54 protein-coding genes and 1 pseudogene (2 of these 55 cut by a window edge) are annotated in these 57,671 nt (G+C 66.2%); 29 read left to right on the top strand and 26 right to left on the bottom strand.

The annotated features are described in order from the left end of the window. The 8 genes in view from ABZ942_RS20800 to ABZ942_RS20835 are tightly spaced (at most 2 nt apart) and all read left to right on the top strand, a layout consistent with a single transcriptional unit that may run on beyond the window. Window positions 1-2,716, top strand: partial view of an amino acid adenylation domain-containing protein gene (locus tag ABZ942_RS20800; protein ID WP_357384288.1) — the 3' portion only. Its footprint begins 2,921 nt before the window's first position; only the last 2,716 of its 5,637 coding nucleotides appear in the window; the start codon falls outside the window, past its left edge; the stop codon is at window positions 2,714-2,716. Next, complete coding sequence (locus tag ABZ942_RS20805; protein WP_357384290.1) at window positions 2,713-4,473, top strand: fatty acyl-AMP ligase; 1,761 nt, start codon at window positions 2,713-2,715, stop codon at window positions 4,471-4,473. Before ABZ942_RS20800 ends, ABZ942_RS20805 begins: the two co-directional genes overlap by 4 nt. Beyond that, window positions 4,470-5,429: a hypothetical protein gene (locus ABZ942_RS20810; protein ID WP_357384292.1), complete on the top strand. Its 960-nt coding sequence runs from the start codon at window positions 4,470-4,472 to the stop codon at window positions 5,427-5,429. The genes ABZ942_RS20805 and ABZ942_RS20810 overlap by 4 nt, the downstream gene beginning before the upstream one ends. A gap of 2 nt (window positions 5,430-5,431) precedes the next feature. Next, window positions 5,432-7,180: an HAD-IIIC family phosphatase gene (locus tag ABZ942_RS20815; RefSeq protein ID WP_357384294.1), complete on the top strand. Its 1,749-nt coding sequence runs from the start codon at window positions 5,432-5,434 to the stop codon at window positions 7,178-7,180. Then, entirely contained in the window at window positions 7,170-7,418 is a 249-nt protein-coding gene (locus ABZ942_RS20820) for an acyl carrier protein (RefSeq protein ID WP_357384295.1), read from the top strand. Before ABZ942_RS20815 ends, ABZ942_RS20820 begins: the two co-directional genes overlap by 11 nt. Continuing rightward, on the top strand, window positions 7,415-8,962 hold the full coding sequence (locus ABZ942_RS20825) for an SDR family NAD(P)-dependent oxidoreductase (protein ID WP_357384297.1): 1,548 nt from the start codon (window positions 7,415-7,417) through the stop codon (window positions 8,960-8,962). The genes ABZ942_RS20820 and ABZ942_RS20825 overlap by 4 nt, the downstream gene beginning before the upstream one ends. After that, window positions 8,925-9,884, top strand: a complete 960-nt coding sequence (locus tag ABZ942_RS20830; RefSeq protein WP_357384299.1) for an ABC transporter ATP-binding protein — start codon at window positions 8,925-8,927, stop codon at window positions 9,882-9,884. Before ABZ942_RS20825 ends, ABZ942_RS20830 begins: the two co-directional genes overlap by 38 nt. Next, window positions 9,871-10,659, top strand: a complete 789-nt coding sequence (locus ABZ942_RS20835; RefSeq protein ID WP_357384301.1) for an ABC transporter permease — start codon at window positions 9,871-9,873, stop codon at window positions 10,657-10,659. Before ABZ942_RS20830 ends, ABZ942_RS20835 begins: the two co-directional genes overlap by 14 nt. A gap of 26 nt (window positions 10,660-10,685) precedes the next feature. Here the strand turns inward: ABZ942_RS20835 and ABZ942_RS20840 are convergent, their stop codons facing one another. Continuing rightward, a complete protein-coding gene (locus tag ABZ942_RS20840) occupies window positions 10,686-11,186 on the bottom strand; it encodes a hypothetical protein (RefSeq protein WP_357384303.1) in 501 nt (166 codons plus the stop codon). A gap of 431 nt (window positions 11,187-11,617) precedes the next feature. Beyond that, the gene (locus tag ABZ942_RS20845) at window positions 11,618-11,815 is read right to left on the bottom strand and encodes a hypothetical protein (RefSeq protein WP_357384305.1); all 198 of its coding nucleotides are present in this window, start codon (window positions 11,813-11,815) and stop codon (window positions 11,618-11,620) included. Between the two features lie 128 nt (window positions 11,816-11,943). Here ABZ942_RS20845 and ABZ942_RS20850 point away from each other — a divergent pair, with 128 nt between their 5' ends. After that, complete coding sequence (locus ABZ942_RS20850; RefSeq protein ID WP_357384306.1) at window positions 11,944-12,480, top strand: DUF6886 family protein; 537 nt, start codon at window positions 11,944-11,946, stop codon at window positions 12,478-12,480. Between the two features lie 9 nt (window positions 12,481-12,489). On the opposite strand, the gene ABZ942_RS20855 is transcribed toward ABZ942_RS20850, so the two are convergent. The 3 genes from ABZ942_RS20855 to ABZ942_RS20865 all read right to left on the bottom strand — a co-directional run bounded on the left by ABZ942_RS20855 (window position 12,490) and on the right by ABZ942_RS20865 (window position 14,574). Next, entirely contained in the window at window positions 12,490-12,933 is a 444-nt protein-coding gene (locus ABZ942_RS20855; protein WP_357384308.1) for a nuclear transport factor 2 family protein, read from the bottom strand. 77 nt (window positions 12,934-13,010) lie between these two features. Next, window positions 13,011-13,625, bottom strand: a complete 615-nt coding sequence (locus ABZ942_RS20860) for a hypothetical protein (RefSeq protein ID WP_357384310.1) — start codon at window positions 13,623-13,625, stop codon at window positions 13,011-13,013. A 109-nt stretch (window positions 13,626-13,734) separates the two neighbouring features. Further along, window positions 13,735-14,574, bottom strand: coding sequence for a helix-turn-helix transcriptional regulator (locus ABZ942_RS20865; protein ID WP_357384312.1), 840 nt, complete (start codon window positions 14,572-14,574; stop codon window positions 13,735-13,737). 102 nt (window positions 14,575-14,676) lie between these two features. Here ABZ942_RS20865 and ABZ942_RS20870 point away from each other — a divergent pair, with 102 nt between their 5' ends. Beyond that, window positions 14,677-15,393 (top strand): SDR family oxidoreductase, encoded by a 717-nt coding sequence (locus tag ABZ942_RS20870; RefSeq protein ID WP_357384314.1) that lies wholly within the window; start codon window positions 14,677-14,679, stop codon window positions 15,391-15,393. 814 nt (window positions 15,394-16,207) lie between these two features. After that, complete coding sequence (locus tag ABZ942_RS20875) at window positions 16,208-17,074, top strand: LLM class flavin-dependent oxidoreductase (protein ID WP_357384316.1); 867 nt, start codon at window positions 16,208-16,210, stop codon at window positions 17,072-17,074. A gap of 8 nt (window positions 17,075-17,082) precedes the next feature. On the opposite strand, the gene ABZ942_RS20880 is transcribed toward ABZ942_RS20875, so the two are convergent. Further along, the gene (locus tag ABZ942_RS20880; protein WP_357384318.1) at window positions 17,083-18,510 is read right to left on the bottom strand and encodes an FAD-dependent monooxygenase; all 1,428 of its coding nucleotides are present in this window, start codon (window positions 18,508-18,510) and stop codon (window positions 17,083-17,085) included. A 66-nt stretch (window positions 18,511-18,576) separates the two neighbouring features. Here ABZ942_RS20880 and ABZ942_RS20885 point away from each other — a divergent pair, with 66 nt between their 5' ends. The 4 genes from ABZ942_RS20885 (at window position 18,577) to ABZ942_RS20900 (ending at window position 20,859) form a co-directional block, all read left to right on the top strand. After that, complete coding sequence (locus ABZ942_RS20885) at window positions 18,577-19,203, top strand: TetR family transcriptional regulator (protein ID WP_357384320.1); 627 nt, start codon at window positions 18,577-18,579, stop codon at window positions 19,201-19,203. 250 nt (window positions 19,204-19,453) lie between these two features. Beyond that, a complete protein-coding gene (locus ABZ942_RS20890; protein ID WP_357384322.1) occupies window positions 19,454-19,663 on the top strand; it encodes a hypothetical protein in 210 nt (69 codons plus the stop codon). 58 nt (window positions 19,664-19,721) lie between these two features. Continuing rightward, entirely contained in the window at window positions 19,722-20,060 is a 339-nt protein-coding gene (locus ABZ942_RS20895) for a helix-turn-helix domain-containing protein (RefSeq protein WP_357384577.1), read from the top strand. Window positions 20,061-20,115: 55 nt separating this feature from the next. Further along, a complete protein-coding gene (locus ABZ942_RS20900) occupies window positions 20,116-20,859 on the top strand; it encodes an alpha/beta hydrolase (RefSeq protein ID WP_357384324.1) in 744 nt (247 codons plus the stop codon). A 127-nt stretch (window positions 20,860-20,986) separates the two neighbouring features. Here the strand turns inward: ABZ942_RS20900 and ABZ942_RS20905 are convergent, their stop codons facing one another. The 11 genes from ABZ942_RS20905 to ABZ942_RS20955 all read right to left on the bottom strand — a co-directional run bounded on the left by ABZ942_RS20905 (window position 20,987) and on the right by ABZ942_RS20955 (window position 28,092). Continuing rightward, window positions 20,987-21,412 carry a hypothetical protein gene (locus tag ABZ942_RS20905; RefSeq protein WP_357384326.1) on the bottom strand — a complete coding sequence of 142 codons (426 nt, stop codon included), beginning with the start codon at window positions 21,410-21,412 and terminating at the stop codon, window positions 20,987-20,989. Continuing rightward, window positions 21,409-22,350 carry a metallophosphoesterase gene (locus ABZ942_RS20910; RefSeq protein ID WP_357384328.1) on the bottom strand — a complete coding sequence of 314 codons (942 nt, stop codon included), beginning with the start codon at window positions 22,348-22,350 and terminating at the stop codon, window positions 21,409-21,411. Before ABZ942_RS20910 ends, ABZ942_RS20905 begins: the two co-directional genes overlap by 4 nt. After that, on the bottom strand, window positions 22,347-22,814 hold the full coding sequence (locus ABZ942_RS20915) for a cupredoxin family copper-binding protein (RefSeq protein WP_357384330.1): 468 nt from the start codon (window positions 22,812-22,814) through the stop codon (window positions 22,347-22,349). Before ABZ942_RS20915 ends, ABZ942_RS20910 begins: the two co-directional genes overlap by 4 nt. Before the next feature lie 78 nt (window positions 22,815-22,892). Further along, window positions 22,893-23,582, bottom strand: a complete 690-nt coding sequence (locus ABZ942_RS20920; protein WP_357384332.1) for a Rieske (2Fe-2S) protein — start codon at window positions 23,580-23,582, stop codon at window positions 22,893-22,895. Next, complete coding sequence (locus tag ABZ942_RS20925; protein WP_357384579.1) at window positions 23,579-24,088, bottom strand: RNA polymerase sigma factor; 510 nt, start codon at window positions 24,086-24,088, stop codon at window positions 23,579-23,581. The genes ABZ942_RS20920 and ABZ942_RS20925 overlap by 4 nt, the downstream gene beginning before the upstream one ends. 218 nt (window positions 24,089-24,306) lie before the next feature. Beyond that, entirely contained in the window at window positions 24,307-24,822 is a 516-nt protein-coding gene (gene msrA, locus ABZ942_RS20930; RefSeq protein ID WP_357384334.1) for a peptide-methionine (S)-S-oxide reductase MsrA, read from the bottom strand. After that, entirely contained in the window at window positions 24,819-25,274 is a 456-nt protein-coding gene (msrB, locus tag ABZ942_RS20935; protein ID WP_357384336.1) for a peptide-methionine (R)-S-oxide reductase MsrB, read from the bottom strand. Before msrB ends, msrA begins: the two co-directional genes overlap by 4 nt. Before the next feature lie 98 nt (window positions 25,275-25,372). Beyond that, window positions 25,373-26,101, bottom strand: coding sequence for a 2-phosphosulfolactate phosphatase (locus ABZ942_RS20940; RefSeq protein WP_357384338.1), 729 nt, complete (start codon window positions 26,099-26,101; stop codon window positions 25,373-25,375). Window positions 26,102-26,213: 112 nt separating this feature from the next. Beyond that, window positions 26,214-26,495 carry a hypothetical protein gene (locus tag ABZ942_RS20945; protein WP_357384340.1) on the bottom strand — a complete coding sequence of 94 codons (282 nt, stop codon included), beginning with the start codon at window positions 26,493-26,495 and terminating at the stop codon, window positions 26,214-26,216. Between the two features lie 81 nt (window positions 26,496-26,576). Beyond that, complete coding sequence (locus ABZ942_RS20950) at window positions 26,577-27,242, bottom strand: peptidylprolyl isomerase (RefSeq protein WP_357384342.1); 666 nt, start codon at window positions 27,240-27,242, stop codon at window positions 26,577-26,579. A gap of 64 nt (window positions 27,243-27,306) precedes the next feature. Further along, window positions 27,307-28,092, bottom strand: a complete 786-nt coding sequence (locus ABZ942_RS20955; protein WP_357384344.1) for a thioredoxin domain-containing protein — start codon at window positions 28,090-28,092, stop codon at window positions 27,307-27,309. Window positions 28,093-28,265: 173 nt separating this feature from the next. On the opposite strand from ABZ942_RS20955, the gene ABZ942_RS20960 reads away from it, so the two are divergent. Beyond that, window positions 28,266-28,664, top strand: coding sequence for an NUDIX domain-containing protein (locus ABZ942_RS20960; RefSeq protein ID WP_357384346.1), 399 nt, complete (start codon window positions 28,266-28,268; stop codon window positions 28,662-28,664). Window positions 28,665-28,719: 55 nt separating this feature from the next. After that, complete coding sequence (locus ABZ942_RS20965; protein ID WP_357384348.1) at window positions 28,720-29,439, top strand: haloacid dehalogenase type II; 720 nt, start codon at window positions 28,720-28,722, stop codon at window positions 29,437-29,439. 53 nt (window positions 29,440-29,492) lie between these two features. Here the strand turns inward: ABZ942_RS20965 and ABZ942_RS20970 are convergent, their stop codons facing one another. The 3 genes from ABZ942_RS20970 to ABZ942_RS20980 all read right to left on the bottom strand — a co-directional run bounded on the left by ABZ942_RS20970 (window position 29,493) and on the right by ABZ942_RS20980 (window position 32,167). After that, complete coding sequence (locus tag ABZ942_RS20970) at window positions 29,493-29,993, bottom strand: hypothetical protein (protein WP_357384350.1); 501 nt, start codon at window positions 29,991-29,993, stop codon at window positions 29,493-29,495. 186 nt (window positions 29,994-30,179) lie between these two features. Then, a complete protein-coding gene (locus tag ABZ942_RS20975; RefSeq protein WP_357384352.1) occupies window positions 30,180-31,214 on the bottom strand; it encodes an ADP-ribosylglycohydrolase family protein in 1,035 nt (344 codons plus the stop codon). A 443-nt stretch (window positions 31,215-31,657) separates the two neighbouring features. Further along, window positions 31,658-32,167, bottom strand: a complete 510-nt coding sequence (locus ABZ942_RS20980) for a hypothetical protein (RefSeq protein WP_357384589.1) — start codon at window positions 32,165-32,167, stop codon at window positions 31,658-31,660. Here ABZ942_RS20980 and ABZ942_RS20985 point away from each other — a divergent pair. Continuing rightward, entirely contained in the window at window positions 32,117-32,482 is a 366-nt protein-coding gene (locus ABZ942_RS20985; protein WP_357384581.1) for a DUF559 domain-containing protein, read from the top strand. The genes ABZ942_RS20980 and ABZ942_RS20985 overlap by 51 nt on opposite strands. Here the strand turns inward: ABZ942_RS20985 and ABZ942_RS20990 are convergent. Further along, window positions 32,406-33,622 (bottom strand): annotated as a pseudogene (locus tag ABZ942_RS20990) (FAD-dependent monooxygenase). The gene ABZ942_RS20985 and the pseudogene ABZ942_RS20990 overlap by 77 nt on opposite strands. 8 nt (window positions 33,623-33,630) lie before the next feature. Beyond that, window positions 33,631-34,776, bottom strand: a complete 1,146-nt coding sequence (locus ABZ942_RS20995) for an LLM class flavin-dependent oxidoreductase (RefSeq protein ID WP_357384354.1) — start codon at window positions 34,774-34,776, stop codon at window positions 33,631-33,633. A gap of 252 nt (window positions 34,777-35,028) precedes the next feature. Here ABZ942_RS20995 and ABZ942_RS21000 point away from each other — a divergent pair, with 252 nt between their 5' ends. Continuing rightward, entirely contained in the window at window positions 35,029-36,759 is a 1,731-nt protein-coding gene (locus ABZ942_RS21000) for a DUF3556 domain-containing protein (RefSeq protein ID WP_357384356.1), read from the top strand. A gap of 1 nt (window position 36,760) precedes the next feature. Here ABZ942_RS21000 and ABZ942_RS21005 read toward each other — a convergent pair whose 3' ends face one another. Further along, window positions 36,761-37,087 carry an NIPSNAP family protein gene (locus ABZ942_RS21005; protein ID WP_357384358.1) on the bottom strand — a complete coding sequence of 109 codons (327 nt, stop codon included), beginning with the start codon at window positions 37,085-37,087 and terminating at the stop codon, window positions 36,761-36,763. 529 nt (window positions 37,088-37,616) lie between these two features. Here ABZ942_RS21005 and ABZ942_RS21010 point away from each other — a divergent pair. The 9 genes from ABZ942_RS21010 to ABZ942_RS21050 all read left to right on the top strand — a co-directional run bounded on the left by ABZ942_RS21010 (window position 37,617) and on the right by ABZ942_RS21050 (window position 54,340). Beyond that, window positions 37,617-38,552, top strand: a complete 936-nt coding sequence (locus ABZ942_RS21010) for an RDD family protein (protein WP_357384360.1) — start codon at window positions 37,617-37,619, stop codon at window positions 38,550-38,552. 434 nt (window positions 38,553-38,986) lie between these two features. Then, the gene (locus tag ABZ942_RS21015; RefSeq protein ID WP_357384362.1) at window positions 38,987-40,168 is read left to right on the top strand and encodes an ROK family transcriptional regulator; all 1,182 of its coding nucleotides are present in this window, start codon (window positions 38,987-38,989) and stop codon (window positions 40,166-40,168) included. Between the two features lie 38 nt (window positions 40,169-40,206). After that, window positions 40,207-41,547, top strand: a complete 1,341-nt coding sequence (locus tag ABZ942_RS21020) for an ABC transporter substrate-binding protein (protein WP_357384364.1) — start codon at window positions 40,207-40,209, stop codon at window positions 41,545-41,547. Between the two features lie 7 nt (window positions 41,548-41,554). After that, a complete protein-coding gene (locus ABZ942_RS21025; RefSeq protein ID WP_357384366.1) occupies window positions 41,555-42,514 on the top strand; it encodes a sugar ABC transporter permease in 960 nt (319 codons plus the stop codon). Window positions 42,515-42,587: 73 nt separating this feature from the next. Then, on the top strand, window positions 42,588-43,481 hold the full coding sequence (locus ABZ942_RS21030; RefSeq protein ID WP_357384368.1) for a carbohydrate ABC transporter permease: 894 nt from the start codon (window positions 42,588-42,590) through the stop codon (window positions 43,479-43,481). Then, on the top strand, window positions 43,481-44,764 hold the full coding sequence (locus tag ABZ942_RS21035) for a 6-phospho-beta-glucosidase (RefSeq protein WP_357384370.1): 1,284 nt from the start codon (window positions 43,481-43,483) through the stop codon (window positions 44,762-44,764). The genes ABZ942_RS21030 and ABZ942_RS21035 overlap by 1 nt, the downstream gene beginning before the upstream one ends. Window positions 44,765-44,808: 44 nt before the next feature. Further along, on the top strand, window positions 44,809-45,861 hold the full coding sequence (locus ABZ942_RS21040; protein ID WP_357384372.1) for a BadF/BadG/BcrA/BcrD ATPase family protein: 1,053 nt from the start codon (window positions 44,809-44,811) through the stop codon (window positions 45,859-45,861). A gap of 274 nt (window positions 45,862-46,135) precedes the next feature. After that, window positions 46,136-49,042 (top strand): hypothetical protein, encoded by a 2,907-nt coding sequence (locus ABZ942_RS21045; RefSeq protein WP_357384374.1) that lies wholly within the window; start codon window positions 46,136-46,138, stop codon window positions 49,040-49,042. 15 nt (window positions 49,043-49,057) lie between these two features. Beyond that, complete coding sequence (locus ABZ942_RS21050; protein WP_357384376.1) at window positions 49,058-54,340, top strand: hypothetical protein; 5,283 nt, start codon at window positions 49,058-49,060, stop codon at window positions 54,338-54,340. A gap of 57 nt (window positions 54,341-54,397) precedes the next feature. On the opposite strand, the gene ABZ942_RS21055 is transcribed toward ABZ942_RS21050, so the two are convergent. Together ABZ942_RS21055 and ABZ942_RS21060 are read right to left on the bottom strand one after the other, a co-directional pair. Beyond that, entirely contained in the window at window positions 54,398-55,132 is a 735-nt protein-coding gene (locus ABZ942_RS21055; protein ID WP_357384378.1) for a hypothetical protein, read from the bottom strand. Between the two features lie 123 nt (window positions 55,133-55,255). Next, window positions 55,256-55,984: a hypothetical protein gene (locus tag ABZ942_RS21060; protein ID WP_357384380.1), complete on the bottom strand. Its 729-nt coding sequence runs from the start codon at window positions 55,982-55,984 to the stop codon at window positions 55,256-55,258. 356 nt (window positions 55,985-56,340) lie between these two features. Here ABZ942_RS21060 and ABZ942_RS21065 point away from each other — a divergent pair, with 356 nt between their 5' ends. Then, a complete protein-coding gene (locus ABZ942_RS21065) occupies window positions 56,341-57,501 on the top strand; it encodes an epoxide hydrolase family protein (RefSeq protein ID WP_357384382.1) in 1,161 nt (386 codons plus the stop codon). Here ABZ942_RS21065 and ABZ942_RS21070 read toward each other — a convergent pair. Continuing rightward, window positions 57,458-57,671 carry the 3' portion of an AraC family transcriptional regulator gene (locus ABZ942_RS21070; RefSeq protein ID WP_357384384.1) on the bottom strand. Its footprint extends 194 nt past the window's final position, so only the last 214 of its 408 coding nucleotides appear in the window; its start codon lies beyond the right edge, outside the window — the gene reads right to left on this strand; it ends in the stop codon at window positions 57,458-57,460. The genes ABZ942_RS21065 and ABZ942_RS21070 overlap by 44 nt on opposite strands.

A 57,671-nucleotide genomic window follows, 5' to 3' on the forward strand; every position in this document is an offset into this window, starting at 1 on the left:
CCAAGGACACGACGGCGACGCCGATTTCGACATCTCCGGCTGGAACGACTCCTACACCAACGCCGCCATCCCCGAAGAGCACATGCGGGAATGGGTCGACGCGACCGTCGCCGCGGTGCGCACCCTGGCGCCGCAGCGGGTTCTCGAAATCGGCTGTGGCACCGGCCTGTTGCTGTCTCGGCTCGCACCGCAGTGCGCGGTCTACGACGCCACCGATGTCTCCGCCTCGGCCATCGATAACGTGCGGACGAAGATCGTCGAGGGCAATCCGGATCTCCAGCACGTCCGGCTCGACAGGTGCGCCGCCGACGAGCTGCCCTACGACGTCGCCGGACCGTACGACGTCATCTTGATCAACTCGGTGGTGCAGTACTTCCCGAGCGCCGATTACCTGACCCGCGTGCTGGATTCGGTCGTCGGCCTGCTCGCTCCCGAAGGTGTCCTGTTCGTCGGCGACGTCCGCGACCTCACCCTCAGCGAGTCGTTCCACGCCACCGTCGAGGCGACCAACGCGCCGTCCGCCGGTGCCGCCGAGCTCGCGCCCGCCGTGCGTGCCGCCCTTGATCGGGATGCCGAATTGGTGATCGCGCCAAGGTATTTCGAAGACTTCGTGGCCGCGCACCCGACGCTGGCCGGGTCCAGGATCCGGCTCAAGCGCGGCGAGTACCTCAACGAGATGTCCCGCTTCCGCTACGACGCCGTGCTATACGCGGGCCAGCGTGGCCTGCCGGTGCGGCCGAAACTGCTCGACGCGACGACCACGCCGCAGCAGCTGGCCGAGCTGCTCGAACGAGATCGTCCCGCGGCGGTACTCGTCGCCGACGTCCTCGACGCCCGAGTAGCCGGTCCGCTCGCCGTCGTCGCCGAGCTACAGCGCGGCCGGGCCGGTGCCGCCCAGATCCGGGCCGCGCTCGCCGATTCCGGCGGCGTCAGCCCCGAAGACTATCTCGCCCTTGCCGATCGGGTGCCGTACCGGATCGAGGCGCTGCGTCGTCCGGGCGGTCGCTACGACGTCGTCGTAACCAGCTGGGATGTGGCATTACCATCCATCCCCGGGGCGCGCGACGCCGAATGGCCGGACAACCTCGTCATCTCGGATCCGTTGCGAGTCAAGGCCCGCGACGATCTCGTCGTCGACGTGCGCGCCCACCTGGCGCGCCGACTGCCGCAGCACATGGTGCCCGCCGCCGTCCTCGTGCTCGACGAATTCCCGTTGACCACCAACGGAAAACTGGATCGACGCGCACTGCCCGCCCCGGTGCTGCGCCGTAACACCCTGGAGTACGAGCCGCCGCGAACCCCGCTAGAGCAGCGCGTCGCGGGCGTCTTCGCACACGTCCTCGGCATCCCGCGTGTGGGCCGCGAAGACAACTTCTTCGACCTCGGCGGCCACTCGCTGCTGGCGGCCCAGCTGATCCTGCGGCTGAAACAGACCTTCGGCGAGGACATTCCGCTCGGTTCGCTGTTTGCCCGCCCTACGGTCGCGGGCGTGGTGGCGCTGCTGGCCGGCGAGACCGCGGCCGAGGAAGTGATCGACCTCGAAGCCGAGGTGGCCGCCGCGATCGAATCGTGGCCCGCCGCACCGTGGACGGTCACCCCGCCCACCACCGGCGAGGTGCTGCTCACCGGCGCGACCGGCTTCGTCGGCGCCTTCCTGCTCCATGAACTGTTGGCGCGCACCGACTCCCGCGTGCACTGCCTGGTGCGGGCCGACAGTCGAGAGGACGGCCTGGCACGCCTGGCCGCCACGTTCGACAGTTACGAGCTGTCGCGCGAGGCGTTCGACCGGGTGATCCCGGTGCTCGGCGACCTGGCCGAGCCGCGACTCGGCCTGTCCGAGAAGCAGTTCCTGCTGCTCGGTCACACCATCGACGCGATCTATCACAACGGCGCGCACGTGAACTTCGCGCTGCCGTACCGGGTGCTGGAGGCGGCCAACGTCCAGGGCACTCAGGAGCTGCTCACGCTGGCCCGAACCAGCGGCGCGCCACTGCATTTCGTGTCCTCGCTGTATGTGCTCGGTCCCGGCGACGCGGTCGACGGCCGGGTCGCGGAACCGCTACCGGCGCAGGACCCCTCGCAGCTGTCCCTCGGATATCTGCGCAGCAAGTGGGTTTCCGAGCGACTGGTCACCGAGGCGGGGGAGCGCGGCCTACCGGTGAGCGTGTTCCGGCTCGGCCGCATCGGCGGCGACAGCCGCACCGGCGCCTGCCAGACCAGCGACTTCTTCTGGTTGCTGGTCAAGGCCAGCCAGGAGGTCGGTCTCGCACCGGAGGTCGACTTCGCGGTGGACCTGGCCCCGGCCGACTTCACCGGCGCGGCCATGGTCGAACTGGCCCGCACCCCGCAACCGGGCACCCACATCTACCACCTGCGTAACCCACAGCCGTGCAGCTTCACCGACGCCATCGGCTGGCTGCGGGAAAGCGGCTGGCCGGTGCGACTGGTCGGCCTCGACCAGTGGCGCGACGCGATCGCCGCCCACGCCGCCGGCGCGGGCCCGGGATCGGCGTCCTTCAGCGTGCTGAGCCTGTTGAGCGCCAACGACGGGCTCACCCCGCTGATCCAGTTCGACGTCGACAAAGCCGTCACCGCACTGGACGGGGTCGGCGTGCACTGCCCGCCGGTATCCCGCGACCTGTTCATCCGCTACCTGGATTACTTCCGGAAGGTCGGCTTCCTCGCCGCGCCGTCACCACAGGAGGTCGGAGTATGACCACAACACTGCTTACCGGGGGCGCGCTCGAGTACGACACTTTGGTGCGCGCACTGACGAATCAGGCCGCGCAGCGGCCGAACAAGGTCGCGTACAGCTTCCTCAGCTACCCGGACTCGACCTCCAAGCACGGTGTGACCGAGTCGCTGACCTATGCCGAGATCGACCGCGCGGCACGGGCATACGCGGCCACCCTGCTCCAGGTCGCCCACCCCGGCGACCGGGCCGTGCTACTGCTGCCGCCCGGCCTGGAGTACGTGAAGGCGTTCTTCGGCTGCCTCTACGCCGGCATCATCGCGGTGCCGCTGTATCCGCCGAGCGCGCACAACTCCAACGGGCGCATCGACGCGGTCTGCGTCGACGCCGACCCGGCCTGCATCGTGACCACCGACGGCGCGCTGTCGAATGTGACGGCATGGCTGGACAATTCGCCGACCGATACGACCAGGCTCATCGTGACCACCGGCGAGGTCGACGAGAAACTCGCGATCGACTGGGAGCCGGTCCTCGTCGACCGCGAACAGATCGCCTTGCTGCAGTACACCTCTGGCTCCACCCGCACGCCCGCCGGAGTGATGGTGCCGCATCGCGGACTGCTGGACAACGCCAGGCAGGTCTACGAAATGATGTACCACGTCGGCATTTCCGCCGAGGACGAGGTCGGTTTCGTCAGCTGGCTGCCGCTGTTCCACGACATGGGACTGATGATCGGCGTCATCATGCCGATCATCAGCGGCCACGGCGTGGTGCAGATGTCGCCGACGTCGTTCCTGCGCAGGCCGGAACGCTGGCTGCAGGCGATCAGCGACAACCCCGCGCAGGTCTTCGCGGCCTCCCCGAACGTCGGCTACGAGCTGTGCTCCGAGCGGATCGGCCTGAAGGAACTCGAAGGCATCGACCTGAGCCGGTGGCGCTATGCCCTGTCCGGCGCGGAGCCGGTCCGGGTGAGCACCATCGACAAGTTCCACGCGAAGTTCGCCGACAACGGCCTGGCCCGGTCGACGCTGATCGCGGGGTACGGGCTGGCGGAGTCGACGCTGATCGTGTCGGTGAACTGGCGCACCCTGTCCGGCGTGCAGACCCTCACGGTGGACCGTGACGCGCTCGCCTCGGGTGAGGTGGTCGTCGCCAAGGAGGGCGCCGACATCGTCAGCGGCGGCGCCGCGGCGCCGGGCACCACGATCCAGATCGTGGATCCGGAGACCAAGCTGGCGCTGCCCGAAGACCGGCTCGGCGAGATCTGGGTGTCCGGCCCGGCCGTCTGCACCGGTTACTACAACCGGCCGGAAGAGACCGAATACACCTTCCGCGGCGAACTTTCGCCGCGCGACGGCAAGTACTACCTGCGCACCGGCGACATCGGCTTCCTGCACGACGGCGAGGTGTATCCGACCACCCGGCTCAAGGACCTCATCATCATCGACGGCCGCAACTACTACCCGCCGGACCTGGAGGACGCCGCCGAGCAGGCGCATTCGCTGGTGCTGCCCGGCCGTTGCTCGGCCTTCTCCGTCGAGGTCGGCGTGCAGGAAAAGATCGTGGTGCTGATCGAGGCCAGGATCCCGTCCGACGACGAGACGACCGCGCAGGAACTGCGAAACGCGGTGCGCCAGGCCATCTTCAGCATCCACGACGTGGGTGTGCACGAGGTAGTGCTGCTCGGTCCAGGCGCGATTCCGCGCACCTCCAGCGGCAAGATCCAGCGCTCGGCCTCGCGCACCGCCTACCTCGACGGCACCCTCCGGGGCGCGAAATGACCACGGCCCTGGCCACTCACGGCGACAAGCTGACCTGCTTCACCGCGGCGCTGGCGAGCGCGCTGGTGGCCCGCGGCGAAACCCGTTGGTGGCGACCGCTACTCGCGGGCGGGCCGACCCTGGCCGTGAGTCCGGCCGAGGACGACCTGCTGCTGTTCGAGCACGACGCGACCCCGCCGCTGCCCGCGTTGGGCCTGCGGGTGAACGGCGACGACGACTGGGCGACGACCTATCACTCGCTCGAAGAGCAAGTGGCCGAACACGGTTCGGTGGTACTGCTCGCCGACATCTTCCACCTGCCGTGGCAGCACGGGCACCAGCGCTGGCACGCGCCGCACTGGCTGGCCATCGTGGAGACGGTGGACGGCTGGGTGGTCGAGGATCCGCTGACGATGACCACCGAGCTCGGCAAGCAGACCGGGCAACGGATTCCGGTGCTCTCGGCGGCCGAGCTGCGCGAGTGGTCGGTCGGGCTCGGGCCGGACGACACGGTCGCGCTGCTGCGCGAGCGGGCGATGGCCGGTTCGGACGCGATTCACGTCGGCAAGACCTATCGGTGGCTCGAATCCCATCCGGTCGCGCCGTTGTCGCCGCGCGAGGATCGTCTGGTGGGCGCCGACGCGCTGATCGCATTGGCCAGCCGCTACCAGTTCGCCTCGACGCCAGACGATTTCACTCAGCTGGACGATCTGTGGCAGGCGCTGCGCCAGCGTGAGCTGCTGCTGTGGGCGTCCGACCTGGATGACGACCTGCTCGACGCGGCCGGCCGCGACCACTGGGAACGCGCGGTGACGCAGTGGCGCAAGCTGCCGCCGCTGCTGATGCACGCCAGGATGCGGGCCGCCGCGGGCGGCACCGTACAGACCGCGCACATTGCCGAGACGCTGCTGTCGCTTGCCGAATACGAGGGCAAGCACCTGGCTTTCGCGCACCACCCTCGCACGGAGCGGGAGTAGTCATGACAACCGATGTGGCAGTAGAACTTTCCCCCGCCGACGGCTACGTGGCGTGGACGCAGCGCGCGAAATCGCCGACGCGCGATCCCGGCGTGCCCGGTGTCGCGGTGCGGATGGCGCTGCTGGCCACCTACACCACCGACTTCCTCGCCGAACTGCTGCCGCTGGCGGGCGCACGCGCCGGTCTGACACCGGAACTCCTGGAGTTCCCGTTCGGTCAGGTCGAGCAGGTGCTGCTCGCGCCCCAAACACCGTTCCGCGAGGGCGATTACGTGGTGCTCGCCGGCACGCACCATGACGTCACCGGCACGGTGGACGAGACCGTCAACCGTTGGGTCGGGCTCTGGGACGCGGCCGCGCGTTCCGGAGTGCGGGTTGTCCAGCTGGGTTTCGCGCCACCTGCGGTAGACGCCTACGGCCTGGCGGCTTGGCGCGCGCCGCAGTCACTGTCGTATCGGGTGCGTGAAATCAATGCCCGACTGGCCGAACAGGCAGCGGGCCGAGTGCTTTTCGTCGACGTGGAGCAGCTGGCCGCCCAGGTCGGCCTGCGTCAATGGGAGGACCCGCGCAGCTGGTACCGGGTGCGTCAGCCGTACGCGCCCGACAGCCTGCCGTGGCTCGCCGCCGCCATCGCCGACACGATCGCCGCCGACCGTGGCCGCTGCGCGCGCTGCGTGGTCGTCGACCTCGACGGCACCCTGTGGGGCGGCATCCTCGGGGACGACGGGATCGATGGCATTCGCGTCGGCACCGGCCCGGATGGCGAGGCGTTCGCCGACTTCCAGCGCTACCTGCGCGCACTGACCGAGCGCGGCGTGCTGCTCGCCGTGGCCAGCAAGAACGACCGCGACCTGGCCCTGCGCGCCATCGCCGAGGCCCCCGGCATGGTGCTGCGCGTCGAGGATTTCACCCACATCGTCGCCGACTGGCGACCTAAATCTGAACAGCTTCAAGAGATTTCGGACAAGATCCGGCTCGGCCTGAACAGCTTCGCCTTCGTCGACGACAACCCCGCCGAATGCGCGCAGGTCGTCGCCGCACATCCCGAGGTGCGCGCGCTGTGCCTGCCCGCTTCGCCCGCGAAGTTCGCCACCGAACTGGCGGCCCTGCCCTGGCTGCATCCGGGCTCGCTGTCCAGCGAGGACTTCACCAGACAACGCTCGTACCAGGCGCTCGCCGCCGCCGAGCGGACCGCGACGGACAACCTCGACGAGTTCCTCGCCGGCCTGGAGATGGTGGCCACCATCGAGCCGATCAACAGCACCACCCTCGACCGGGCCGCGCAGCTGATCGCCAAGACCAACCAGTTCAACCTGACCACCCGCAGGCACACCCAGACCCAGGTCAGGAAGGTGGCCGAGGACCCACAGTGGTTCGCCGCCACCCTGCGCCTGCGGGATCGGTTCGCCGACCACGGCATCGTCGGCGTGCTGCTCGCCGAGGCTGTCGGCGATGGCGGCGCCGTCGAGATCGACACCCTGCTGCTCAGCTGCCGGGTGATCGGCCGGAACGCGGAAAACAATCTCCTGGCCGCCGCCGCCGAATGGGCGCTGGCACAGGGCAGTTCGCGATTGGTGGGCCGGTATCTCCCGACCGCCCGCAACGCGCTGGTGCGCGACCTGTACCCCGGACACGGCTTCGCACTCGAAGCGGAGTCCGAACAGGGGTCGGTATACGGATACGACCTTTCGGGCGGCGCACTCGCGCGCAGCCCGCATGTGCGAGAGGCGCAGATGCAACATGGCTACTGATGTGATGGAGCAGCTGCTCGAGCTGTTCGCCGAGGTGGTCGGGGAGCCGGCCGCACACGGCCCCGACACCGTCCGTGGCGACATGGACACCTGGGACTCACTCGCCCAGGTGCGCCTGGTCTACGCGGTGGAACGCGCCTTCGCGGTGGAACTTCCGGAGAGCACGCTCACCTCGGAACCGTCGCTCGCCGAGATCGCCGCCGCCGTGGCGGCCGCGCGGCAGGAGCGGGTGTCATGAACTCGCGGGTCTTCCGGGTTACCGATACCGATGTTGCGACGTACGCCGCGGCGGTCGGTGATCGCAATCCACTGCACGTGGACAACGATTTCGGTCACCGGTCGCCGTATGGCAGGCCGGTTGCGCACGGTGCGCTGGTGGTCACCCTCGCCTTGGCCGCGCTGGCGGAGACGACCGATCCGATGGCTGTGCGCGATATTCGGGCAACGTTTCGGCAGCCCACGATTCCGGGCCGACGCTACGAAGTCGACTGGACCGTATCGGAGAGCGAGGCGCGTGGCCGGGTCAGCTTCGGCGGTATCGAGGTGGTCGGCATTCGGTGCAGGCTCGGCTCGGTGCTGCCGTGGTGTGGTCCCGCCGCCGAGGACGAGCCGCGTCGAGACGCCCCCCGGGTGCTCGGATTGGCCGATCTGGCCGGAGATTCGGCGCAGTCGCCCGGCCAGGAGAGCGGGTCCTACTCGGTGGACTATCCGCTGATCGCGGGTCTGGTGTCGCGGGTCATCGGCGGACGTGTCCCCGAACATGTTGCGGCGGTGCTCGGTTGGGCCAGCTACTGGACCGGGATGTGCACCCCCGGCCGGGACGCCTTGCTCGTCGCGTGCACCGTCGTACTGCATGGATCCGGTTCCGGTGCAGTGGAATTCGAGACCACTGAGCCCGAAGTCGACCGACGATCCGGCCTCGTCACCTTGCGCGCGGGCATGCGCTGCGGTGCGAGTGCCGATGTCACCGTGCAGAGTTTGATCAGAGAATCGGTGCCCGGCCCGGATCCGACGGAACTGGCCGCGGTCTTGCCGCCGTCGGAGAAGCTGGCCGGAAGCACCATCCTGGTCGTCGGCGGCAGCCGGGGCTTAGGCGCCGCGGTATCACTGGGTTTGGCGAGTCAGGGCGCGCGCGTGCTGGTGAGCTGCACCCGGGCGCCCGAGGTGCTCGCGGCGGCCTCACACGCCTATCGAGATCGGTTGTGGCCGGTGTTGGCCGATGCCAGCGACGGTTGGGCGTTGGGCGCGGCACTGCCGGAAGGGCAGCTGGACGGCGTGGTTCTGCTTGCCGCACCGGCGATTCCGACGCTGCCACTGGCGCCGGACGCGGTCGAGACCGCGGCGCAGTTCATGGCGGCGAGCACCCGTCTGGTGTTCGCCCCGCTGTCGGTGTGCGTGCCCCGGCTGCGCAAAGGCGCGACGGTAGTGATGATCTCCTCGGAGGCGGTGCTCGCGCCGCCCCGCTGGTGGCCGCACTACGCGGCGGCCAAGGCGGCTGTCGAGGGTCTCGCGGAATATGTTGCGCGACACCATCCCTGGAACGTCGTGGTGGTGCGTCCACCGCGGCTCTGGACCGACCTGACGAACACGCCGGGCGGACGTGCCGTGAGCAACCCCATCGCGCCCGTCGCCGCCGACATCGTCAACGCCTTCTCCTCGGAAGCCGCTGTCCCCGGAGAAGTTTCGGTACTCGGCGCCGCCGGTTGGGGCGCACCATGGCCAATTCTGAGTGAGGAGGTGCGGGATGCTGGAGATCGCCGACCTGAACAAGTCGTACGGTAAGAAACAGGTCCTCACCGGGATCGATCTGACTGTGCAGCCGGGCGAGATCGTCGGGCTGCTCGGCCCCAACGGCGCAGGCAAGACCACGACGGCATCGATCGTCGCCGGTCTGACACCGCCCGATTCCGGCACGGTGCGCATCGACGGCATCGACATCCGGACCGAGCCGCGGCAGGCCCGGCGCAAGCTCGGCCTCGCGCCGCAGGAACTCGGCGTGTATCCGACGCTGACCGCGGAAGAGAATCTGATCTTCTTCGGCAGATTGATGGGCGTCGGGCGCAAAGATTTGACCGCGCGCATCGCCGAGGTCGGCGAGCGGCTCGGCGTCACTCCCTTCCTGAAGACGCGGGCGCACCAGCTTTCCGGCGGTCAGCAGCGCAGGCTGCATACCGCGATGGCGTTGCTGCACCAGCCGGATGTGCTCTGGCTCGATGAGCCGACCGTCGGTGCCGATGTTTCGGCGCGACAGGATCTGCTCGTCGAGGTCCGCAACCTGGCCGATCAAGGCGCCGCCGTCGTCTACGCGACGCACTATCTGCCGGAGCTCGAGGTACTCGACGCGCGTGTGGTCGTGCTGCACCAGGGCCGGATCCTGGCACAGGGTAGTGCTGCGGATCTGGTCGAGCAGTACGCGCAGTCCGCGGTGAGCCTGGAGTTCTCGGCCACCATCCCCACCAGCCTCGGCGGATTCCTCGCCGCGCCGGGCGCCGTGGTGCTGGAGTCGAAGCGCTTGAACATTCCCACCAATTCGCCGGGACAGCTGCTCGCGCAACTGTTCGCCACCTTGGACACCGACACCGACCAGCTGCTGGCCGCGGAGATCCACCACCCCAACCTGGAGAACGCGTACTTGGCGATCATGCGCGCGGCGCAGGACGCGGATGATCAGCCCGTGGAAGGGATCCGAGATGCTGTTGCATGACTCTGCCGTCGATCGAGTTCGCGCGTTGTCCTGGGCGGACCTGCGCCGCATTCGTTCCGACCCGGCTCAGCTCATCGTGATGATGGTGTTGCCGATCGGCATGATGGCGTTCCTGACGCCGGCCAACCGGGCGCAGCTGCGGCTGACCGGGTATTTCAATGCCACCGGCATCGAACAGTCCGGGCCGGGCACGATCGTGCTGTTCGCGTTCTTCATCACCACCTTGCTCGGTGCCTCGTTCTTCCGTGAACACGAGTGGGGGACTTGGGATCGGCTGCGCGCCGCGCCGGTGCGGGCCGTGGAGATCATCATCGGGAAGTCGTTCCCGTCCGTGCTGTTCTCGGTCTTCCAGCTCACGTTCTTGTGGTTGGTCGCGTTCACGCTGTGGGATCTGCACAGCAAAGGATCGACCTGGTTGCTTGTGCCGCTCACCGCGTCGCTTGCGGTCGCGACCTGGGGATTCGGCATCGCCCTTGTCTCGTTGTGCCGCAGCATCGATCAGTTGGCGATCATGGCACAGGTCGGATCGCTGGCCATCGGTGGCCTCGCCGGCACCATCACCCCGCGGGACACGCTGCCCGCCTGGGCGCGCGCGTTGTCGCCGTATACGCCGCAGTACTGGGCGTTGAAGGGATATCAGGATGTCATCCTGCACGGTGCCGGGTTCGGCGACATCGTCAAGCCGTGTCTGATTCTGCTTGCTGTCGGTGTGGCGGGCGGGCTGGTCGCGCTGTTCAAATTCCGGCTCAATCACAGCAAGATCGGCCGGAGCTGAGCGCGGTTGCTGGAGCCGGGCTCGGGCTACTCGATGGGCTGGGTGATCGCGTTGTGTTCGTCGTTGATCAGGTGAAACGCGGATGCCAGGTCGTCGAGTGCGGTCTGCCAGAGTGATTCGGTGCCGTCGCCGTGCGGGTTGCCGCTGCTGAGCGAGAGCAGCACCTGGGCGGCCTCGGCGGCGCGGGCGGCGGCGTCGAGCAGCACCGGTGCCTGGTCGGAGGTGTCGCGTGGGGCCAGTGCGTCGATCCGGTTGTGTAGCCAGTGCGCGTCGAAATGGGCCTGTTCGGTGGCGTTTTCGCCGTCCAGCGCAGGTTGGGTGCTGGCCGCGGTCCAGCGGCGGGCCAGTTCGTTCTGATCCGGCGCGTTGGTGACCGCGCTGCGCAGTTCGCTGCTGAACACGCGTTGCAGCAGCGCCGCCAGCTTGGCGCGCTCGACCGCGGTGTCGTTGTGCGCGGGGGCATCGGTGTCACCCGGGTCGATATGCAGCACCGCGAGAATTGCCCTCAGTTGCGCGATCGTGGCCACTCAACCCCTGCCTTGTCATGACTCGCCGAGCCGCTCTCGGCTACCACCCGACCCCCGGTACCCCGAACGATTAACTAAATGATAGCCGCACGGTGTCATCGTGGCACCGCAAACGCCGCGCGAATCCCACGCTGGAACGTGCGGTCATGGATTGCTGCGCAACCGATCTCGCCGCGCGTACCTCGTTGAACACGAAACCATCACCCCCGCTGTTCCGGCTGGACTCGCGCGGCACGGGCAGAGTTGCGCCCGGAATGCCCAGTGTCACCGATCCCGCGCCGAATGATCCAGCGAACACGCTGGCCGGTGTGTGCCCATGCTGACCTCATTCCGAAACGTCGATGCCTACACATCTAAGTTCGGACTGGTGCCCCCTCTGGATTGTCGGCACGCCGAACCAATATCGGCGACCTCGCTCGGGGCGCGGTCGATCAGGGGTTGGGATAGGTCGCCGCGACCATGTCGAGCACGAGATCCTGGAGTAGTCGACGAGTCGTATGCGCCTGCGCGATCAACAGCTCCGACGACCCGCCTTCGGCCAGATCGACCAGCTGATTCATCGAATGACACACGGCAACCAGCCGTCGTACGGCTTGCCGCCGCTCACCACACGTGAGGTCGGTACGCATACCCACCCCATCGCGCCACGCCGCCCGACTGTTTCGCTCCGCCACGCCGACCGGATCCCGCCGCCGTAACGCCTTGGACGAGTTCGGTTTCCGCACCGGTCGGTCGCTGGGTGTGGTAGCGAAGGGTTATGTACCCCGAGCCGGGGGAAGTTCTGCACTTCTCCGAGGACCCGACCATCGACCGTTTCGTGCCGCATACCGCGCCGACCGCCCGGCAGCCCGAGGCCTATGTCTGGGCCGTGGACCGGGACCGAGCTCCCGACTACTGGTTCCCCCGAGCCTGCCCGCGCGCGATGGCCTGGGTCACCGCCGACACGACCGCCGCCGATCGCGCCGCCCTCATCGGACCCGGCGGGGGAGAACGCGTGCACGCCATCGAATACGGCTGGTTCGACCTGCTGCGCAGCGTCACGTTGTACGCGTACCGATTGCCGGCCGCACCCTTCCGTCCCTTCGGCGACCCAATTCCGCACGCTCACGTCGCAACGGTGCCCGTTGAGCCGCTCGCACCGCCGCACAAAGTCGGCGACCTACTGAAACTGCATGAGCACGCCGCGATTCAGCTGCGAATCCTGCCGAATCTCTGGGACTTCTGGGACGCCGCGACCGCCAGCTCGCTGGGTTTCAGCGGCATCCGTTTACGCGGTGCCCAGCCTCGCGCCTGAGCGCGGGTGCTAAGGCGTCAGATCCAGCAATGCTGTGCCGTTCGCGAAGTCTGTCGGGACCGAGCTGTGGTCGTGCACGATGAGCCACTGTCCGTCGCGTTTCTGGAAGCAGGCGGTCCAGCGGAGCCAGAGGTCGGCTTCCTGGCCGTTGCGCATCGTTCCCATCATGCGATTGAGGCTGCGGCTGAAGGCGACGCCGGTGCCGATGGTGATGGTGAGTTCGCGGATCTCGAACTCGATGGGGCCGGTGAAGTTGGCGAATGTCGCCTCCCACGGCCTGCGATACTCGTCCGTCCCGACGTACCGCAGCGGCGGCACGATATCGAACGACACCGTATCGGTCGCATGAATCGCCATTGCCGCGTCCACATCGCGATTCCGAAACGCCTCCACCCACCTATCGATCACGCCTCGGATGTCCGCGTCGTCTGTTGCTTCTGTTGTGCGGGTCATCGTCCACCTCGAACTTCCCTCACGTTCTGGAAATCTCACCCTGCCAGACCCCACCGACAGTTTTCACCGGCCAACATCTAGCCCGGTTTCCAGAAGGTGAGCTGGTCACGCGGGTGCACCGCCAGCCACTTCGCGAGGTCTGCATCGGAATGCAGTCCACCGTCGATGACAGCGCGATAGATATCGATGGACGGGCATCGTGGAATGGTCCCCGTCTGCATCAGCGATTTGAGTTCCAGAATCGTGCGCCGGATCTCCGGCGTCAGCGCGGCACGCAGGGGTGCTACCAGCTGTGCGGCACAGGGGCCAGGATGGTCGCGGCGCAGCATCCACATGTCGATCTTCCAGTCGGTGCCGTCGGTCGCGCGGTAGTCGAGTCGCCAGTACAGACCCTCGTCCGGATCGTTCAAGTGGTTGCCGAACCGTGCTTTGCGGACGTTGTCGAGCACGGCGCAGTCCCGCAGCACGGTGAAGCCGTCCTCGATACATGGTGCGTCGCAATAGATCTCGATATCGATATCGGGTGCCATCGCCAACTCGCAAGCCATCGCGCCGACAAGGATCGGCGTTCCGAAGGCTTGCCAGCGTTCGAAAAGCCGTAGCCGGGTGAGGATCTCGTGCGCTTGCCGGATCCGTTGCCGACTCTGCTCCAGAACATCAGGTGTGCTCGTCTCCGGACCCGGGTGGCTCATGCCGCCGACGATACTTTCGGTCGGTGGGCGATCCGATGCGACCGGGTATCAGCTGGGGTAGTACAGAACCGTGGCCGGTGTCAGTTCGCCACTGTGGCAGTAGGATTCGCTACCCAGTCAGGGATTGGGTGCCGAGGACAGTCAGTAGCGCGAGGCGTTCGGCGTCTTCGGTGCCCGGCTCGGCCGTGTAGATCATGATGCGTAGGTCGCTGCCTGCCACCGTTAGTACGTCACAGTCCATTGTCAGGGGACCTACTCGCGGATGATCGATCGTTTTCTGCGCGGCCTCGCGGCGGCTGACTGCGCCGGAGTCCCACAGTTCGGCGAATCGGGCGCTGTTGGTGCGCAGGTCTGCGATGAGCTTGCGTAGGCGTAGGTCGGCCGGATACTGGGCGGCGGCCGCGCGTAGGTCGGAGACCAGTGATATTTCGTGTGCGCGCGTGGCTTCGGGCGTGCGGCGGGAGGGGATGCCGGGGCCGACGAAATGTCGCCACACGCCGTTGCGGTTGTTGTCGTGTGGGCCGGGTGGTTCGCCCATCAACGCTGCGTACGGTTGGTTGAATTGCAGGAGCGTCCACGATGCGTCGTAGACGGCGACGGGAGTTCCGGTCAGTCTGTCCAGCACGCGTTGCACGCTCGAGGTGATGTAGGTGGGCACGGTGTCCGGGTCCGGCAGCGCCAAGCCGGCCAGCCGGAACAGGTGTGCGCGTTCGGTCGCGGACAACCGGAGGCCTCTGGCCAGTGCCTCGACCACCTGAGTCGAGGGGTTGGACGCGCGGCCTTGTTCGAGGCGGGTGATGTAGTCGACGGAAATTCCGGCCAACAGCGCCAATTCCTCTCGGCGCAGCCCCGGGGCGCGTCGGTGACCACCGGCGGGCAGCCCGGCGGCCTCGGGCGCGACCCGGTCGCGCCACCGACGCACTGCCTTCCCGAATTCCGCGGTCGCCATGGTGTCAAGTGTGCCCGCGTATCGGTCCGGCTGCCTGGTATCAGCAGTCCCAGGAAGAGCAGACGACTGGTTGGCGCCCTTGGCCGGCGCGAAGCTGAAGCCATGACAACGACACTGATCACCGGAGCGAACAAGGGACTCGGCTTCGAGACCGCCCGCCGACTCATCGCGGCAGGCCACACCGTCTATCTCGGCAGCAGGGACGCCGAACGCGGCAGGCGGGCCGCCGAACAGCTGGGTGCACGGGCGGTAGTCCTCGACGTCACCGACGACGCATCCGTCGCGGCCGCCGTGAAAACCATCGAGGCCGACGGCGGACTGGACGTGCTGATCAACAACGCGGCCATCTCCGGCCTCGAAGGACAGACCCGCGAGACCGACGAGATCGGCGCCGGTGCCGTGACCGCCGACATCATGCGGCCGATCTTCGACACCAACGTCTTCGGCGTGGTCCGCGTGACCCACGCCTTCCTCCCGCTGCTGCGCCGCTCCGCCGCGCCCGTTGTGGTGAACGTCAGCAGCGGCCTGGCCTCACTGACCCGCGTCACCACCCCCGGCACGCCGGCGTACCTCTACCCCGGCGTCGCCTACCCGACGTCGAAAGCCGCGGTCAACATGATCACCGTGCAGACCGCGAAAGCCTTCCCGGACATGCGAATCAACGCGGTAGAGCCCGGCTACACGGCGACAGACCTGAACGGGCACACGGGAACACAGACCGTCGAGGAGGGCGCGGAGATCATCGTCCGAATGGCCCAACTGAACCCCGACGGCCCCACCGGCGGCTACTTCGACGCCAACGGCGCCCTACCCTGGTAACCCGACCATCAACCGCAGCTCTCCACACTGACAGCAGAACTGAGAGCCCGATCATCGAGCTAGAACCCAGCCGTTCACCCTTCGCATAACCCGATCACTCCGTATACCAGGTGAGCGGGTCACACAATGGGTCAGCGGCCTCCAATTCGCCACGCGGGCAGCGGAATCCGCACCCTGTGCCGGGATCGCGCACCCGCATCAGGGCCCTGGAGCCGGGTGCAGGTCCCGAGAGAAGGTGCAGATCTGCGGTCGAACGGGTCAGCACCCCGCCACGAGTGCCCAGCACCCACCTCACCAAGCCGAAACCAGAATCTGCGCACTCTCTCGGGATCTGCACCGGCTTTAGGGCCCTATTCCGAGTGCAAATCCCGAGACAGAGTGCATATCTTGGACACACCGGGTCCGGGAGCACTTGGCGGGCCCGATCGACCACCGAAACCGCCGCCGACCGCCCTGCTCTTGCCCAAAGCGCTTGCGACGCAACCACAAGCCGATGACCACCTCAGGAACGCGACATCGCGCACCTGACGTACACCTAAAGTCGGGTACGGCACACGACGCGCCCAGCACTACTCACAGGAAAACGGGGATCGGTCTTCAGCTCATTGGGCTGCTTACCTTGGGAAGTCCTTAGGTGCCCTTCCCCGGATAGCCACACCCATCGAGTGCTCGGCATAAGCCACCACCAGAACTCGCGATCAGCCGTCCCCAATCGACAGCATACGGCTGAGCACCCCGCGACAGGCAGGCGATTATCGTTGCCACAGAGTCCAATCCGCTTGCCTGTCGCGTCCCCGCACAGCACTATTCCGGTATGCGATTCTCGATCAACATTCCGAACTTCGGCGACTTCGCCGACGCGAGGACGGTGGCGATGGCGGCCTCGGCGGCGGAAGAAGCAGGCTGGGACGCACTATTCATCTGGGACCACATAGTCCTCGACAAGAAAGAGCGGCAGGGCCAACCCTTCGGTGATCCGTGGATGCTGCTGACCGCCGCGGCGCTGGCCACCTCCCGTCTGAAGCTGGGCACGCTGGTTACCCCGGTCGCCAGGCGGCGGCCCGAACAACTCGCCCGCCAGGTGGCGACCTTGGACGCGCTGAGCGGTGGCCGGGTCATCTTCAGCGCGGGCCTCGGCGGCCCGATCGCCGACGAATTCGGCAGCTTCGGCGAACCGACCGACCCCGTCCTGCTGGCCGAGCGCCTCGACGAAGGCCTGGATCTGTTGCAGCGCTACTGGTCTGGCGAACGGGTCGACCACAACGGAAAGCACTACCAGGTCAACGACGTCACCCTGCTGCCCGCCGCGACCCAACGCCCCCGCCCACCCGTCTGGATCGCAGGCTTCTGGCCGCACCGCCGACCGATCCGCCGAGCCGCCCGCTGGGATGGCGTCGTCCCCCTGTTCAGCAACGGACACGGCAACCCGCCGCCCATCGACGAACTCCGCGACCTCATCACCTACGCCAACGAACACCGAAAAGACCAACAGGGCAACCACTTCGAGGTCGTAGTCGGCGGCATCAGCCCCGGCGACCCCGCCAAGGCCCGTGACCTCATCGCCCCCTTCGCCGACGCCGGCGCCACCTGGTGGGACGAACGCCAACTCATGACCACCGACGCCCTGCACCGCCTCGCCCCGGTGATGCGCCGCATCAACCAGGGCCCGCCCACCCTGTAGCGCGGTGCTCAGCCGAACCAGCGGGTGAGGGCGGTTTCGAGCGGTTGTTCGTCGGTGGCCGACCAGGCGATGTAACCGTCGGGCCGGATCAGGACGCTCGTGGAGTCACCGTCGGCCTTGGCGGTGACGTGGTCGACTCGATCGGACCAGCGCTCGATCGACCTGGGTGTGTCGTCGAGCGAGAGCAGCAGGCCGCGGCCGGAGTGCATCAGCTGGCTCATGCGGGTCGGACCGTCCGGCGTGGTCAGGTCGAGGTCGATCATGCGTGGGCCGAGCCCGGCGTACTGGGTGTCGAGACCCGACATCAGGCCTGAGACAAAGTAGTTGGCGTCGGGCAGCTGCAGCAGATCGGTGAACATGTCGCGGACCGCGGCGACACCCTCGTTCTGGTCGGAGTTCAGGATCACGCCCTGTGCGAGGGTAGTGCGCAGGACTCGCGCGGCGACCGGGTAGCGCTCGGTGTGATAGCTGTCGAGCAACCCCTCGGGTGCCCAACCATGCACTGCCGCAGCGAGTTTCCAGCCAAGATTGACGGCGTCCTGGATGCCGAGGTTCACGCCTTGGCCGCCGATCGGCAGGTGGATGTGGGCCGCGTCCCCGGCGAAGAACACCCGGCCCTCGCGATAGTGCTCGACCTGCCGGGCGGCGTTACTGAACCGGGAGGCCTCGCGCAACTCGCCCAGTCGCGTCTCGGGCCCGAATACCGCCTGCAGCGCCTCGTCGACTTCCGCTGCCGTGACGGGTGTTTGGCGATCCGGTCGTTCAGCGGCGAGCTTGCCGAAGATGAACCGGTACACGCCACCTTCGATCGGGTGCAGGACAGTGAAGAACCCGTTGCCGGACTTGAAGTACTGACTGAAATGTTCGGAAGTGGTTGGGACGGTATCGGATCGGGACGCGAGGGTCAGGTCCGCGACGGCCGAGGCCATCGTGCCCGCGGTTCCGGGGAACGGAACGCCCAGCAGTTTGCGAACCGTGCTGTGCCCACCATCGCACGCGACGAGATAGCTGCCCCGAATATCCCCGACCGTGACGCCGCCGGAGTCCTGTTCGATCGCCGACACCTCGAACTCGCGCAGCACCGGCACACCCTGGTCGATCAGTCGCTGTTCGAGGAAGGCTTCCAATCGAGTCTGTGGAATCGAGACCGGATACGGATGACGGGTCTGCCATGGCCGGCAGTCCAACTCGACCGGAAGGCCCGCGAAATGCCCGCCGAACTCGCCGCGGGGGATCGCACGGTCGAGCAGCGGATCAAGCATGCCGCGCAGGTCGAGCACCTCCGCGGTGCGCGGTTGCAGCCCGCCGGCCCGGGACTGCGCACTGCGCGTGCGCTGTTTTTCCAGCACTACCACCGGTACTCCGGCCAGCGTGAGCTCATTGGCCAGCATCAACCCCGTCGGCCCGGCCCCGGCCACGATCACTTCGGTCTGCATGTCATCCTCCAAAAGTAGACTTGGTGCAATAATACACTGGATCTACTAATGCGCTAGAGTGAAGACATGACCGAACCGACGGGGCTGCGCGAACGCAAGAAGATCCGTATCCGCGAGCAGATCGCGGCCACGGCGATGCGCATGTTCCTCGAATCCGGCTTCGACCAGGTCTCGATCACCGACATCGCGCGGGCGGCCGAGGTCTCCCGCCGCACCCTCTTCGCGTACTTCCCGACCAAGGAAGACCTTGTCCTGCAACGGTTCGCCGACCACGAAGACGAAGCGGCCAGAATCGTCCGCGCCCGGCAACCCGACCAGCCGCCGCTGGACGCGCTCCGAGAAGCCCACCTGGCGGCCCTGCGCCAGCGCGACCCGAACACCGGCCTGAACGACACCCCCGAGATCATTGCGTTCCTCGAATTGGTCAGGGGCACCGAAAGTTTGGCGGCCAGACTGAGCCGCTACTCCTCTCGTGGCGTAGCCGCCCTGGCTGATGCATTGCACGAGAACGGTTTCGACCCACTGACCGCCCGCCTCCTAGCCGCCCAGGTAACCGTCATCCAACGCGAACTCGCCGTCATGAACCACACCCACCTCGTCAAAGGCGAATCCGCCGCCGCCCGCTACCCGGCAGCCGTCCGAGCCACCAACCACGCCTTCGATCTACTGCGCGACGGAATCGCAGCCCTGTGATGCGGCCGTTTGCGTGGCACGCGCACCGGTAGTTCGACGATGTGCTGCGTCGTTGTGCTGGCGGCGCGGCGGTTCGACCCGGGGCGTGACTACGCGTTCATCGCGGTCAGCACGTTGCGTCGAATTCGGGATGGCGCGCGCCGACCCCGCCGGCATAAGAGCGCCCTTCGCCGCTGGCTATCCGGCGCATCGTGACCACCCTGCGAGATCGCCCGCCATCGTCGGCGCCGACTTGGATTACTGTGGCGGCGTGGGGTTCACCGAATACGCGCCAGGCGATGTTGTTCATTTTCCGGAGGGTCCGTTCAACGGGATCTGTGGGGTAGTGCGAGAGGTGTACGCGCGCCGTGGGAAGTTGCGTGTCGACTTCGCCGAGGGGACTGTCCACCGTGAAGGGAATGTGCTGCGGGAGCGTAGGCACACCCTGACTGTCGGGTACGACGAGGTCGAATTGCTCTGAGCTGCGGCGTCTGCCGCTGCGGTTGGTAGGTGTCCGTTTGGACCTCGTGATGGTCCGTATGGGTTCCACCGCGGTGGCTTCGGACTTCAGCGGGCCAGTAGGTACCGAGCTGAGGGTGGCTAGGGCGCGACGGCGTCTGACTCGTCCGCAACCGGCGGCGCCGACCGGGTGCGGCGTGCGCACGATTCAGCGCATCGAGACCGGTGTCTGTTCGCCGGAGCCGCAGCAGCGACGGGCGTTGTGCGCGGCTCTCGGTGTCGCTGTCCGAAAAGTCGGTCGCGGGATGCGGGGGTGGGTTGGTAGCGTGCGGGGGACCGTGAGAACGCGTGAGGAGGTGCGACCCATGAAGGCTGTATCCAGATGGGTGCTCCCCATCCGCTGCACGGTTGGCGACTGAGATAGGTGTTGCCGGGAGCGCCTGTACGTCAAGGCAATCCCGAAAGGGGACACCAATGCATTTCACTACAGAGACATCGTTGAACGGTGTAGTTGAACGCAATTTCACGTTGGGTCAGATCACCGGCGTGCTGTGGTCGCCCGCATCCGGCTCAGCTGGCGCACCCCTGATTTTGCTGGGTCACACCGGCGGCCTACACAAGAAAGCGCCCGGAATCTGCATCCGTGCACAGCATTACGTGAGCGCCTACGGGTTCACCGTCGCCGCCATCGATGCACCCGGCCACGGTGACCGGCCACGAAACGCCCAGGACCAACAGTGGGTCGCCGCCCTTCTGCAAGTCCGAGCGGCGGGCGAGCCGATCGGCCCGATCATCATCGACTACAACTCCTCACTGGCCGAGCGCGCCGTACCGGAATGGCAGGCAACCCTGGATGCCCTGCAAGCGCTGCCCGAGATCGGTGAACAGGCCCCGATCGGCTACGGCGGCATGACATTGGGCACCGCGACCGGCGTGATGCTGGCAGCAGCCGAATCACGGATCGCCGCAGCCAATTTCGGCACGGTCTTCGTCTACGAGGCCCTGACCGACGCGGCAAGCCGGATCACCATCCCGATCGAGTTCCTCCTCGCCTGGGACGACGAGGAAATCGACCGCCACGCCGGCCTCGCACTGTTCGACGCGTTCGCCTCGACGGAAAAGACAATGCACGCCAACCCCGGAAGACACAACCAAGTACCCGGATTCGAGGTCGACAGCTCGGCCAGGTTCTTCGCCCGGCATCTCGGCGCGGCCTGAGGTGGCGTCGGCGACCGGCTTCGCTGCGGCGGAAAGCCGCGATGATGTTCCGATGATGCCCGATTGCCGGAATGACCGGGCCAGCCGGGCTTTCGGCGGCGGTCGGCTTCGGTCGCCGACGCCGCGGTCAGGCGGTCCGTCGCGACGCGGCACCGGGTGCGCGTCGCAACGGCCGTCGCCGATATGCCAGCAGTGAAGCCACGCACAGGACAACGGTGACGATCTCCGCGCCCACACTCAACGCAGCCTGCGGCGCGGGTTGCCAACCGATCTCACTGAACCCGAAAAGCCCTGTGGTGCGGGACAATACGAACGCGCCCAACGCGCCGACAGCTAGTCCGGCCGCCGCGACCCGCAATGTCCACGGACCGGCGAGCACCAGCAGCGCGAGCGCGAACGAGGCGGCGGCCTGCAGCAGGAACGAGGGGCCGATGATATGGATGTAACGGTAGCCGCTGCCATAGAGGTCGGCGTGGAGGTAACCGCTGACTACGAGGCTCACGCTGATTCCAACGCGCGCGAACAGATCCGGCGATAAGAGACGTTCGGTCATTTCAGCGTCTGCTCCTTGATCGCCAACATCTGCTGGCCCTTCTGATACGTCACCTCACGGATTCCCAAGGCGTCGTGCAGCTTTCCCGCAGGCAGCGTCACCGGCTTCGGTGTGGGCCCGTCACCGGGTTTCGGCAGGGGATAGGCGGTGGTGGTGCCGCTGTAGAAGGTGATGTTGCCTTCGGTTTTCGTGAACAGCTGGTGCACATGACCGTTGAGGCAGGTCACCGAGGAGAACCGCCGCAGATAGCTCAGCGCCTCGGTGGCATCGTCGGTGCCCCAACCCCATTGGGGATACATCGCGAACAGCGGAATGTGACTGAAAACCACGATCGGTGTGTCGCTGGACAGTCCGGCGACATCTTTGCGCACGAAGTCCAGCTGATCCTGCCCCAGATGTCCGAGCGTCTGCAGATTCAGCGTATTCACCAGGGCGATCAGGTGGACGCCCGCGATGTCGAGGCTGTACCAGCCGTCCCCTCGGGTGCCTTTGCCGAACACCGAACGATACTTCTGACCCGCGTCATCGGTCGAATCATGTTCTCCCGGAACGGTGAACACGTGCGGCGTGTTCAGCCCCTGCATCATCTGCGCGACCTGATCGAACTGCTCGGGCGTGGCCAGGTGCGTGAGATCGCCGGTGTGGATGACGAAATCCGGCTGGTAGCCAAGCGAATTCACCTGGCCGATCGCCTCGGTGAAAGTATCGGTGACATTCGCATTGGCGGTGCCCTGGAAGCCGATGTGGCTGTCGCTGAGCTGGGCGAAGCGCAGCGTCGGGCGACCGTCCGCGACGGGCGGCGCGGCGCCCGCGACATGCGAGATCACCTCGCCGCCGATCACGGTCAGCCCGACCGCGGCCCCGAACCAGGCGCTGTGCCGCATGAGCTGACGCCGCGTCATCGCATGCGGGTCGCGCGGATCGGTGTGTTCGCTCATGGGGTGACCACCACCGTTGCCTTCATGAACGGATGGATCGAGCAGATATACGCGAAAGTGCCCGCCTTGGCGAAGGTGAACGTGTACGTCGCCCCCGCTCCCATCCCCGGCGAGTGGAAACTGCCGTCGGTGGCCGCCACAGTGTGCGGCTCCTCGTCGTGGTTCACCCAGGTGACTGTCGTGCCCGCCTTGACCGTGAGCGCCGACGGCGCGAAGGCGAAGTTGTCGATGTTCACGGCATTCGGCCCGGCCGGCGCCGCCGCCTGCGCCGGGGGAGTCATCGACATTCCAGGCATGCCGCCGGGCATGCCGCCACCCGGCTGCAAGCCGGGAGTCGCTGTGCCGGAAGCGAATACGGGAGTCGGCGCGGAGTTGGTCGCGCCCTGGCTCCCGCAGGCGCTCACGATCGCCATCATTACCGTTGCCGCGCCGACGACTATTGCTTGCCGTGGGATACGTCTCATCGATCCGGTCCTCCATCCGGTGGGGCGGCCCGCTGGTGCGGGTCCTCACCGATAGATAGCGACCGGGGTTACAACGACTCAGGCGGGTTCGGTCGGCGCGAATACCTCTATCGCGCCGTTGTTTTCCCGCACCTGCAGGTGCGGCAGCGGTGCGGGCGCGATCGGCAACTGATGGGCGAGCACCCGGCCGTCGGCGGCGAACGACGTCGAGTGGCATGGGCAACGGAGCTGAGCGGCGGGGGAGTCGAGCCACAACTTGCAGCCCTGATGAGTGCACACACCGGACACCGCTGTCACCATCCCGTTGACGCGGCGGACAAATCCGCTCAGGGTACCGACATCGAAATGAATGATGCCGCCCTCGGGGAACTCGGAGCTCGCCGCGACCGCATGCCAGGCGCCGTTGTTCGGCGTCAAAGTCTCTTGTGCCGCAGGCTCGTTCGGCTGCTGACGACCGACAACGGCATGATCGATCGCCGCACCGGCGGCCGCCGCTACCGCGGCTGCCGAGGTCCCGATCACTACCCGGCGGCGCGGCGTCGCTCCCGCTGCGGTGGGTTCGGTTGCCGCTCCATCGATTTCGGTAGCGAGCCGCCGGTGCAGATCGGCCAGGAATTCCTCACTGGGTGCCTGGCTGCCGAGACGTCCAGCCCGCAAGTCGATGGCCGTACGCATCTGCTCGGCTTCGTCGGCGTCGGGCCGGAATGATCGGGGGCTGTGCCCGGCCAGCAACTGCTCGACGTACCGTCGCACGTCCCGCCCGCTCACTCGACACCTCCCGCATTCGCCCGCGCAGCCATCTGTAACGCACGATGCTGCAACACTTTCGCATTCGCAACGCTGACACCCAACGTACTGGCCGCATCGCGCACCGACAGCCCTTGCAGGAACCGTAGTTCCAGGATCCGCCGGTAGCGATCCGGCAGTCGGTCCAGCACCGCCCGTGCCCGAGCCGTGGAGGTCGGGTTCGGCGGCTCGGGGTCGGGCCGATCATCGACGATATCGTCCTCGATCTGGGTGATTTCCCGACCCATGCGCGTCCGCCAGTACCCCGCGAGCACGGTGCGCGCGGTGGCCCGCAGGTAGGCCCGCACCTCGGCCACGCTCGCCGAAACGCGCAGCGGCTTCAGCGCGGCCATGAACACCTCGGCCGTCAAATCCTCGGCATCCGGCCGATTCCCGACCTTCGAGAACATCAGCGCGAACATCCAGGAGACGTTGTCCCGATACACGGCCTCCCAGTCGGAATAGCCAGTACCGGAGACCAACCGCAACTCCCGGCCCGATCCCGGTTCCGCCGGTGACGGCCCGGCTCCCGTTCGTCCCACCATGTCCACCTTCTGAGTGCGGTGTAACCACGCTCCCTACTAAGTACGGAACGGGGTTACACCGGCATCGGTTCAATGGATTCGGGCCGAACGACGACTGCGCCACCTGAAGCAGGTGGCGCAGTCGGTTGTGCACATTTTCAGTTTTACTCGGTCACAACCGATTACTTCGCGGCGTTCTCCCGCTTCGGCAACTTCCAGCCGGGTCGCGGGAAGTGACAGGTGTACCCGTCCGGGTACTTCAGCAGGTAGTCCTGATGCTCGGCCTCGGCCTGCCAGAACTCACTCGCCGGCGTCACCTCAGTGACCACCGGGCCGGGCCACAGGCCGGAGGCGTCCACGTCGGCGATGGTGTCCAGCGCGACCCGCTTCTGATCCTCGTCGAGGTAGAAGATCGCCGACCGGTAGCTGCTACCGATGTCGTTGCCCTGCCGGTCCTTGGTCGTCGGATCGTGGATCTGGAACAGGAACTCCAGCAGCGCGCGGTAGTCGGTCTGCGCCGGGTCGTAGGTAATCTCCACGGCCTCCGCATGGCCGGGATGGTTGCGGTAGGTGGGGTGATCGTTGCGCCCGCCGGTGTAGCCGACCCGCGTCGACACCACCCCGGGCTGCCTGCGAATCAAGTCCTCCATGCCCCAGAAACACCCACCGGCAAGAATGGCCTTTCGCGTGTCGGTCACGCATCCTCCTTTTTGAACAGAGTCCGGAACTGCCCGTATCCTTCGGCCTCGAGGTCGTCGAGGTGAATGAAGCGCAGCGCCGCCGAATTGATGCAATACCGCAGGCCACCTTCGGCGCGCGGCCCGTCGGTGAACACATGCCCGAGATGGCTGCCACCGTGCGCCGAACGCGCCTCGGTGCGAATCATCAGATGGCTGAAGTCTCGCTTCTCGACCACATTCGCGGCGTCGATCGGCTTGGTGAAACTCGGCCAGCCCGATCCGCTGTCGAACTTGTCGACCGAAGCGAACAACGGCTCACCCGACACCACATCGACGTAGATGCCCGGTTCGTGATTATCCCAGTACTCGCCTGTGAACGCCCGCTCGGTCCCGTTCTCCTGGGTGACGTGGTACTGCTCAGGTGACAGGGCGGCGACGGCCGCGGGATTCCTGTTGTATTCCTGTGCCACATGACCTCCTCATATCGGCCCCACGTATAACCCGAGCTCCGGGTGGGAAAGTCCCCGGTCGCGGCGACGTCACACTTCGGTCATCATTGTCCGCCACCTCAGTCTGCCGCGTCGGTAAAGGCGCCGTCCACCAGCACTGGAACGACCTTGCTCGCGTCGATTTCGATCGCGACGGCGACATCGTCGGCGAACCCGATACTCGCGAGTTCGCGGCCGGAGGCGCACTGGGTGATCAGCGAAGGAATATCGGCCGTCGCGTCATGGGTGGTCTTGGCCGCTGACGCCTCGGGCGACAGTGGTCCGGCCCCGTTCTCGGCCAGCGCCGAGATGATCGCGGCCGCGCCGAACCAGTCCTCGATCGCGGGCCGTAGTACGTCTTGACCCGGCCAGTGCTCGCCCGCGGCGATCACCGAGATCGGCTGGTCCGCGGTGCCCCAGCCTTGCTCGACGAGCCAGCGAGCGACTGCGGATGCGTTCCGCAGGCACGCCGCGATCACGGGCACTCCACTGACGGCGGCCGAGATGGCCGAGCCATTCGGCGACGGCAATACCAGGCGTGCCGGGGCGGGTGCTCGTCGAAGTGCCGCAGGGGAGAGCGACCACGGCTGCTGCTCGGACGCGGCTTTACGTCCGACAGCTAGTTGCGCGCCACGGCTTGCCGCGAATTCCGCCGGTGTCTCGTCTCGCGACGGATACGGAAAGACCCGGGTCCCCGCGTCGAGGGCAACCGACACCGATGTCGTGAACGACAGCACATCAATAACGACGACCGCCGCACTATCAGGCCCTAGAGCCCGCGCGCCCGCCAAACCCCAGTCGACGCGCACTCCTCACGGAAGTTGCTTGGACCACTCAGGAATCGTCGGCATCCCCGTTCCTCTCCAAAACTGACCGCCAATGGAAATGCCCCCGCCGAAGCGGGGGCATGGTTCCTGACCGTCAGAAGAAGTACGCGGTCCCCGACGAGCTGCCGGTCCCGTATCCCATGCTCCTCAGCCAATTCTTGAAGCCGATCAATGCGTTGCCCACCGGCCCCGGATCGCTGCACGAACCACCGACCGAGGAGAACGTGCACCCGTCGTCCGCTACCGCGGAGATGCCGACAGACTGGCCGCTCTCCGCGGTTGCTGTCCCCGAGCCGGCCAAGACACCGACAACCACCCCACCGGCCAATACCGCACTGCCGATCCCACGCTTCACACTGCTTTTCGATGTACTCATCCGTACGAAGCTACCGCACCGCAATGTGAAACCGGTTGCCCCGCAGCACCCCCCAACTCTGGGGGCTCGCGGTACTCGGCACTATCCCAGGCGGGCCGCGTTGATCACAACCGGCTCGGCAGGCAACCCGTCGAGTGGCCCGCGCTCGGTCGGCGTGATCCCCGCGGCAACCATCCGATCCAGCACGTCCATACCGCTCACGACCTGCCCGAGCACCGAATAGTTCGCCGGAATATGCGCGAACGAGTGGACGATGAAGAATTCGCTGCCGTTCGTGCCCGGCCCCTGATTGCCCATGGCGACGGTGCCGCGCTCATAGGTCTCGGTGCCGTCGACCTCATCGGGGAACTGGTAGCCGGGACCACCCTTCTCCACCTCGTAGATGTCGCCGCATTGCAGCACACCCAGCCGAGCGCTGTCGGTCAGCCGCCAGCACTGGCTCTGGTCGTAAAAGCGTTGCAGCACCAGGCTTGCCATGTTCTGCACGCCACACGGCGCGGCCCCGGCGCGGTTGAGCCGGATGGTCACCGGGCCGTAGTTGAACTGGAATGTCACGTCCATGGTGCCGACGGCCAGCGCGACCGGCGGCGGCGACACGACCGGTCGGGCCGCGGCGTTGTCCGGCGCGGTCGGCGTGACGGCGCACGACACCACGGGCGGACCGGCCGAGGCCGGCGCGGTACCCGCGACCAGCCCGGACAGCGATAGGACGGTGATGGCGAACGCGGCGCCCCAGCGTGGATTCATAGCGAGCAAACTATCCGATGGCACCGAAACGCGTTCGGCAAAGCCGCAATCCGGACACACATCGCTACCGGGCGGCGGTGATCAGTGCGCCGAGTCCGTCCGAGGCGAAGAGTGGCTGGGCCTCGGTTACCTGCTGGCCGTTGAGGAATACCGACGGGGTGGACTTGATGCCGCTCGCGAGCAGTTCTTTGGTCTTGGCCCGCAGGTACGGGTCGTATTTGCGGTCGGTAATGCACTGGGCCACTGCGGAATCGGCGTATCCGGCATCGCGGGCGAGCTCGATCAACCGGTCGTCGGGCAGGCCGTCGCCGCCTTCGGTGGGCTGCTGCTCGAACATCGTGGCCAGCCAGGCCTGGTACTTCGACGGGTCAGCCTCGGCGACGCAGTACGAGGCGTTGCCCGCGCGCGAGGAGTACTGGCTGGTCGACGCCCGGTCCAGGAACGAGATGACGTTGTATTCGACGACGGCCGCACCGCTGGTCGCGGCCTCCTCGAGCACCTTGGCGTTGGCCTTCTCGAATATCTGGCAGGCGGGACACTGCAGGTCGGCGACCACCCGGACGGTGACTTTCGCGCCGGGATCGCCGATCCGGATCGCGCCGTTGTCGGTGACGCCCGCGGGAGCCGCGGGGAGCTGGTTTGCCACCGGAACCTGGCTGGCGTTCTGAACCGGTCGCGGCGTGCCGATGACGTCCTTGGTGAGGTCGCGCGCCACGACGCCGACGCATACCGCCGCGACGAGCGCGAAGAGCACGCCGCCCGCCACCAGGCCGACCAGCACCTTACGGTTGTGCTGGGCGCGTTCCGACTCCGATGGGAGGGTCGACCAGCCACGCTGAGTGGTGTTCACCGTGTATTCCCCCGTGCTTCTCGCCAATTGAACTGTTTCGCTCCGTCACGATAGTGGTTGCCGGACGGATTTGTGGCGCTGACCGGGTCGAGTACGTGTCCAGTACCCGATGCCAACGCCCCGGACCGATATTCGCTTGCCCGCGACCCGAGCGGGAAAAGTAGGGTGGTCCGGTGATTCGCACAGCCGCGTTGGCCCACATCAGGGATCGTCGTCTGCTGCAGACGCGATCGATCGGCAAGGACATCTTCTACATGGCGGGCGGGAAGATCGATCCGGGCGAGACGCCCGAGGGCGCACTACATCGCGAGGTGCGCGAGGAACTCGGCGTCGGCGTCGTTTCCTGCGACGAGCTCGGTGTTTTCGAGGCGCAGGCGGTCGGCCACGCCGCAGGCACCCGGCTGCACATGACGTGCTTCACCGCCGAACTGGACGGTGAACCCGAGCCGACCAGTGAGATCGCCGAACTGCGTTACTTCACGGTGAGCGAGTACGCCGCGATGGACCACGTCGCGCCCGGCTCGATGCTGGTGTTCCGCAAGTTGCACGAGCTCGGGATCGTCGACTGGTAGGAAACGTCGCGCCTCGTTTCGAGCTGTGCGATGTTGAAATCGGAAGGGAGAGCACATGTCAGAGTTCGATCCGACAGCCATCCAGGTACTGGCCTGCGATATCTTCGGCACCACCGTGGACTGGTTCACCGGGGTCTCGGAGCAGGCCGCCGATGTATTCCGCACGGCCGGTGTCGATCTCGATGCCGAGGTCTTCGCCAACGAGTGGCGCGACATGTATGTGCCTGCCATGCAACGGGTTACGAACGGCGAGCGAGCGTGGGTCTACCTCGACATATTGCATCGGGAATCGCTCGACCAACTGCTGGACCGCCACGGCGCAGCCCTCGATGAAGCAGCCCGCAAACGCCTGGTCCGTGCCTGGCATCTGCTGCCCGCCTGGCCCGATTCCGTGGAAGGTCTTGCCCGCCTGAGTGATCGATACACGTTGGCCGCGGTGTCGAACGGCGGTTTCGCACTGCTCACCCGGCTGGTCAAGGCGGCGGGCCTGCCGTTCGACTGCATCCTGTCCGCCGAACTCGCGCAGGCCTACAAGCCCGAGCCTCAGGTGTATCGCACCGCGACCGGTCTGCTCGACGTCGAGCCCGCCCAGGTGCTGATGGTCGCGGCGCACGCCTGGGATATCTACGGTGCACACGGTGTTGGCATGCGCACCGCCTTCCTCGAGCGTCCGCTGGAGAAGGGCCCGGACGGCAAGGCCGACCGCGCCGCGGATACCCAGAGTGACCTGACCGTCACCAGCTTCACTGAACTCGCCGAAACACTGGGCTGCTGAATAGTTTTGGGAATGCCCGGCGCTTCGTGCCGCCGGGCAATCTCAACGACGTGTCAGAACAGCGACTGCGCGTCGGCGGCGATGAAGAAGCCGTGACCACCCTGATCGCACCTGACGCCGGCGGTCATCGAGGTGCACGCGATGCCGCGGACAATGAGGGTCTGGCCGTATCCGAGCACCTTGCCCCCGCCCCTGTTGCCTCCGTCGAGCGGCGGTCCGACGAAAATGCCCTGGCTCAGGCATCGGAACTGCCCTTTGCCGCCGATGACCTGTGCCGCCACCTCGCGGTTCGCGCGGGTACCGCAGTCGGGCAGCTCCGCGGGCACCACCGACGCGTGCGCCAATTGGCAACCCGTGCCGATGCCGTCGGCCTCGATGAACCCGCACAGGATGTTCCCGCTCGGCGACTGGAAGTAGTACTTGCCGTCACTTTGATAGTCGCGCGCGTCGACGGTCGCGTCGTCCCGAGACGGAAGCTTCGTGGTGGCCGAGCCGGCTGCAGTCTCCGGTGCCGCAGTCGAATTGCGCTGCGGCGGTGCCCCTTCCGTCGTCACTCCGGCGGAAACCGGAGGCGGGGCACTAGTTACAGAGGTCTTCCCGTCGTTCGAACACCCGGTCAAAGCACCTACCGCGGCAACAGCCGCGATCGCCGAAACAATTGCCCTCATGTCGTCTCCCAAGTCGATTCCGCCCCAACGATCTTGATATTCATCGATCGGGCCGACCGGTCTGTTACCTCGTCACAGACCCGCGTCCAAGGGGTATCGGGCGTCGAGCTCGGTTCGGTCGCCGACGCCGAAGTTCATGACGAGGTCGTCGGCGACCTGGATCAGCACGTCGCGTCCCTCGACCGTCGACGCCCAATCCATCGGCAGCGCGGAGATGCCGTGGACGGCACCGATGAGGTTGCCCGCCACCGCGCCGGTGGAATCGGAGTCGCCGGAGTGGTTCACCGACAGCAGCAGTGCCGCGCGCAGCTCGCCGGTCTTGGCCGCGTGCAGCGCGCAATACACCGCGATGGCCAGGCATTCTTCAGCGATCCAGCCCGCGCCGACGTGCTCGACCTGGTCGGCGGTCGGCGGGGCCTCGGCCAACTCGACCGCTCTGTGCAACGCGGCCACCGTCTCCGCGGCCGAGGGAAACCCCTCGAGCTGAGCGATCGTCTGCTGCACCGCGATCGGCAACTCGAGCCCGCTCACCACTCGATCGAGCATCGCCGCGAACGCGCCGGCCGCGAGGTATCCCGTCGGATGCCCGTGCGTCAACTGTGCGGCCCGCGCCGCCGTGACGAAGGCCTGATCAGGCCCCATTCCGGCCAGTCCGAACGGCGCGGATCGCATCACCGTCCCGCACCCTTTCGAGTGCGGATTCACCGGCCCGTTCTCCCCGAACGGCTCCGGCGCAACGTATCCCCGCGACTGCCGACTGAGTCCGGACATGCACGCAGTCCCTGGGGCCCGCGACGCATACAGAAACGGCAAACTAGCCAACCAGCCATCGCTGTGTGCGGCGGGCCTGCCGCCCTGCTGAGTCTGCAACCACCGCAGATAAGCCCGCCGCAATGCGGGCACCGGATCGGTCCCCGCCACCGACCGCAACAGCCCCTCGGCGGTGAACAACGTCATCTGCGTGTCATCAGTGATTTCCTGCGGTGCCCCGGCATTGTGCTGCGGCAAATACCCCGTCACCCCCTGCTCGCCATACCGCGCCTGAATCTGATCCAACTTCAAGAACTCGATGGGCCACCCCAGCGCGTCCCCAATCGCCCCGCCCACCAGGGATCCCCGTACCCGGTCGAATGTCATCGCGTAATCCACCATAAGACAACATCATTACCGATCCACCCCACCCGTGTCCCACCACTTCCCCCGGTCGCCAACCCCGCGCCACCTCGCAGTGCGATCCGGATTCACCATGTCGGTCAGCCGACTAGGAGGAACTGATGCAGGCAACGGTCAAGAGCCGACCTACACCAGTTCCCCCTCGATCAACCGTGTCGGTGGGTGGGGGCATAGTGGCGGGCATGGGGGTCTTGGATGAACCGTTTCCGGGGTCTTGGGCCAGGGCAGCGGGACTGGTCACGCGGTGGGAACTTCAGCACAACTTCGTGCGGGTGTTCCCCGATGTCTACCTGCGCAAAGGGCGCACGCTCGACGCGGAGAGCCGGGCCCGCGCCGCGGCACACTGGGCGAAAGGCACCGGCGTACTGATCGGATCCTCAGCGGCCGCTTTGCATGGCACCCGCTGGCTGGATCCGGACCAGCCTGCGGAGATCGCCCGAACCGAACACTGCAAGCCACCATGCGGAATTCGCGCTGTGCGCACCATCATTGCGCCAGCTGAATGCTGCGAGGTCGACGGGTTCCGGGTGACGACACCTGCTCGGACCGCGTTCGACCTCGGCCGGCAGTTGCCCCGCGACCAAGTCGTACCGATCCTGGACGCGCTGTGCGCAGCCACCGGACTGGATCCGCTGGAAGTCGCGAACCTGGCCCGCGAGCATCCCGGAATGCGCGGAGTGACTCACTTGTCGGCGATCCTCTCGCTGATCGATGGAGGCGCCGAATCGCCTCAGGAATCGCGCACCCGCCTCCTCCTGATCGACGACGGATTGCCCCGACCCGCTACCCAACTGGTGATCCGCGACGGCTGCGGCGGTTTCGTCGCCCGTGTCGATATGGGTTGGGAAGCATGGCGTGTAGCCGTCGAGTACGACGGCGCCCACCATTGGACCGACCCAACCCAGCGCACAAAGGACATCGACCGGATAGCAACCCTGGAATCACTGGGTTGGCGAGTGATCCGCGTCAACGCAACCCTGCTCCACCACCGCCCGCTCACAATCCTCGACCGAGTCCGCGCCGCTCTCCATGCCCACGGCTGGACGAATGATCAGGAGGAACTGGTGCAGGCAACAAGCGAGAGCCGACCTACACCAGTTCCTCGTGATCGCTTGTCCAACAGCGTTACTCGCGCAGCCTGTCGAAGGCCGCGTAGTTCTTTACCTCGATCGAGTCGTGTAGGCGCACGCCCTTGGTGTTGAGCTTGGCGGCGGCGCGACTCACCGGGGCGGGTAGTACGTTGATCAGGCGGACGGCGTTGACCATTGCCCACGTGTCGAAGCGGCGTGCGGGGACGAGGGTTTTCGCGGCGGTGTGTGCGAAGCTGCGGCTGCGGCGGACGTATTCGCCGATCTCGTGTTCGTATGCGGCGAAGGCGGCGGAATAGTCGCCGGCGTGCGCGGCGAGTTCGCCCGCGAGGATGTAGGCGCCCACCACGGCAATGCTGGTGCTGCCGCCGACGGCGGGGCCCGGGCAATACCCGGCGTCGCCGACCAAGGTGACCCGGCCACGGGACCAAGTATCCAATCGCAGTTGCGTGATGGAATCGAAGTAGAAGGACGGAGTGTGCTCCAGCTCGGCTAGTAGCCGGGAACCTCCCACGCCATGTCACGGAAGTGTTTGCGCAGCAACTCCTTCTGCTGTTCGGTGTCACGGTAGTGGTAGTCCAGCGGTTGCGGCGTGCGGAGAAAGAACCCTGCCCGCGCGTCGGACATGTGGGCGGCGCTGTAGACGCCCGCGACCCGGCCGACATCGACGGTCATCTCCATGACGCCGTCCAGCTCCAGGTAGTTGGGCACGGAGAAAATCGTCAGATACGCACCGAGCCACGTGGTGAACCCGGATTCCGGGCCGAACACCAACCGGCGGACGTTCGAGTGCAACCCGTCGGCGCCGACGATCACGTCGAAGCGCTGCGGCGTGCTGTGTTCGAAGGTGACCTCGCCGTCCTCGCCGATGGCGGTGATCGAGTCGTCGAAGAGGTAGGCGACATCGGAAGATGTTGTATTGTAGAGGATCTCGCTCAGATCGTCGCGCATGATCTCCACGTGATCGTCCGACACCGCAGTGAAGAGCTTGCGCAGATCCAACGTCACCGGCCTGCCAGTGGGTCGGCGGATCACGAGGGCGTCGGTCCCAGTGGCTTTGACCCGAATCTCGTCGACCACGCCCATCCGTTCCACGATCTGCATCGCGGGTCGGAACAGATCCACCGCATGCCCGCCGCCGGTCTTGCACGGCGCCGGTGTGCGTTCGACGACCGTGACGTCGAACCCATACCGGTTGAGCCAGTAGGCAAGCACCGGTCCGGCGATGCTGGCCCCGGAAACAAGGATGCGCATCGGTCTGCCTAATCCGGCTGTCGCCGCAGCCGCCTCGCCAACCAGAGCAGGACGCCGTAACCGAATGCCATGTCGGCGTTGGACACCAGCGCGGCGGTGGGGAAGATGATGGCGTGCCGCAGCCCCGCGTCGGCCAGGGTCCGCACGCGGGCCAGAATCTCCGGGGGAGTGCCGATCATGAGCCAGTCGTGCAACACCTCGTCGGGGACCGCCGCGATCGCCGCCTGCACCTCGGCCTTGGTGAGCTGGTGCGGCAGCAGGTCGATCAGACCGCGGAAGCCTTCGCCCAGTGGGTGTTTCACGCCGTAGCGGGCCCAGACGGCGTCCGGTGCGAGCAAGCCGAGATAGCGCACCGACGGGGCGCGTAGTAGTCGCCGGATCCCGGCTTGGGTTCGCGCGGTGAGCATTTGGATCATCTGCGCGGGGACGATCGCGTCGGGGTCGCGACCGGCGGCGCGGGCGGCGGTGTGTACCACCTTCAGTCGGCGCTCGTATTCGTCCGGCGAGAGCGTCTCCCACGGATACCAGCCGTCGGCGTAACGCCCGGTCAGTTCGAGCATCCGGGGCCCGTGCGCGCCCAGCCAGATCTGCGGCATCCGGTCGGCCGGGACCGTCAAATCCATTGGCGCCTTGTCGATTCGGTAATGCTTGCCGGCGAAGTCGATGGGTTCCGCTTCGGTCAGCGCCGCGCGAATCACCTGCAGCGCCTCCTCCAGGCGATCGACCGGCCGATTCCAGGTGAACCCGTACGGATCGAGGTTCTCGGTCTCGCCGGACCCGAGGCCGAGAATCGGCGGCACCTTCGTCATATGCGCCAGCGTGAGGAACGTCTGCGCGAGCATGACCGGATGCCTGCGGTGCGGATCGGTCACCCCGACGCCCAACTGCACCCGCCCGGCCCCGGCGGCCAGATGCGCGAGCAGCGGCGCGTAATCGAACTGGGCGTCCGGGCTGCGCAGCGCCTTCGCCTGCGGGGTGAAATCGGTATCCCAGATGGCCTGCGGAAACACGCTGATCAAATGATCCGGCGCCAGAATCGAATCCAACCGGCCGAGCCGAGCCATCCGGACGAGGAAGCGCGCGGCGCCCAGCGGCGGATTGACACCGGCCATCGTCCCTACGGCAAACGATCGGGGATTGTGCGAATCGGACACGAAGGTCTCCTCTCGACCGGCGTGCCGCAGCGGGCACCCCACCGATTATCCCGACGACCCTCGTTCGCGTCCGGTGATTCCCGCGGCGCGCACCGTCGTCCACCGGCCCGACGGGTCACGGCGACCGCCTCGACGCGATCGTTTCGAAGCTACAGAATTGACACACGTTGCAGTTCCTGTCAACGTATCGAAGGACCGGAAGGTCCCTGATTCCGCTGGGCGCCTCGGTGTCGTCGAATCGGAGAGTGCTCTATGGGGTTTCTCGAGCCCGAACTGCCCGTGGTCGATATGGCGGAGTGGAGCAAAGGCACGCGCGGCGAACGGATACGGCCGATGGCCCGGCACTGGGCCGAGGTGGGATTCGGGACGCCGGTCGCGTTGCACCTGTTCTATGTCGGCAAGGTCTGCCTCTACGTGCTCGGCGGCTGGCTGATCGTGTTGGGTACCAAGGGCATCGATGGATTCACGAACGTCGGCGACTGGTGGGCGGAGCCGATCGTCTTCCAGAAGGTCGTGCTGTATACGTTGCTGTTCGAGGTGGTCGGGCTCGGGTGCGGGTTCGGGCCGCTGAACAACAGGTTCTTCCCGCCGCTCGGCTCGATCCTGTATTGGTTGCGGCCCAAGACCATTCGGCTGCCACCGTGGCCCGAGCGGATTCCGTTGACCAAGGGCACAACTCGGTCGGTGGTGGATGTCGCGCTGTATGCCGGATTGCTGGTGATGACGGCGATCGCGTTGCTGTCCAACGGGACCGGTCCAGTGCCGGAGTTGGATACGACTGTGGGGCTGCTGCCGGTGTGGCAGATCGTCGCGGTCCTCGCGCTGCTCGCGGTTGTCGGAGTGCGTGACAAGGTGATCTTCCTGGCGGCGCGCGGCGAGGTCTACGCCACGCTGACGGTCACCTTCCTGTTCACCGGCGTCGACGTGATCGTCGCCGCCAAGGTGGTCTTCCTGGTGATCTGGATGGGCGCGGCCCTCTCGAAGCTGAACAGGCACTTCCCGTTCGTGATCTCCACCATGATGTCCAACAGTCCGGTCTTCCGGCGAAAGTCGCTCAAGCGCAAGTTCTTCGAGAACTTCCCCGACGACCTAAGGCCAGGCCGCCTGTCCCGCGTCTTTGCCCACGGCGCTACGGCCGTCGAGCTGTTGGTCCCGCTGGTGTTGTTCTTCTCGCACGGCGGCCTCGTGACGACGATCGCCGCGGTCGTGATGGTCGGCTTCCACCTGGGCATTCTGACCGCCGTGCCGATGGGCGTGCCGCTGGAGTGGAACGTCTTCATGATCTTCGGCGTGCTGGTCTTGTTCGTCGCGCACGCCGACCTCGGGCTCGCTGACCTGCGCAATCCCGCACTGGTCGCGGTGCTGTTCGTCGTGATCGCGGGCATCGTGATCGCCGGAAACCTGTTCCCGCGCAAGATCTCGTTCCTGCCCGGCATGCGCTACTACGCGGGCAACTGGGACACCACGATGTGGTGCGTCACACCGTCGGCGGCGGAGAAGATCGGCCGCGGGATCGTCGCGATCGCCAGCATGCCGCAGGCGCAGCTGGAGCGGTTCTACGGCAAGGATCGTGCGCAGATCCCGATGTACATGGGCTACGCGTTCCGTGCGATGAACACCCACGGCCGCGCACTGTTCACCCTGGTCAATCGGGCCATGCCGACCGGCCACGAGGCCGATTACACCATCACCGACGGCGAACGCATCTGCAGCACCGCCGTCGGCTGGAACTTCGGCGACGGTCACCTGCACAACGAACAGCTCATCGCCGCCATGCAGGAACGCTGTCACTTCGAGCCCGGCGAAGTGCGCGTCGTGCTGCTCGACGCCCAGCCGATCAACAAGGGCACGCAGGCCTATCGCCTCGTCGACGCCGCCACGGGCGAATTCGAGCGTGGCGTGGTGTATGTCGCGGACATGGTGACCCGCCAGCCGTGGGCCGACGACGTGCCCGTGCACGTCCGCGACAACGCGCCTGCCTGAACTACTCTCGTTCGGCACCGTGGTCCGGCAGTAGCGGGCGCATGAACGTGCGCTCGTACCGCAGGACGCAACCGCTCTCGTCCCGGATGCGGTCGGCCGCGATGAAGTCGGGATCGACGCCGAACAGGGCTCGGTACTGTTCGTAGGCGCTGAGGCTGGCGAAGCTGAACAGCGCTATCGCCTTGTCGCTTGCCCCTTCCGAGGGCAGGAAATAGCCGTGATGGGTGCCGCCGTGGCGGTCTACCAGTTCCATCCATCGGCGACCGAAGCGCTCGAATGCGTCGATCTTCGCCGGATCGATCACGTACTCGACAACACAGGTGATCACGACGTCAGCCTAATGATCACCGCGATGCTGTGTTCTGGATCACACGCTGTTTGGGCTACTGACGGCGGGGCATACTGCCCGACGGCGCACAGGGCGCCGTTGGAACCGTGCAGTGGAAGGATCGGTATCTGTCGTGGGTTTGCTGCTGGTGGGAATCGGTACTGCGTCAGCCGTCGTGATCGCGACGCACGGTGTGGTGGTTGCCGCGCATTTGGCGCAGCGGCGGCCCGCGCCTCGTCGTCGGCCCGTTGCCGTCGACGTCCGGCCCGTCACCTCCCCGCGCGTATCCGCTTAGCTCGGACGCTGCGAAACCTCTTCTCCGCCTGTCTTTTCAGCATCTCCGCTGTCCTTGCTACTCTCGCACCCGCACTACGGACCCCGGACCGGGCAGGCCACTCGGTCGTGCCGCAAGGCCCGTGTCGGCTGTTCAACCGATGGTGCGACCTCGTCGCGACGAGGAATCTGTGAGAGGCAAGAACAGCCCGCCGGATAACCGAAGCCCGTCCGGTACTGCGAAGAGGTGCACACGATGGCCGAGCACATGCCGCCACCCGATATAGCGCCGGCCGGTAGACGAATCGCCGCATGGGCGATCGACTTCGCCCTGATCGTGGCTGCCGCGGTGTTGCTCGGCTCGATCACGCACTACCGGATCGCCGACTATCTCTCCGGCTGGCCCGGGCTCGCCGAATCGGGCGGCTGGGACCTGTTCCGCGCGAACGGGGACTGGGGCGGCGCGGGAAAGACGTTCGGGTGGGACGTCTTCGGTGAAATCCTGCTGCTCATCGGCGAGGCGTTCGTCGCGCTGGTGCTGCTGGTGTTCGCCTACCAGTTCGCGGCGCTGGTCTGGAAGGGCCGCACGCTCGGAAAGTTCTTGCTGGACATCCGAGTTCATTCACTCGCGGATCCGCAAGGCGCCCTGGGCAAGTGGCAGTCCGCCCGTCGAGCGTTCGCCAGCACCTTGGTCGATGTCGGCCTGTACGCCGGCGCTTGCCTTGCGCTACTTGCTGGCAAATTCGTACTGTCCCTGGTTCTTTGGGTGATCGCCGTCGCGGCGCTGGTGCTCAACGCGGTCACCTTGGCGGGCGGTCGAACGATGATCGATCGCATCGCGGGGACAACGGTTGTCCGTGCGGGGCTCTATCAAAAGTCATGGCAGGCCGCGCGGGACGTGGCGCTGCTCGAACACGGCACCCAGGTCGGCGTCGAACGAATGCAAGCGGTCGGCAACGCCATGAAACAACAGGCACAACACCTCGCCGAGGACGAACGACTCCGGCAACTGCGCGAATCGACCCAGGCGGCACAGCTGCGCAAGCTGGGGCAGGACGCAGGCCGGCACACCGGCGAGGCTGCCCGGCAGTTGCTCAATTCCGAACGCGGACAGCAAGCTCAGGACTCCGCCAAGAAGCTCAGCGCGAATCTCCGTGCGGCATACGACAAGCGGCGCCGCACGTCCGGCTGATCCCCTCCTCGGCAGCAAGGTCGAAATCGTCTGGGGAAATACCGAGCGCCAGATGATGCCCGCCTGTGAAGGGTAGGCCAGGGGGCAGGACCAATTTGCCAGGCCGATTTCTACCGTCACAAGATCGGGCTCGACCGCGGCCGGAGGTTATCGCGCGGTCCGGCAGTAGTCGGCCGCCGCATCGAGATCCGTTGTGCTGAGGGCTACTTCGCGAACCAGCGTGGCACGCCTGCGATTCCGTGCGGGTCGGCGACGACGTCAGATCATCAACATTGGTTGAGATCAATCGTGCCTTTGTGCCGCATGACGTTTGGGTATCCGCGATGCGGACAGCGATTGACAGGCGGTCAAACCGGACATACAGTCCCTCCTCAAAGTAATTGGAAACTTTCCTAATAGTTCACCCGACGCGGGGTGGGGAGAGGGGTGTCCCGTTGACCACGCGACAGACCCTCGCGGGCACACCGAGCCTGCTGCGCGCCATCAACGATCGTGCCGCGCTGGAACTGCTGCTCGCCAACGGCCCGCTGTCCCGAACCCAGATCGGCACGCTCACCGGCCTTTCCAAGCCGACCGCCTCCCAACTGCTGTCCCGCTTGGAGACTGCCGGGCTGGTCGTTCCGGTCGGCACCATGGCGGGCGGCCCCGGACCGAATGCGCAGCTGTACCAAGTCAATCCGGCTGCCGGATATGTCGCCGGACTCGATGTGACCGCGAGCCGGATCCGGATCGCGGTCGCCGACATCACCGGCCGCGTCCTCGCCGAGCACGAGGTCTCCACCAAGGGTTGGCCCGCCGCCGAGACCACCGCCAGGGTGGGCGACGCGGTCGGCGAGGCGGTGGAGCTGGCCGGGCTGGCCAACGGTGTCTGTTGTGAGGTGGTCATCGGCATCGGCGGCGCGCTCGACCCGGCCACCGGCAAGCTGCGGTACGCCACGCACCTGCCCGGCTGGCACTCGCCGCGGCTGATCGACGAACTGGAGTCGGCCATCGGCTGCTCGGTGTCGATCGAGAACGACGTCAACCTCGCCGCCATCGCCGAGCAGGCGCACGGCGCGGCGCAGGGCTGCGAGGACTTCGTGCTGCTCTGGACCGGCGTCGGTGTCGGCGCGGCCATTGTGATCGCCGGCCGGTTGCATCGTGGGTTCCACAGCGGCGCAGGCGAAGTCGGCTACATGCCGCTGCCGGGCGCGCCGATCGTGCACGACGTGCGCCGGAAGAATTCCGGTGGCTTCCAGCAATTGGCCGGTGCGCCAGCTGTTTTGGCGCTGGCCAAGCAGCACGGACTGTCCGCGCCGACCGCGGCCCGGGTAGTGGCCGCCGCCCTGGCGACGCCGGGCGCGGGCGACGTCTTCCTGACGGAGTTCGCCGGTCGCCTGGCCCTCGGGCTGGCCTCGATCGTCTCGGTGGTCGACCCGGAATTGCTGATCCTCGCCGGTGACGTGCCGACCGCCGGTGGCGAACGGCTGCGCGCACTCGTCGAGGACGCGCTCACCGAACTCACCTTTCCGCGACCCGAGGTGCGCTCGAGCACCCTGCCGGGCTCGCCGGTACTGCACGGAGCGCTGGAACGCGCCTTGGCCACCACGAGGGACACCGTGTTCTCGACCCATTGATCCACCGCACACCCAGCAGTACCCAGGAGGACCCGCACATGCGCAGAACCACCCGCCGCACCCTCGCCGCCCTCACCGCATGCGCGACCGCCGCGCTCTTCGTGACCGCCTGCACCGGACAGAGCTCCAGCGGTGGCGACGACGGATCCGCCGAGGGCAAAGACGTCACCATCACCTTCTGGCACGGCTGGAGTCAGGACAGCGAGGTCAAGGCGGTCGACGACAACATCGCCGCGTTCGAGAAGCTGCACCCGAACATCCACGTGAAGCCGGTCGCGAACATCGCCGACGACAAGCTCGAACAAGCATTGCGCGGCGGTGGTCGCGACGCCCCGGATGTGGTCTCCTCGTTCACCACCGACAATGTCGGCAAGTTCTGCGCTTCGAAGGTCTGGGCCGACCTCACGCCCTTCCTGAACAAGGACGGCATCGACCCCGCCAAAACGTTCCCGCCGGCCATGCTCGAATACAGCCAGTTCGAGGGAAACCAGTGTTCGCTACCGCTGCTCGGTGACACCTACGGGCTGTACTACAACAAGACGGCGTTCGCGGCGGCCGGAATCACCTCTCCACCAAAGACATTCAGTGAGTTCGAGGCGGCGGCCGTCAAGCTGACCATCGCGGACGGAGACAGCTACCGGCAGCTCGGCTTCATGCCGAACTATCACGGCTACGAGACAACGCCCATGCACTACTTGGGCCAGTACGGTGCCAAGTACTTCGGTACCGACGGCAAGTCGAACATCGCCACCGATCCCAGGATCGGGGCGATGTACACCTGGCAGAAGAATCTGATCGCCAAGCTCGGCGGCTACGACAAACTGGAGAAGTACCGCACCACCTTCGGCGAGGAGTTCAGCGCCAAGAATCCCTTCCACACCGGCCAGGTGGCCATGTCGCTCGACGGCGAGTGGCGCACCGCTTCGCTCGCGGAGGACCAGGTGAGCTTCGACTGGGCCACCGCGCCCTTCCCGGTACCCGACGATCAGGCAGGCGCCTACGGCCGCGGCTACCAGACCGGCACCATCATCGGCGTCGCCAGCTCCAGCCAAAAGCAGACCGCCGCTTGGGAATTGGTGAAGTACCTGACCACGAACACCGACGCGGTGGTCAGCTTCGCCAACGCCATCCACAACGTGCCGAGCACCAACGAGGCCTTGAATTCGCCGAAGCTGACCGCCGATCCGAACTTCAAGACCTTCATCGACATCGCAAAGAACCCGAACTCTTCCACCACGCCGTCGAGCATCAACGGTGGTGCGTACCAGCTTTCGCTGCGCAACTTCGGCTACGACTACGAGGTGGGCAAGACCGACCTCGCGGCGGGCCTGGCCGCCACCGCGAAGGAAATCGACGAGGCGATCGCCCAGGCGAAGTGATGTAGCGATGGCACTGTCGAGCACCACCGTCCCCGCGGCACTCAAACGCAAGCGCCGCCGAGAAGCACTGCGCACCTTGGCGTTCCTCGCGCCGTGGCTGATCGGGTTCGGGTTCTTCTTCGCCTACCCGTTGCTGTCGACCCTCTACTTCTCCTTCATGAAGTACGACGGGTTCGCGGCGCCGACCTTTTCCGGTCTGAAGAACTGGGACTACGTGCTCGACAAGTACCCGTTCTTCTGGCAGGGGCTTGGCAACACCGTGTGGCTGGTGTTGGTGATGGTGTCGCTGCGGGTGGTGTTCGGGCTCGGCGTCGGGCTGCTGGTCACCAAGATCAAGACCGGCGTCGGTTTCTTCCGGACGGTGTTCTATCTGCCCTTCCTCGCGCCGCCGGTCGCAGCCACGATCGCCTTCGCGTTCCTGCTGAATCCGGGGACCGGGCCGGTGAATCACCTGCTCGGCAATCTCGGTCTGCCGCAACCGGGTTGGTTCACCGACCCGAACTGGTCGAAGCCCGCGCTGACCATGCTGGCGCTGTGGGGCATCGGCGACCTGATGGTCATCTTCACGGCGGCCCTGCTGGACGTGTCGAGGGAGCAGTACGAGGCGGCCGAGCTGGACGGCGCGGGCTCCTGGCAGCGGTTCCGGTACGTCACGCTGCCGAACATCATGCCCATCGTGCTGTTCGCCGTGGTGACCGGCGTGATCCAGACGATGCAGTACTACACCCAGGCGATCGTCGCCGGAAAGGTCGCCAGCGGCAAGGCGGGCAACTCGGGGGAGGCGTTCGAGCCCGGCTACCCGCACGGTTCCACCTGGACGCTGCCGCAGATGGTCTACAACCTCGGCTTCCAGCGCTTCGATATCGGGTCCGCGTGTGTGGTCGCCGTGATCCTGTTCGCCATCTCGATGGCGTTCACCGCACTGCTGCTGCGGCGCAAATCCGGCTTCCTGCAGGAGGACGCATGAGTGGGTCAGGCCCGGAGGCGGCAGCCCGCGTAACCACGGAGGGCCCCCACTCATGCGAGAAGGACACAGCGCGATGACGATGACTACTACCACGCGCCCGGTTCCGGTCACCGTGGCAACGGTGGAGGCAAAGGTTGCGCGCCGGAAGAACGTGCTGAATTGGGTTGCCGTGCACGCGCTTGCCATCGCGGCCACGCTGCTGTTCCTGATGCCGTTCGTGTTCTTGTTCTTCACCTCGGTGATGTCGGATCGGCAGGCGCTCACCTCGGATCTCTGGCCCGCCGAATGGCACTGGGGCAACTACGTAAAGGTCTGGGATACACCAGGATTCCTCACCTGGTGGCGTAACACCCTGGTGTACGCGGTGGCCGGTACCGCGCTGACGCTGCTGTCCAGCATCCCGGTCGCCTACGCGCTGGCCAAGTTCCGCTTCCGCGGCCGCAATCTGGCACTGATGGCCGTGGTTTCGATGATGATGCTGCCGCCGCAGGTGACCGTCATCCCGATGTATCTCATCTGGGCCAAGCAGTTTCATCTCACCGGCTCGCTGTGGCCGTTGATCATTCCGCTGGCCTTCGGCGACGCCTTCTCTATTTTCCTGCTCCGGCAGTTCCTGCTGACCATCCCGAACGACTACCTCGAGGCGGCCCGCATCGACGGCTGCGGTGAACTGCGCATCCTGCTGCGGATCGTGCTGCCGATGGCCAAGCCGGCCATCGCGGCGGTGGCGCTGTTCCAGTTCTTCTATTGCTGGAACGACTATTTCGGGCCGCAGATCTATGCCAGCGAGAATCCGGGCGCCTGGACGCTCAGCTACGGGCTGGAGTCGTTCAAGAGCGCCCACCACACCAACTGGAATCTCACCATGGCCGCCACCCTGCTGGTGATGGCGCCGGTGATCATCCTGTTCTTCTTCGCACAGAAAGCCTTCATCGAAGGCGTGACACTGACAGGGGTCAAGGGCTGATGCGCGCACTCAAAGTAGCCATAGTCGGTGGTGGATCCACGTACACGCCGGAGTTGATCGACGGGTTCGCCCGTCTCCGTGAGACTTTGGCGATCGATGAAGTGGTACTGATCGATCCGGCCGCGGACCGGCTGGAGCTGATCGCGGGGTTGGCCCGCCGGATCTTCGCGAAGCAGGGACACCGAGCGCGGGTCAGCACGGCCACCTCGGTCGCGGATGGGGTCGACGGCGTCGACGCGGTGCTGCTCCAGTTGCGGATCGGTGGGCAGGCCGCGCGGAACGAGGACGAGACCTGGCCCCTCGAATGTGGTTGCGTCGGACAGGAAACGACCGGAGCCGGTGGTCTGGCGAAGGCACTGCGCACTGTTCCGGTGGTGCTCGACATCGCCGAACACGTGCGCCGAGCCAACCCGGACGCCTGGATCATCGACTTCACCAACCCGGTCGGCATCGTCACCCGCGCACTGCAATCCGCCGGACACAAGGCGGTCGGCCTGTGCAACGTCGCCATCGGATTCCAGCGAAAGTTCGCGGCGCACTTGGGCGTTGACCCGGAACTGATCCGGCTCGATCATGTCGGCCTCAATCACCTCACCTGGGAGCGTGGGGTGACTGTGCTCGACTACCCGGGTGCCGGTACCGGGCACGAGGCGTTACCCAAGCTCCTCGCCGACTTCGGTGAGGAGATCGCCGCCGATGTGCGGCTACCCCTTTCGCTGATCCAGCGGCTCGGCGTCGTCCCGTCCTACTACCTGCGCTACTTCTATCAGCACGATGTGGTGGTCCAGGAGCTCGCCACCAAGGGCTCCCGCGCCGCCGAGGTCGCGGCCATCGAGCGGCAGCTGCTCGACCTGTACGCCGACCCGGCCCTGGACACCAAACCCGATCTGCTCGGAACACGCGGCGGCGCTTTCTATTCCGAGGCCGCGGTGCATCTACTCGCCGCGCTGCTCGGTACCGGCGCCAGTATTCAAGTGGTCAACACCCGCAACGACGGCACCCTGCCGTTCCTGCCCGACGACGCAGTGATCGAAGTGCCCGCGGAGGTCGACGCCGACGGGGTGCGCCCACTACCGCAACGACCGATCGAACCCCTCTACGCGGGCCTCATCGCCCACACCACCGCCTACGAGCAGCTCGCATTGCGCGCCGCGCTCGCCGGCGGCCGCGGCCTGGTGTTCGACGCACTACTGGCACACCCGCTGGTCGGTCAGCACGAACTGGCCGAGCAGCTGACCGACCGGCTGCTCGCCCATAACCGCGCCTACCTGGATTGGGCGTGACCATGTCGACAAACACCGTTAACTGTTGGCGGGGGAAGCGTCTGATGAAACTCCCACAGAATGAACAGGTTCCGGGCGTCCTGGCCATCGATGCGGGCAACAGCAAGACCGATGTTGCCCTGGTCGCGCGCGACGGATCCATCCTCGGCGCCGCGCGAGGCGCCGGTTACCAGCCGCACAAGACCGGCGCGCGCAAGGCGATCGAGGGGCTCAGTCCGCTCGTCGAGGCGGTCGCCCGGCAGGCGGGGCTCACCCGCGGCGGGGTGCTCACCACCCGGGTCAGTGCGTGTATGGCCAATGTCGATCTGCCCATTGAGGAACAGCGGATCCATGCCGCCATCGCGGCGCGGCCGTGGGGTCTGACCGTGGGCGTCGTCAACGACACCTTCGGTCTGCTCCGCGCGGGCACCGACGGGCCGCGCGGCGTCGCGGTGGTCTGCGGCGCCGGGATCAACTGCGTCGGACTGCTGCCGGACGGTCGCACCGCACGCTTTCCTGCCCTAGGGGTATTGACCGGTGACTGGGGTGGCGGCGGCGGGATGGCCGCCGAAGCCATGTGGCATGCCTCGCGCGCCGAGGACGGCCGAGGCGAGCCGACCGCGCTGTCCGCCGCCATCGGTGACTACTTCGGGCTGGCCGGAGCCAACGCGGTAGCCGAGGCGATCCATCTCGGCCAACTGGCCGAGCATCGACTGCACGAGCTGGTCCGAGTTCTGTTCACCACCGCGGAGGCAGGCGACCCGACCGCCCTGCGCCTGATCGATCGTCAAGCTGACGAGATCACCCGCCTCGCGTTCGTTGTCCTACGCAAGCTGGACCTGCTCGACCAACCCACTCCGGTCATCCTCGGCGGCGGTGTTCTGGCGGCCCGCCAGCCGCTGCTGATCGACAACGTGAAGACCCGACTGGCCACTGCGGCCCCCCTTGCCGAGCCCCGAATAGTCGTTGCCCCACCGGTTCTCGGTGCCGCTCTGCTGGGCCTGGATCACCTCGACGCAACGCAGGCGGCGCATCAACGTCTCCGCGCCGCCTACCCAACCCTCCCCGCCAACGACGGCCGCCCGGAGTTCCCCAGCGAAATGGGCCAGCCCGCTTGAGTGCGGTACCCCGAGCACGCGCGGTGCTCGGGGTCGGCCGAAGCTCGCCGTGGCGCATCAGGCGGCGACCATTCCTCGGTGGTGCGTTGCCGACGTTGCGATATCGGCCCCGATAGGTCGATCCGCCGATTCCCGAAGGTCCGCTGAGCCGACCGATATCTTCCGGCGGCACGCGGAACGGATCACCATTGGCCAGTCACCGCGGTCCGGGCTGGGTCCCTCGCCGAGTGACGAGCTCGGGGGAGTTTCGGTAGCCGAAATCGAGGGAGATCTCATGATCGAGATGTTTCGTTTCATCCAGCAGGCGTTCGTTCTTCCCGACAGCGGGAATTCGATCGACCTGACATCGCAATCCGTTTTCCAGAAGCGCCTGCGCGAGCTGATGCCCGGCCCGTATGCGCTGGTCAGGGCCGAGGCGGAGACCTATATCGACGGAGTGGTCAACGGACCGGCGAACACGCTGACCGACGGTGGACTTGCCCGTCTGCCGAAGTATGCCGATCTGCGCGCGAGATTGCTTGCGCTCTCGGCGACGTCATTCACGACGACGCCACCACCGACACCATTGCCCGCCAAGGTGAACAAGGCGATCAAGGATGTGTTCGGCCAAGAGGCCGCCGATCTCGTTGCGTCACAGCAATTCAAGGACGAATCGGTGGTTTCCGGTGACGTATTGGTCGCCGTGAAAATCACCACCCGATTCGACCGGGTCGACGCACCCGCCATCACCTCGATGCGCCAGGTGATCGCCTTCATCGCCGACTTCGCGGCCGGCCGCACCGATCCGTTGACCATCGACCGCATCCATACCCTGCTGGACCGTCCCGTCCGCATTCCCGAGGAGTTCTTTCCCCGCCCCGGCGGCGATCCGCGGCTCGCGGCGGCGAAGCCCGGACCGGATGCTGCCGAGGTCCGCCTCGCCACGCTGACGACCGAACAGGCGGCCTTCCAGCAGGCCTACGAGCTCCTGATGTCCGCGCGGCCGGACCAGCTCGCCGTCCACTCGGCCGCACCGGCGCAACAGCAGCGGGTGGCCGACGAACACGAGGACGCCACCGGTGTACCCAGCGTGGTCGGGTTGGCGGCTGCGACGCTGACAGCGATGGATCCTGTTGTCCGCGAACATCTTCAGGCCGAGATGTCGGACGTCGCAGCTGCGTCGGTGCAGGACATCCTCGGCGTGCTCAAGCGCCGGATGCTGGCATTGGCACGGGAGGTCGAGCCGAGCAGGCTGCCGCGGCCGGCGCACGTCTATCGCCTCGGCAACAATCTGTTCGCGGTGCAGCCGAAGGCCATCGAAACTTCCGAAACCGACCCGCCGGTGCCGGATTTCAGTCACGCGATCACCCGGCCCATCGGCGTCGGCGACCTGCAGGTGGTCCGGCAGGAACTCGTCGGCTACGTGCCCGCCGATGTCTCCCATATCGAAAACGTGCTGCCGGGTGAGCTGTTGAAGAAGACGACCAAGCGCGAGGAGACCTCCGAGCTGATCGTCACCGAGTCGACCGAGTCCGCGCAGAGCAGTGAGCGCGACACCCAGACCACCGAGCGCAACGAACTCGCCAGCGAGGCGTCGAAGGAGGCGGGCGAGCAGAGCTCCGCCACCCAGGACCAGACCTCGACGAGCAACTACGGCAGGCTGGTCGAGAACAGCAAGACCAACTATGCCCGCAGCGTCACCGACCGCGCCGTCAACAAGCTCAGCCAATCGGTGAAACAGGAACGGACGCAACGGGAAAAGAAGGTCTACACCGAGGAGACGGTGCACCAGCTCGACAACGGCAACGGGCTCAGGCCGATTCGCGGCATCTATCAGTGGGTCGACAAGAAATACAAGACGCGCGTCGTCAACTACGGCAAGCGACTGCTCTACGACGTCGTCGTGCCCGAGCCCGCGTCGTTCCTGATCGAATCGCTGAAGGACGGCGCGCAGCGGGAGAACTTCCAGCTCGTCCGGCCGATCGAGCCGACCGTCACGCCCGCGCAACTCGATGCGTCGAATTACATGTATTGGGCTGCCCTATACGGCGTCACCGGGGCGGTGACGCCGCCGCCCGAGGAACTCGTCAAAACCTTCGCCATGGTCGAGAAGGGGGACGCGGGCAAGGCGATCGACGGCAACTACGGCAGCTCGAGCAGCAGCCCGCTGTACAGCCAGTATTTCAACGCGTTCAAGATCACGGTGCCGGACGGATACGCCGCGATCAGCGGCTATGTGCAGCGCACGAATCGCAGTCTGGTGCTGCCGGATGATCCGGAGGAGCGTGAGTTCGAGTTCTTCATCGGCGAAACGAAGTACCTCAGGGTGGTCAAGAACACCGTGCTCAACGAGTCGTTCGTGCTGAACGGCGAGACCGGCGAGATACCCGTCACCATGCGGACTTTCGCGAAGACACTGCAATTCAACTACGCCGTCGGGATCAGTTGCCGGCGCACCGACGCGGCGCTGGCGAAGTGGCAGCTGGACACGCACGCCAAGATCGTCGCGGGATACCAGCGTCAGCGTACGGAGTTCCTGGACCAGCTCGGGCGCTACCAGACGGCGCTGCGGACCCAGATGAGCCTGGCCACCGCCTTCTCGCACGATTCGACCACCGAGCGCGACGAGCTGAAGAAGGCGTTCATCCACCTGCTGATGAGCGAGCACTTCGACCAGGTCGGTTATCCGGCACCGAAAGACCCGCAGCAGTTCCCGGGGGATCCGCGCTATATCAAGCAGTGGGGCGCGGTGGTGGCGTTCTTCGAGCGGGCCTTCGAATGGGAACAGCTGATGTACCTGTTCTACCCGTACTTCTGGGGCAGGCAGAACCGTTGGGGCGAACTGGTTTTGATCCAGGACGTCGATCCGCAGTTCGAGGCGTTCCTGAAGGCGGGCGCGGCGCGCGTCGTCATTCCGGTGCGGCCCGGTTTCGAGGCCGCGCTGGCGCACTTCCACGAGACCGGCGACGTGTGGATGGGCGAGGAGATCCCGGACATGTTCAGCGATCGATACGTGTCGATCATCGCGGAGATCAAGGCGCGCAACGCGACCGAGGCTGAAGAGGTCGTCGTCGACGAGTGGGAGGTGCGTCTGCCGACGACGCTGGTCATGCTGCGTGATGACGCGCAGCTGCCCACCTGGACGCCTGCGGCGGTCGAGAGCCGGACACCCGCTGCGCTGACAGCCGACGACGGCAACTGAGGCGGGGGACCGGTCATGCCTGACGAAAACGCCGATCTGCGTGCCGAATTGGCGAAGCGGCGCAGCTGGTTCTTCGAAACCCAGCTGCGCGGATTCAACCTCCAGACGTTCCGCGACATCGCCCGCGAGACGAAAGACCTGGACGAGCTCCAGTTGCTGGAATTGATCAGCACGTCGTCGCCGTTGCCCGTCGGCCTGCCCGGTACGCCCCGCGGCCGGAAGGGCGAACCGCCTCGGCTCTATCTGGACAGTCACCGGCCGGTGTGGGACGCGGATGAGCACGTCCGGCGGCAGGCGTTCAGCGGCGCGTATATCGGCCGGCTCGGCGACTGGCTGGAGTTCCGGGATCCGCAGCTGCTGCGCGAGCGAATCGCGGTGCTGGCGAAGGATTTCGAGCAGGAGCGGTTCGGCTCGGCCTTGGCGAAGTCGCCACTGCAGCTGTATCGGCGCAAGCGGGCGACCGCGAATCCGGTACCGAAGAACTGGGTGCCGGGTCAGCTGTTCGACCCGCTGAAGAACGAGGCGCCCTTCGACGGGGACGACTTCGAGACCGACCACGCCGGGCGGTCGATCAGCCGGGCATTCGTCGCCCAGGACAAGCCGTGGCTGATTCCGGAGCTGTATCAACCGGCGCATCGCCTGCCCAAGCCGCCCCCGGGCACTCCGGTGTTCGCTCCGCTCGTTCCGTCGGTGCCGTGGCTCGAGGACCTGGAGAAGTTCCTCGCGGACTTCGAAACGGAACTGCGGATCGTGGTGGGCGGTGCCGTCGATCAGCGATTCCCGTTCGCGGACAGCGACGCCGGGAAGCGGGACTATCGCGGCGCGATCAACGAAGCGCTGCGACTGACCACGACCGGCGACGCGGCGGCCACAGTGCAGGCGCAGTTCCTGTCGACGGTGGAGATTTTGGATGACAAGCGCGTGCCGCGGTCGAACTATCGATTCGGTATTCGGATCGGTACGGCGGGCTTCAAGCTCGACGATGTGGAGAAGTTTCCGCACTCCGAGATGACGAAATACTGGCTGCGCGTCATGGACAACCCGGTGAAAGAGGTGTACGCCAACAAGGAAAACTCCGACATGGGCCTGTGTCATCTCATCAGGACGCTGTACTTGTTCGGCAGCATTCCGGCGAAGGTGGCGAGCGGCGATCAGCTGCGGTGGCGGCAGCGGCCCGCGCTCGACACGGCGACCTTCACCGAGTTCTTCGCCAATCGTGCTGCGGCGGACGGCATCACCGGCAACCCGGACATGACAGCTCGGCTATTGGCCGCACAGGAGAAGCTCCGCATCATCCTGGAAGAGAGCGCCGCCGTGCCGGGCAGCGCGGCCGTCACCTTCTCGCCGATCGCGCAGGAGGCGGTGCGAAAGGCCATCCACCACTACAAGTTCTGGCTCGACGAGCCGTTGCGCGCGACGCAGAACAAGGCGTTCCAGAAGGTGCGCACCGACCTCGGCTACGACGCCGAGAACGAAATGGAGTACTGGTCGGAGAACCACTACATCATGTTCGCGTCCTCGGAGTATCTGGCCGGGCAGTTGTGGCCGGACGACGAATTCCAGCCGGGCAGTTTCCTGCTGGGCGGCACCAAGGACGGCATCCGCACCGGCAAGGAACGTCGGGAGCGTGGCAAAGCGCGCGTGTTGCGGTGGCTCAATCACCGGATATTGATGGGCTGGACCGAATTCAACTCCTCCGGGTACTACCGCGAGCATCTGTGGTCGTTGCTGAACCTGGTCGACTTCGCCCTCGATGACGAGGTCCGCGACAAGGCGACGATGGCAGCCGATCTGCTGCTGTTCGATATCGCGCGGTTCACCCATAAGGGCGCGATGGGCGCACCGGGAGGTCGCAGCCAGTTCAGTTCCAAAGCCAGCGGCCGGGACAACGCGTTCGGCGATGCCGTCGAGCTACTGTTCGGCACCCGTGGGTTGTTCAACGACGGCGACTCCGAAATCGGTGCCGCGGTAGCCAGCTCGACCTATCGGGTGCCCGATGTTCTGCTCGAGATCGTCGCGCACCCGCCTGCGACCGGCTTCATGGATCGGTCCCGGGTCTCGATTACCTTCGATGAGGCGCATAAGTTCGGCATCGGGTTCTCCGAAAAGCGCGACGAAATCGATTCCTACCGTGCGGGTTACGCGCCCAAGCTGGAGAAATACTCGCGGTTCATCCGCGAGACCAACGAGGAGATCGAGGCGGCCCACCTCGGCGCCTACAACACTGCCGACGATAGCGTCGTCTTCTGGTGGGGCGCATCGGCTTTCCTCAACAAGCAGGTGGTCAAGGGCGCGCTGGCCGCGGTCGACAAGTTCGGTCTCGGCGAGAGCGGTATCTTCAAACAGCTCGCCGGTATCGTCGGTTCGCTGTTGCCGAAGGTCAAGAGCGGTGGCTTCTTCGGACTGATCGGCGGATTGGTCGGCGGTGTGTACGGCGCCGCTGCGGGCGTGCTGCTCGGTGCCCTGTTCAACACGTCGAATGCCGAGGATATCGCCGATGATCTGTCGATCTTCCTGGAGGGTTCGACCCGGACGCGCGCCAATATCCTCACCTACCGCAATCCCGACATCATGCTGTCCAGCATTCAGAACTTCCGCGCCGGGCAGCTGAACTTCCAGTCCAATGTCAACCAGGCCACGGTGAACGGCACGCTCAACGTCTTCACCACATCGGGTCTGGTGAATCTTGATATTTCACCGTTGGTCGCCGGCGCGGGTGGCGCACTCGCCGGTGCCCTGGCCGGCGCGGTCGGCGACGCCGTGCTCGGCGTCGGTGGGCTCGCGCCGACGTTGGCGGTGGTCGGCGGTGTCGGGGCGGTGATCGCCAACGAAGCCAAAGGGCATGTCAATCCGTTCGCCAGCAGCAGCGACGGCGTCGACGGATTGCACTGGTGGACCGGGTATTACGCATTGCCGATGGTGGTCCAACACGGACCGGCGGCGATCATCGCCTACGACTTCCATGACATTCAGGACGATCTCGCCGATGCCGGGTCGCACGTGTTCTTCCCGAAGAGCGGCTTCGACCAGGTCGAGGAGCGGCGTTGCTCGGCCTACGACGACGCCAACTCCTCGCTGTTCGAGGCCTTCGACGTATTCCACTACGGCCCCAAGGGCTTCTGGGTGTTCGGCAAGTACGTACACACCGAGTCCGGCGCCGGGGATCCGGGGGAGTCCTATATCGGGGTGTTCTCCAATCAGCACCCCACGTGGCTGAGTCGCCAAGAGGACGAGGTCGACGTCTATAACAAGGCGGTGGAGTCGGCGGGTAAGGAGCCGATCGAGAAGCTGAAGGAGCAGATCGAGAACGAGAAGAACATCGACAAGGGCATCGATCTGAAGCGGCAGCTGCGCGACCTGGAGCGGATCTGGGCAGAGCCATTGCCGCAGGACTACTTCGCCGATCGCGACTGGCATCACGACGGCAAGAACATCTGGATCGTCCAGGTCGGCAACAAGGCCGAATTCGGTGACTTCGAGCAGTTCAAACAGCGAGTGAGCAGCGCGCGGGTGCATCTCGACGACACCGGAGACATGGAGTGCACCTACCACATGCCGATGCCGGAGGGCGGAAGTCAGGCGCTGGTGCTGAAATACGGTGACGGCGGCGAATTCCATTACGGCAACGCACCTTTGCCGACGGACCTGTACCCGCGCTTCGAGAATCCGTTCGTGCGGGGCGGCCGAGTCGAGTGGGGACAGCGGTCCTATGTGCTCGAATACCGCGGCAAGTCGCTGTTGCACAACGTGCACGATTTCCGGAAACCGATTCGTACCGAGGAGGTTTCGGGCCTCGACCCGGATCAGGTGCTCGGTCTGGTGATCTTCGTCCGCACCAAGGACGAGGACATGGACGAGAAAACACTCGGCACCGCGACGGTGCGGATCGGCTGCACCGAGGTGACCAAGGAGCAGATCATTGCCGTCGGACCGGTCGACGACGACACCACTCACGACACCGAGTGGATCTTCTTCGACACCGGGCCTGTTCGGGCGGCGCCGGATATGACCATAGACGTCGGCCACCGGGCGTTCAGCGACGGCGACGACGAGGCCGACTGGAACATGGGTTTCACGATGCAGGCGCTGATGGGCGACCATTCGCTGCGCGACTGCACGCTGACGTTCGACTCATCCGATTTCGACGAGGATGTGCGCAACACCGGTCCGCTGCCGTTCGCGGTGCACACCGACAAGTGGCGACCGTGGGAAGCGGTGCCGGACAGTCGAATCGAGGGGAGCCTGACCCAGGCGGTCCGCCCGTCGTTCGACCAGCAGTACTACGACCACTGCGACCTGCTCGTCGCGACGCCGAACCAGCCACTGCGGCACCGACATCTCGACGCCTGCCTCGACGCAGCGCCGCGCTGGGCCGAGATAGCGAATCAGCAAGGCGGGCCCGTGTTTACACCGACTTGCTCGGTGCGCGGCGTCTCCCGCTTCCCCGGCCATCTTGTCGCCGCCGTACTCGATGAGGGCAGATTGTTCCTCAGCTCTGTCGTGGACCAGGTGGGGACGTGGGGGCCGTGGGTCCAGGAGGAGCCGTCGTTTTTCGGCACAGCGGTGCCGCTGGCCGCGCCCGGAACCCTCTACGCGGGACCATCGCATTCCTCGGTCGACGGGGTCGAACTGGTGCTCCCCGGTGCTGACGGGCACCTGTACATCCAATTCGATTGGCACGCTCAGCCTTACTTCGGGTTCCCTCTTTCAGGCGAGTACGGAGGATGGATAAAGATCCCGGTAGGTGGGTTCACCCTGCGCAAGGACGGCGACATCCTGATCGCCGACGACCGGCTGCTCGTGCTCGACACGGACGGAGCGCTGTGGGCCAAAACGATCATCCGCTCGACGACGTTCCCGCAGATACCGCCGTGGACGAAAGTCACCGACGGGCAATCGTTGCGAACCTTCACCGTCGCCCCCGGTTCGCCGACCCGCGTGCTGGCCACGACGACGGACGGTCAAGTCTGGGATGGAACCTTCGACGGAACGAACCCACCGCACTGGATGCCACTGGGCTTGCCAGGCGGCGCTCCGGTGCCGGACGGTGTCGGAATCACCTGCGCGACACCATATCCGGATCGACTGGACGTATTCGCGGTCGCTGGCGACGGCATCGTCTACACCGCCACCTGGACCAAATCGTCAGCCTGGTCTCCTTGGGGCCCAGTTGTCCAGGGCGAGCAGGGATTCAAGGCCGGACCGCACAGCCCGATCCTGGTCCATCGAGTCCAACGTCAACTGGAGCTGCTCGTCCGAACCGAGGACGGCAACCTCGTTCGCACTTGGTGGTCGTGAGGTTCCTGCAGCACGGCCCGCGCCGGACAGCGGCGCGGGCCGTGCTGGTCGAATTCCTCAGGGCTTCCAGGTGATTCGGCCACCCTGAAAGTCCTGGGCCTTGCCCTTCTCGAAGTCGTACTCGTCGCTGGTCGGGTAGCCGTAGATACCGTCGGCACCAGCCCGAGCCTCCCAGCTGGTTCGGATCGAGCCCCAGACCGCGTGTGCGCCAGTGGCTTTGGACCAGTAGATCGCGCCGTCGTTGAAGAGGTTGTAGCGGCCGCCGTTCTTGGCGGGGGCTTCGTCGGTGATCGGGAAGCCGAGGGGGCTGTTCTCCGCACCGAGGGCATACCACTTGTCCCGGATGACGCCGCTGACCTGGTGTGCGGCGGTGCCGACGGACCAGTAGATCGAGCCGCCCTGGAAGTGGTTGAAGCGACCGGGCTTCGACGGGGTCGACTGTTCGCTGGTCACGGGGTAGCGCAGCCCGCCGGTCTCCGCGCCGAGCCCGCGCCACTTGTCCAGGATCGGGCCACCGACCTCGTGCGCACCGGTGTCGGGATGCCAGTAGATCGCGGCATTGCGGTCGAAGGTCTGGAACTTGCCGCCGTTGGCGGCGTCGGACTCGGGGGAGGTGGGGTCGCCGAGCACGCCGCCACCGCCCGCCGCGTCGTATTCGACCTCGATCGCGCCGCCGACCTCGAACGGGCCGATCGGGCGGGCTTGCGCGGTGCCCGCGGTCAGCAGCAGCGCCAGCGCGACGGTGGCCAGCGTTGCGCTGCTGGACGAGCGGTGGGTACGAAGGCGGACCAATAGAACTCCTCAGTCAGGCGTTACTCGGTGACGAGACAGGGCGGAGCGTTGGTAGGCGATGATGGCATGAAGGCTCAACCATCGCGCGCCCGGCCCGGTCGGACGAATGGGTGCCGAGGCGGGTCAGGGCTGCCAGGTGATGCGGCCGCCTTGGAAGTCCTGGGCTTTGCCGTTCTGGTAGTCGTACTCGTCGCTGGTCGGGTAGCCGTAGCCGCCGTTGACACCCGCCCTGGCTTCCCAGGTCGTGCGGATCGCGCCCCAGATGACGTGCGCGCCGGTGGCGCTGGACCAGTAGATCGCACCATCGTCGAACAGGTTGTAGCGGCCGTTGTTCCTGGCGGTGGCCTCGTCGGTGATCGGGAAGCCGAGGGGGCTGTTCTCCCAGCCGTAGGAGCCCCACTTGTCGCGGATGGCGCCGCCGATCTGATGTGCGGCGGTGCCGAGCGACCAGTAGATCGAGCCGCCCTGGAAGTGGTTGTAGCGACCGGGTTTCGACGGGGTCGGCTCTTCGCGCGTCACGGGATAGCCGAGCAGCCCGTTCTCGAAGCCGAGGTTGCCCCATTTGTCGCGAATCGCGCCGCCGATCTGGTGGGCTCCGGTGGCCGGGTGCCAGTAGATGGAGGCGTTGCGCTCGAAGGCTTGGTACTTGCCGCCGCGACCCGCATCCGATTCGGGGTTCACCGGATCGCCGAACACACCGCCACCGCCGGCCTGGTCGTATTCGACCTCGATCGCCCCGCCGACATCGAACGGCCCGATCGGCCGTCCGGCCGCGGTGCCCGCGGTCAACAGGACCGCCATCGCGGCGGTGGTCATCGTCAGTGCGACGCGGGTGCGACGTAGGCGTGCCAAGAGAAACTCCCTATGCAGGTGGTCGTATACGAGACAGAGCGGAGCTCTATCAGGGTGCGGCCAATGCCGATCGGCAGCGAGGTCAGTGGGTGCCGGAGTGAGCAAGCTCGCAGGTACTGCGCACCGCCCACCGCATTGCTGATTTCACGATCCTTTCGTTCGACGCGCAAGAGCTACTGTCGTGGCATCCGACACTCGGCCTATCGGGCGCACTGTTATCGCCGTTAGTTGTTGCTGGTCACGGTGCGTTCGAGTAGTTCTGCCAACGGCAAATCCCGGACATCGCTTTCGGCCGCGGCGTACTGCGCAATTTTTCGCATCGAGCAGATCGGTGTCGATGGCCTAGCGTCGCGATGGTGACTGAGATCGAACCTTTTCCGGTAAGCATTCCCGAGGACGACCTGGCGGACCTGCGGGCGCGCCTCGACCACGTCCGGCTTCCCGAAGCCGAGACGGTTCCGGACGGTACCCAGGGCATCGGCTTGGCACGCCTGCAGAGCCTGCTGGCTGCCTGGCGACAACACGACTGGCGATCACTGGAGCAGCGCTTCAACGCGATACCGCACTTCCGCACCCGGCTCGACGGCCTGAACATCGCGTTCTGGCACGTGCGTTCACCGGAGCCCGACGCCTTTCCATTGGTGCTGACGCACGGTTGGCCCGGCTCGGTGCTGGAATTCGAGAGCATGATCGGTCCGCTGACCGACCCGGTCGCACACGGCGGTTCCGCCGCGGACGCCTTCGACGTGGTCATCCCCGCGCTGCCCGGTTTCGGATTCAGCGAGCGGCCCGCCGAAGTCGGCTGGAACCCTGGCCGTACCGCACAGGCTTGGGCAGAACTGATGACCCGGCTCGGGTACGAACGCTTCGGGGCGCATGGCGGCGACTGGGGCGCGTTCGTCAGTACCGAGCTGGCGCGTCTGGCACCCGAGCGGGTTGCGGCACTGCATCTGACCATGCCGATCGCCTCGCCGCTCCCCGAGGACGTGGCGACGGCTGACGACGCGGAGCAGGCCATGCTCGCCAAACGTGACCGGTTCATGATGACCGGACCCACCCACGTAATTGTCCAGGGCATGCTCCCGCAGACGCTCGGCTACTCCCTGCTCGATTCGCCGGCCGGGCTCGCCGCGTGGCTGAGCGAGGCGCTGGTCGCGTTTTCGGACACGCGGCCCGAGGCCGGCGGTGGTGTGAGCGTGGCGCAACAGGTGGATGACATTGCGCTGTACTGGTTTACCGGCACCGGCGCCTCCACCGCTCGCTGGTACTGGGAGGCGGTGCGATGGACGGCGCGCAGCGCGGAGGCGCAGAACGCACAGACGGTGACCGTGCCCACCGCCTGCACGCTGTTCCCCGGCGAACCGTTTCCGGTTGCCAAGCGCTGGGCCGAACACCGCTACCACAATCTGACCAGCTGGAACGAGCGGAAGTACGGCGGGCACTTCGCGGGCTGGGAACAACCCGGCGTGCTGGTCAGCGAGCTGCGAGATGCGTTCCGCCAGGCCCGTATTCGCTAGATCGGTCGTTGGTCGGCCGCCAGTGTGACGGCCGTACACCGGTCTCGCGGAGGAAGACCGCGGACAGATGTGCCGCGCTGGAAAACCCACACGATTGCGCCGCCTGCGTGACCGTGACGCCACGTTCCAGCAGTCGTTCGACCTCGATGATGCGCAGCAGGGTGAGATAG

This window comes from Nocardia sp. NPDC046473 (assembly GCF_040645995.1).
GTDB lineage: Bacteria > Actinomycetota > Actinomycetes > Mycobacteriales > Mycobacteriaceae > Nocardia.

Coding starts and splice junctions, on each gene's coding strand:
- ABZ942_RS20805 (WP_357384290.1), top strand. CDS start 2,713: ATGACCACAACACTGCTTACCGGGGGCGCGCTCGAGTACGACACTTTG.
- ABZ942_RS20810 (WP_357384292.1), top strand. CDS start 4,470: ATGACCACGGCCCTGGCCACTCACGGCGACAAGCTGACCTGCTTCACC.
- ABZ942_RS20815 (WP_357384294.1), top strand. CDS start 5,432: ATGACAACCGATGTGGCAGTAGAACTTTCCCCCGCCGACGGCTACGTG.
- ABZ942_RS20820 (WP_357384295.1), top strand. CDS start 7,170: ATGGCTACTGATGTGATGGAGCAGCTGCTCGAGCTGTTCGCCGAGGTG.
- ABZ942_RS20825 (WP_357384297.1), top strand. CDS start 7,415: ATGAACTCGCGGGTCTTCCGGGTTACCGATACCGATGTTGCGACGTAC.
- ABZ942_RS20830 (WP_357384299.1), top strand. CDS start 8,925: ATGCTGGAGATCGCCGACCTGAACAAGTCGTACGGTAAGAAACAGGTC.
- ABZ942_RS20835 (WP_357384301.1), top strand. CDS start 9,871: ATGCTGTTGCATGACTCTGCCGTCGATCGAGTTCGCGCGTTGTCCTGG.
- ABZ942_RS20845 (WP_357384305.1), bottom strand. CDS start 11,815: ATGCGTACCGACCTCACGTGTGGTGAGCGGCGGCAAGCCGTACGACGG.
- ABZ942_RS20850 (WP_357384306.1), top strand. CDS start 11,944: ATGTACCCCGAGCCGGGGGAAGTTCTGCACTTCTCCGAGGACCCGACC.
- ABZ942_RS20855 (WP_357384308.1), bottom strand. CDS start 12,933: ATGACCCGCACAACAGAAGCAACAGACGACGCGGACATCCGAGGCGTG.
- ABZ942_RS20860 (WP_357384310.1), bottom strand. CDS start 13,625: ATGAGCCACCCGGGTCCGGAGACGAGCACACCTGATGTTCTGGAGCAG.
- ABZ942_RS20865 (WP_357384312.1), bottom strand. CDS start 14,574: ATGGCGACCGCGGAATTCGGGAAGGCAGTGCGTCGGTGGCGCGACCGG.
- ABZ942_RS20870 (WP_357384314.1), top strand. CDS start 14,677: ATGACAACGACACTGATCACCGGAGCGAACAAGGGACTCGGCTTCGAG.
- ABZ942_RS20875 (WP_357384316.1), top strand. CDS start 16,208: ATGCGATTCTCGATCAACATTCCGAACTTCGGCGACTTCGCCGACGCG.
- ABZ942_RS20880 (WP_357384318.1), bottom strand. CDS start 18,510: ATGCAGACCGAAGTGATCGTGGCCGGGGCCGGGCCGACGGGGTTGATG.
- ABZ942_RS20885 (WP_357384320.1), top strand. CDS start 18,577: ATGACCGAACCGACGGGGCTGCGCGAACGCAAGAAGATCCGTATCCGC.
- ABZ942_RS20895 (WP_357384577.1), top strand. CDS start 19,722: ATGGGTTCCACCGCGGTGGCTTCGGACTTCAGCGGGCCAGTAGGTACC.
- ABZ942_RS20900 (WP_357384324.1), top strand. CDS start 20,116: ATGCATTTCACTACAGAGACATCGTTGAACGGTGTAGTTGAACGCAAT.
- ABZ942_RS20905 (WP_357384326.1), bottom strand. CDS start 21,412: ATGACCGAACGTCTCTTATCGCCGGATCTGTTCGCGCGCGTTGGAATC.
- ABZ942_RS20910 (WP_357384328.1), bottom strand. CDS start 22,350: ATGAGCGAACACACCGATCCGCGCGACCCGCATGCGATGACGCGGCGT.
- ABZ942_RS20915 (WP_357384330.1), bottom strand. CDS start 22,814: ATGAGACGTATCCCACGGCAAGCAATAGTCGTCGGCGCGGCAACGGTA.
- ABZ942_RS20945 (WP_357384340.1), bottom strand. CDS start 26,495: ATGAGTACATCGAAAAGCAGTGTGAAGCGTGGGATCGGCAGTGCGGTA.
- ABZ942_RS20950 (WP_357384342.1), bottom strand. CDS start 27,242: ATGAATCCACGCTGGGGCGCCGCGTTCGCCATCACCGTCCTATCGCTG.
- ABZ942_RS20965 (WP_357384348.1), top strand. CDS start 28,720: ATGTCAGAGTTCGATCCGACAGCCATCCAGGTACTGGCCTGCGATATC.
- ABZ942_RS20985 (WP_357384581.1), top strand. CDS start 32,117: ATGGGTTGGGAAGCATGGCGTGTAGCCGTCGAGTACGACGGCGCCCAC.
- ABZ942_RS20980 (WP_357384589.1), bottom strand. CDS start 32,167: ATGGTGGGCGCCGTCGTACTCGACGGCTACACGCCATGCTTCCCAACC.
- ABZ942_RS21000 (WP_357384356.1), top strand. CDS start 35,029: ATGGGGTTTCTCGAGCCCGAACTGCCCGTGGTCGATATGGCGGAGTGG.
- ABZ942_RS21010 (WP_357384360.1), top strand. CDS start 37,617: ATGGCCGAGCACATGCCGCCACCCGATATAGCGCCGGCCGGTAGACGA.
- ABZ942_RS21020 (WP_357384364.1), top strand. CDS start 40,207: ATGCGCAGAACCACCCGCCGCACCCTCGCCGCCCTCACCGCATGCGCG.
- ABZ942_RS21025 (WP_357384366.1), top strand. CDS start 41,555: ATGGCACTGTCGAGCACCACCGTCCCCGCGGCACTCAAACGCAAGCGC.
- ABZ942_RS21030 (WP_357384368.1), top strand. CDS start 42,588: ATGACGATGACTACTACCACGCGCCCGGTTCCGGTCACCGTGGCAACG.
- ABZ942_RS21035 (WP_357384370.1), top strand. CDS start 43,481: ATGCGCGCACTCAAAGTAGCCATAGTCGGTGGTGGATCCACGTACACG.
- ABZ942_RS21040 (WP_357384372.1), top strand. CDS start 44,809: ATGAAACTCCCACAGAATGAACAGGTTCCGGGCGTCCTGGCCATCGAT.
- ABZ942_RS21045 (WP_357384374.1), top strand. CDS start 46,136: ATGATCGAGATGTTTCGTTTCATCCAGCAGGCGTTCGTTCTTCCCGAC.
- ABZ942_RS21050 (WP_357384376.1), top strand. CDS start 49,058: ATGCCTGACGAAAACGCCGATCTGCGTGCCGAATTGGCGAAGCGGCGC.